73 protein-coding genes are annotated in these 52,114 nt (G+C 56.1%); 31 read left to right on the forward strand and 42 right to left on the reverse strand.

Translation table 11 applies throughout. The annotated features are described in order from the left end of the window. Window positions 1–176: 176 nt before the first annotated feature. A complete protein-coding gene (locus QT231_RS13565; protein ID WP_308337393.1) occupies window positions 177–527 on the forward strand; it encodes a hypothetical protein in 351 nt (116 codons plus the stop codon). Between the two features lie 164 nt (window positions 528–691). Here QT231_RS13565 and QT231_RS13570 read toward each other — a convergent pair whose 3' ends face one another. The 24 genes from QT231_RS13570 to QT231_RS13685 form a co-directional block, all read right to left on the reverse strand. Then, window positions 692–1,462, reverse strand: coding sequence for an HIRAN domain-containing protein (locus tag QT231_RS13570; protein ID WP_308337394.1), 771 nt, complete (start codon window positions 1,460–1,462; stop codon window positions 692–694). A 1-nt stretch (window position 1,463) separates the two neighbouring features. Further along, window positions 1,464–2,387 carry a HipA domain-containing protein gene (locus tag QT231_RS13575; protein ID WP_308337395.1) on the reverse strand — a complete coding sequence of 308 codons (924 nt, stop codon included), beginning with the start codon at window positions 2,385–2,387 and terminating at the stop codon, window positions 1,464–1,466. 330 nt (window positions 2,388–2,717) lie between these two features. Next, on the reverse strand, window positions 2,718–3,683 hold the full coding sequence (locus QT231_RS13580; protein ID WP_308337396.1) for a contractile injection system protein, VgrG/Pvc8 family: 966 nt from the start codon (window positions 3,681–3,683) through the stop codon (window positions 2,718–2,720). 2 nt (window positions 3,684–3,685) lie between these two features. Continuing rightward, on the reverse strand, window positions 3,686–4,135 hold the full coding sequence (locus QT231_RS13585; RefSeq protein WP_308337397.1) for a phage tail protein: 450 nt from the start codon (window positions 4,133–4,135) through the stop codon (window positions 3,686–3,688). A gap of 21 nt (window positions 4,136–4,156) precedes the next feature. Beyond that, entirely contained in the window at window positions 4,157–7,738 is a 3,582-nt protein-coding gene (locus tag QT231_RS13590; protein WP_308337398.1) for a phage tail tape measure protein, read from the reverse strand. 11 nt (window positions 7,739–7,749) lie between these two features. Next, a complete protein-coding gene (locus tag QT231_RS13595; RefSeq protein ID WP_308337399.1) occupies window positions 7,750–7,887 on the reverse strand; it encodes a GpE family phage tail protein in 138 nt (45 codons plus the stop codon). A 41-nt stretch (window positions 7,888–7,928) separates the two neighbouring features. Further along, complete coding sequence (locus tag QT231_RS13600) at window positions 7,929–8,285, reverse strand: phage tail assembly protein (protein WP_308337400.1); 357 nt, start codon at window positions 8,283–8,285, stop codon at window positions 7,929–7,931. Window positions 8,286–8,349: 64 nt separating this feature from the next. Continuing rightward, complete coding sequence (locus tag QT231_RS13605; RefSeq protein WP_308337401.1) at window positions 8,350–8,856, reverse strand: phage major tail tube protein; 507 nt, start codon at window positions 8,854–8,856, stop codon at window positions 8,350–8,352. Between the two features lie 15 nt (window positions 8,857–8,871). Next, on the reverse strand, window positions 8,872–10,044 hold the full coding sequence (locus QT231_RS13610; RefSeq protein WP_308337402.1) for a phage tail sheath protein: 1,173 nt from the start codon (window positions 10,042–10,044) through the stop codon (window positions 8,872–8,874). 187 nt (window positions 10,045–10,231) lie between these two features. Continuing rightward, the gene (locus QT231_RS13615; protein ID WP_308337403.1) at window positions 10,232–10,525 is read right to left on the reverse strand and encodes a hypothetical protein; all 294 of its coding nucleotides are present in this window, start codon (window positions 10,523–10,525) and stop codon (window positions 10,232–10,234) included. After that, on the reverse strand, window positions 10,522–11,010 hold the full coding sequence (locus QT231_RS13620) for a hypothetical protein (RefSeq protein ID WP_308337404.1): 489 nt from the start codon (window positions 11,008–11,010) through the stop codon (window positions 10,522–10,524). Before QT231_RS13620 ends, QT231_RS13615 begins: the two co-directional genes overlap by 4 nt. Window positions 11,011–11,022: 12 nt before the next feature. After that, window positions 11,023–11,871, reverse strand: coding sequence for a hypothetical protein (locus QT231_RS13625; RefSeq protein ID WP_308337405.1), 849 nt, complete (start codon window positions 11,869–11,871; stop codon window positions 11,023–11,025). Further along, complete coding sequence (locus QT231_RS13630) at window positions 11,868–12,242, reverse strand: hypothetical protein (RefSeq protein ID WP_308337406.1); 375 nt, start codon at window positions 12,240–12,242, stop codon at window positions 11,868–11,870. Before QT231_RS13630 ends, QT231_RS13625 begins: the two co-directional genes overlap by 4 nt. Then, window positions 12,239–12,493: a hypothetical protein gene (locus tag QT231_RS13635; RefSeq protein WP_308337408.1), complete on the reverse strand. Its 255-nt coding sequence runs from the start codon at window positions 12,491–12,493 to the stop codon at window positions 12,239–12,241. The genes QT231_RS13630 and QT231_RS13635 overlap by 4 nt, the downstream gene beginning before the upstream one ends. Then, entirely contained in the window at window positions 12,486–12,845 is a 360-nt protein-coding gene (locus QT231_RS13640) for a hypothetical protein (protein ID WP_308337409.1), read from the reverse strand. Before QT231_RS13640 ends, QT231_RS13635 begins: the two co-directional genes overlap by 8 nt. Next, window positions 12,842–13,369 carry a phage tail protein gene (locus QT231_RS13645; protein ID WP_308337410.1) on the reverse strand — a complete coding sequence of 176 codons (528 nt, stop codon included), beginning with the start codon at window positions 13,367–13,369 and terminating at the stop codon, window positions 12,842–12,844. The genes QT231_RS13640 and QT231_RS13645 overlap by 4 nt, the downstream gene beginning before the upstream one ends. Next, complete coding sequence (locus QT231_RS13650; RefSeq protein WP_308337411.1) at window positions 13,366–14,289, reverse strand: phage tail protein I; 924 nt, start codon at window positions 14,287–14,289, stop codon at window positions 13,366–13,368. Before QT231_RS13650 ends, QT231_RS13645 begins: the two co-directional genes overlap by 4 nt. Then, window positions 14,286–15,185, reverse strand: coding sequence for a baseplate J/gp47 family protein (locus tag QT231_RS13655; RefSeq protein ID WP_308337412.1), 900 nt, complete (start codon window positions 15,183–15,185; stop codon window positions 14,286–14,288). Before QT231_RS13655 ends, QT231_RS13650 begins: the two co-directional genes overlap by 4 nt. Then, on the reverse strand, window positions 15,182–15,520 hold the full coding sequence (locus QT231_RS13660) for a GPW/gp25 family protein (RefSeq protein WP_064234072.1): 339 nt from the start codon (window positions 15,518–15,520) through the stop codon (window positions 15,182–15,184). The genes QT231_RS13655 and QT231_RS13660 overlap by 4 nt, the downstream gene beginning before the upstream one ends. 2 nt (window positions 15,521–15,522) lie before the next feature. Next, on the reverse strand, window positions 15,523–15,798 hold the full coding sequence (locus tag QT231_RS13665) for a PAAR domain-containing protein (RefSeq protein ID WP_089691024.1): 276 nt from the start codon (window positions 15,796–15,798) through the stop codon (window positions 15,523–15,525). Window positions 15,799–15,807: 9 nt separating this feature from the next. Continuing rightward, a complete protein-coding gene (locus tag QT231_RS13670; RefSeq protein WP_308337413.1) occupies window positions 15,808–16,152 on the reverse strand; it encodes a hypothetical protein in 345 nt (114 codons plus the stop codon). A 26-nt stretch (window positions 16,153–16,178) separates the two neighbouring features. Beyond that, the gene (locus tag QT231_RS13675; protein ID WP_308337414.1) at window positions 16,179–16,655 is read right to left on the reverse strand and encodes a phage baseplate assembly protein V; all 477 of its coding nucleotides are present in this window, start codon (window positions 16,653–16,655) and stop codon (window positions 16,179–16,181) included. Window positions 16,656–16,757: 102 nt separating this feature from the next. Next, window positions 16,758–17,612 (reverse strand): BRO family protein, encoded by an 855-nt coding sequence (locus QT231_RS13680; RefSeq protein WP_308337415.1) that lies wholly within the window; start codon window positions 17,610–17,612, stop codon window positions 16,758–16,760. Window positions 17,613–17,682: 70 nt separating this feature from the next. After that, complete coding sequence (locus QT231_RS13685; protein ID WP_308337416.1) at window positions 17,683–17,895, reverse strand: Arc family DNA-binding protein; 213 nt, start codon at window positions 17,893–17,895, stop codon at window positions 17,683–17,685. 92 nt (window positions 17,896–17,987) lie between these two features. Here QT231_RS13685 and QT231_RS13690 point away from each other — a divergent pair, with 92 nt between their 5' ends. Then, window positions 17,988–18,287, forward strand: coding sequence for an Arc family DNA-binding protein (locus QT231_RS13690; RefSeq protein WP_308337417.1), 300 nt, complete (start codon window positions 17,988–17,990; stop codon window positions 18,285–18,287). Window positions 18,288–18,329: 42 nt separating this feature from the next. On the opposite strand, the gene QT231_RS13695 is transcribed toward QT231_RS13690, so the two are convergent. The 11 genes from QT231_RS13695 to QT231_RS13740 all read right to left on the reverse strand — a co-directional run bounded on the left by QT231_RS13695 (window position 18,330) and on the right by QT231_RS13740 (window position 23,845). Next, window positions 18,330–18,782: a phage virion morphogenesis protein gene (locus tag QT231_RS13695; RefSeq protein ID WP_308337418.1), complete on the reverse strand. Its 453-nt coding sequence runs from the start codon at window positions 18,780–18,782 to the stop codon at window positions 18,330–18,332. Continuing rightward, a complete protein-coding gene (locus QT231_RS13700; RefSeq protein ID WP_308337419.1) occupies window positions 18,779–19,273 on the reverse strand; it encodes a phage tail protein in 495 nt (164 codons plus the stop codon). Before QT231_RS13700 ends, QT231_RS13695 begins: the two co-directional genes overlap by 4 nt. Continuing rightward, entirely contained in the window at window positions 19,270–19,482 is a 213-nt protein-coding gene (gene lysC / locus QT231_RS24315) for an Rz1-like lysis system protein LysC (RefSeq protein WP_374694395.1), read from the reverse strand. Before lysC ends, QT231_RS13700 begins: the two co-directional genes overlap by 4 nt. Continuing rightward, window positions 19,385–19,807 carry an Rz-like lysis system protein LysB gene (gene lysB / locus QT231_RS13705; protein ID WP_308337420.1) on the reverse strand — a complete coding sequence of 141 codons (423 nt, stop codon included), beginning with the start codon at window positions 19,805–19,807 and terminating at the stop codon, window positions 19,385–19,387. Before lysB ends, lysC begins: the two co-directional genes overlap by 98 nt. Continuing rightward, the gene (locus tag QT231_RS13710; RefSeq protein WP_308337421.1) at window positions 19,804–20,289 is read right to left on the reverse strand and encodes a lysozyme; all 486 of its coding nucleotides are present in this window, start codon (window positions 20,287–20,289) and stop codon (window positions 19,804–19,806) included. The genes lysB and QT231_RS13710 overlap by 4 nt, the downstream gene beginning before the upstream one ends. After that, window positions 20,279–20,482, reverse strand: coding sequence for a hypothetical protein (locus tag QT231_RS13715; RefSeq protein ID WP_064234080.1), 204 nt, complete (start codon window positions 20,480–20,482; stop codon window positions 20,279–20,281). Before QT231_RS13715 ends, QT231_RS13710 begins: the two co-directional genes overlap by 11 nt. A gap of 7 nt (window positions 20,483–20,489) precedes the next feature. Then, on the reverse strand, window positions 20,490–20,702 hold the full coding sequence (locus tag QT231_RS13720) for a tail protein X (protein WP_308337422.1): 213 nt from the start codon (window positions 20,700–20,702) through the stop codon (window positions 20,490–20,492). Then, window positions 20,699–21,160, reverse strand: a complete 462-nt coding sequence (locus QT231_RS13725) for a head completion/stabilization protein (protein ID WP_308337423.1) — start codon at window positions 21,158–21,160, stop codon at window positions 20,699–20,701. The genes QT231_RS13720 and QT231_RS13725 overlap by 4 nt, the downstream gene beginning before the upstream one ends. Window positions 21,161–21,262: 102 nt before the next feature. Further along, window positions 21,263–21,943 carry a phage terminase small subunit gene (gene gpM, locus QT231_RS13730; protein ID WP_308337424.1) on the reverse strand — a complete coding sequence of 227 codons (681 nt, stop codon included), beginning with the start codon at window positions 21,941–21,943 and terminating at the stop codon, window positions 21,263–21,265. 9 nt (window positions 21,944–21,952) lie between these two features. Beyond that, window positions 21,953–22,969 (reverse strand): phage major capsid protein, P2 family, encoded by a 1,017-nt coding sequence (locus tag QT231_RS13735; protein ID WP_308337425.1) that lies wholly within the window; start codon window positions 22,967–22,969, stop codon window positions 21,953–21,955. A 54-nt stretch (window positions 22,970–23,023) separates the two neighbouring features. Next, a complete protein-coding gene (locus tag QT231_RS13740) occupies window positions 23,024–23,845 on the reverse strand; it encodes a GPO family capsid scaffolding protein (RefSeq protein WP_308337426.1) in 822 nt (273 codons plus the stop codon). A 144-nt stretch (window positions 23,846–23,989) separates the two neighbouring features. Here QT231_RS13740 and QT231_RS13745 point away from each other — a divergent pair, with 144 nt between their 5' ends. The 3 genes from QT231_RS13745 (at window position 23,990) to QT231_RS13755 (ending at window position 27,717) form a co-directional block, all read left to right on the forward strand. Beyond that, a complete protein-coding gene (locus QT231_RS13745) occupies window positions 23,990–25,780 on the forward strand; it encodes a terminase large subunit domain-containing protein (protein ID WP_308337495.1) in 1,791 nt (596 codons plus the stop codon). Further along, on the forward strand, window positions 25,770–26,831 hold the full coding sequence (locus QT231_RS13750) for a phage portal protein (RefSeq protein WP_308337427.1): 1,062 nt from the start codon (window positions 25,770–25,772) through the stop codon (window positions 26,829–26,831). Before QT231_RS13745 ends, QT231_RS13750 begins: the two co-directional genes overlap by 11 nt. Window positions 26,832–26,955: 124 nt before the next feature. Further along, window positions 26,956–27,717: a DNA adenine methylase gene (locus tag QT231_RS13755; protein WP_308337428.1), complete on the forward strand. Its 762-nt coding sequence runs from the start codon at window positions 26,956–26,958 to the stop codon at window positions 27,715–27,717. 79 nt (window positions 27,718–27,796) lie between these two features. Here QT231_RS13755 and QT231_RS13760 read toward each other — a convergent pair whose 3' ends face one another. The 3 genes from QT231_RS13760 to QT231_RS13770 form a co-directional block, all read right to left on the reverse strand. Further along, window positions 27,797–28,099 carry a hypothetical protein gene (locus tag QT231_RS13760; RefSeq protein ID WP_308337429.1) on the reverse strand — a complete coding sequence of 101 codons (303 nt, stop codon included), beginning with the start codon at window positions 28,097–28,099 and terminating at the stop codon, window positions 27,797–27,799. Window positions 28,100–28,352: 253 nt separating this feature from the next. Then, the gene (locus QT231_RS13765) at window positions 28,353–28,619 is read right to left on the reverse strand and encodes a hypothetical protein (RefSeq protein ID WP_308337430.1); all 267 of its coding nucleotides are present in this window, start codon (window positions 28,617–28,619) and stop codon (window positions 28,353–28,355) included. A 277-nt stretch (window positions 28,620–28,896) separates the two neighbouring features. Further along, a complete protein-coding gene (locus QT231_RS13770) occupies window positions 28,897–29,337 on the reverse strand; it encodes a helix-turn-helix transcriptional regulator (protein ID WP_308337431.1) in 441 nt (146 codons plus the stop codon). Between the two features lie 106 nt (window positions 29,338–29,443). Between QT231_RS13770 and QT231_RS13775 the strand changes: the two genes are divergently transcribed. The 10 genes from QT231_RS13775 to QT231_RS13820 all read left to right on the forward strand — a co-directional run bounded on the left by QT231_RS13775 (window position 29,444) and on the right by QT231_RS13820 (window position 36,488). Then, on the forward strand, window positions 29,444–29,635 hold the full coding sequence (locus QT231_RS13775; protein ID WP_308337432.1) for a helix-turn-helix transcriptional regulator: 192 nt from the start codon (window positions 29,444–29,446) through the stop codon (window positions 29,633–29,635). Next, window positions 29,635–30,603: a helix-turn-helix domain-containing protein gene (locus tag QT231_RS13780; RefSeq protein ID WP_308337433.1), complete on the forward strand. Its 969-nt coding sequence runs from the start codon at window positions 29,635–29,637 to the stop codon at window positions 30,601–30,603. The genes QT231_RS13775 and QT231_RS13780 overlap by 1 nt, the downstream gene beginning before the upstream one ends. Beyond that, window positions 30,545–30,862 (forward strand): 3CxxC-type zinc finger protein, encoded by a 318-nt coding sequence (locus QT231_RS13785; protein WP_308337434.1) that lies wholly within the window; start codon window positions 30,545–30,547, stop codon window positions 30,860–30,862. Before QT231_RS13780 ends, QT231_RS13785 begins: the two co-directional genes overlap by 59 nt. Beyond that, window positions 30,859–31,359: a VRR-NUC domain-containing protein gene (locus tag QT231_RS13790; protein ID WP_308337435.1), complete on the forward strand. Its 501-nt coding sequence runs from the start codon at window positions 30,859–30,861 to the stop codon at window positions 31,357–31,359. The genes QT231_RS13785 and QT231_RS13790 overlap by 4 nt, the downstream gene beginning before the upstream one ends. Then, a complete protein-coding gene (locus QT231_RS13795; RefSeq protein ID WP_308337436.1) occupies window positions 31,356–31,634 on the forward strand; it encodes a hypothetical protein in 279 nt (92 codons plus the stop codon). Before QT231_RS13790 ends, QT231_RS13795 begins: the two co-directional genes overlap by 4 nt. Next, window positions 31,631–32,293 (forward strand): hypothetical protein, encoded by a 663-nt coding sequence (locus tag QT231_RS13800; RefSeq protein WP_308337437.1) that lies wholly within the window; start codon window positions 31,631–31,633, stop codon window positions 32,291–32,293. Before QT231_RS13795 ends, QT231_RS13800 begins: the two co-directional genes overlap by 4 nt. Then, window positions 32,209–33,150 carry an ATP-binding protein gene (locus QT231_RS13805; RefSeq protein ID WP_308337438.1) on the forward strand — a complete coding sequence of 314 codons (942 nt, stop codon included), beginning with the start codon at window positions 32,209–32,211 and terminating at the stop codon, window positions 33,148–33,150. Before QT231_RS13800 ends, QT231_RS13805 begins: the two co-directional genes overlap by 85 nt. Then, window positions 33,150–34,274 (forward strand): metal-dependent hydrolase, encoded by a 1,125-nt coding sequence (locus QT231_RS13810; RefSeq protein WP_308337439.1) that lies wholly within the window; start codon window positions 33,150–33,152, stop codon window positions 34,272–34,274. Before QT231_RS13805 ends, QT231_RS13810 begins: the two co-directional genes overlap by 1 nt. A gap of 215 nt (window positions 34,275–34,489) precedes the next feature. Next, on the forward strand, window positions 34,490–34,849 hold the full coding sequence (locus QT231_RS13815; protein WP_308337440.1) for a thermonuclease family protein: 360 nt from the start codon (window positions 34,490–34,492) through the stop codon (window positions 34,847–34,849). A gap of 577 nt (window positions 34,850–35,426) precedes the next feature. Beyond that, complete coding sequence (locus QT231_RS13820; protein WP_308337441.1) at window positions 35,427–36,488, forward strand: phospholipase D-like domain-containing protein; 1,062 nt, start codon at window positions 35,427–35,429, stop codon at window positions 36,486–36,488. Window positions 36,489–36,545: 57 nt separating this feature from the next. Here QT231_RS13820 and QT231_RS13825 read toward each other — a convergent pair whose 3' ends face one another. The 3 genes from QT231_RS13825 to QT231_RS13835 all read right to left on the reverse strand — a co-directional run bounded on the left by QT231_RS13825 (window position 36,546) and on the right by QT231_RS13835 (window position 40,203). Beyond that, window positions 36,546–38,030 (reverse strand): DNA methyltransferase, encoded by a 1,485-nt coding sequence (locus tag QT231_RS13825; protein ID WP_308337442.1) that lies wholly within the window; start codon window positions 38,028–38,030, stop codon window positions 36,546–36,548. Continuing rightward, entirely contained in the window at window positions 38,027–39,400 is a 1,374-nt protein-coding gene (locus QT231_RS13830; RefSeq protein ID WP_308337443.1) for a DNA methyltransferase, read from the reverse strand. The genes QT231_RS13825 and QT231_RS13830 overlap by 4 nt, the downstream gene beginning before the upstream one ends. Before the next feature lie 647 nt (window positions 39,401–40,047). Next, entirely contained in the window at window positions 40,048–40,203 is a 156-nt protein-coding gene (locus tag QT231_RS13835; RefSeq protein WP_308337444.1) for a hypothetical protein, read from the reverse strand. A 2-nt stretch (window positions 40,204–40,205) separates the two neighbouring features. On the opposite strand from QT231_RS13835, the gene QT231_RS13840 reads away from it, so the two are divergent. From QT231_RS13840 to QT231_RS13885, 10 genes are all read left to right on the forward strand, one after another. Continuing rightward, window positions 40,206–40,916 (forward strand): DUF4417 domain-containing protein, encoded by a 711-nt coding sequence (locus QT231_RS13840; RefSeq protein WP_308337445.1) that lies wholly within the window; start codon window positions 40,206–40,208, stop codon window positions 40,914–40,916. Between the two features lie 244 nt (window positions 40,917–41,160). After that, window positions 41,161–41,655 carry a hypothetical protein gene (locus QT231_RS13845; RefSeq protein WP_308337446.1) on the forward strand — a complete coding sequence of 165 codons (495 nt, stop codon included), beginning with the start codon at window positions 41,161–41,163 and terminating at the stop codon, window positions 41,653–41,655. Between the two features lie 544 nt (window positions 41,656–42,199). Continuing rightward, window positions 42,200–42,505 carry a hypothetical protein gene (locus tag QT231_RS13850; protein WP_308337447.1) on the forward strand — a complete coding sequence of 102 codons (306 nt, stop codon included), beginning with the start codon at window positions 42,200–42,202 and terminating at the stop codon, window positions 42,503–42,505. Continuing rightward, window positions 42,490–43,041, forward strand: coding sequence for a DNA-processing protein DprA (locus QT231_RS13855; protein ID WP_308337448.1), 552 nt, complete (start codon window positions 42,490–42,492; stop codon window positions 43,039–43,041). Before QT231_RS13850 ends, QT231_RS13855 begins: the two co-directional genes overlap by 16 nt. Before the next feature lie 564 nt (window positions 43,042–43,605). Continuing rightward, on the forward strand, window positions 43,606–43,758 hold the full coding sequence (locus tag QT231_RS13860) for a hypothetical protein (RefSeq protein ID WP_308337449.1): 153 nt from the start codon (window positions 43,606–43,608) through the stop codon (window positions 43,756–43,758). Between the two features lie 54 nt (window positions 43,759–43,812). Continuing rightward, window positions 43,813–44,016, forward strand: a complete 204-nt coding sequence (locus QT231_RS13865) for a hypothetical protein (protein WP_308337450.1) — start codon at window positions 43,813–43,815, stop codon at window positions 44,014–44,016. After that, window positions 44,013–44,297, forward strand: coding sequence for a hypothetical protein (locus tag QT231_RS13870; protein ID WP_308337451.1), 285 nt, complete (start codon window positions 44,013–44,015; stop codon window positions 44,295–44,297). Before QT231_RS13865 ends, QT231_RS13870 begins: the two co-directional genes overlap by 4 nt. Further along, window positions 44,294–44,584 (forward strand): hypothetical protein, encoded by a 291-nt coding sequence (locus QT231_RS13875; protein WP_308337452.1) that lies wholly within the window; start codon window positions 44,294–44,296, stop codon window positions 44,582–44,584. Before QT231_RS13870 ends, QT231_RS13875 begins: the two co-directional genes overlap by 4 nt. A gap of 75 nt (window positions 44,585–44,659) precedes the next feature. Continuing rightward, window positions 44,660–45,514 (forward strand): hypothetical protein, encoded by an 855-nt coding sequence (locus tag QT231_RS13880; RefSeq protein ID WP_308337453.1) that lies wholly within the window; start codon window positions 44,660–44,662, stop codon window positions 45,512–45,514. After that, the gene (locus QT231_RS13885; protein WP_308337454.1) at window positions 45,507–46,439 is read left to right on the forward strand and encodes a hypothetical protein; all 933 of its coding nucleotides are present in this window, start codon (window positions 45,507–45,509) and stop codon (window positions 46,437–46,439) included. Before QT231_RS13880 ends, QT231_RS13885 begins: the two co-directional genes overlap by 8 nt. A gap of 10 nt (window positions 46,440–46,449) precedes the next feature. Here the strand turns inward: QT231_RS13885 and QT231_RS13890 are convergent, their stop codons facing one another. Further along, window positions 46,450–46,632, reverse strand: a complete 183-nt coding sequence (locus QT231_RS13890) for a hypothetical protein (protein ID WP_308337455.1) — start codon at window positions 46,630–46,632, stop codon at window positions 46,450–46,452. Window positions 46,633–46,731: 99 nt separating this feature from the next. Here QT231_RS13890 and QT231_RS13895 point away from each other — a divergent pair, with 99 nt between their 5' ends. The 6 genes from QT231_RS13895 (at window position 46,732) to QT231_RS13920 (ending at window position 51,882) form a co-directional block, all read left to right on the forward strand. Continuing rightward, window positions 46,732–47,091 carry a hypothetical protein gene (locus tag QT231_RS13895; RefSeq protein ID WP_308337456.1) on the forward strand — a complete coding sequence of 120 codons (360 nt, stop codon included), beginning with the start codon at window positions 46,732–46,734 and terminating at the stop codon, window positions 47,089–47,091. Beyond that, window positions 47,091–47,891 carry a DUF2303 family protein gene (locus QT231_RS13900; protein WP_308337457.1) on the forward strand — a complete coding sequence of 267 codons (801 nt, stop codon included), beginning with the start codon at window positions 47,091–47,093 and terminating at the stop codon, window positions 47,889–47,891. Before QT231_RS13895 ends, QT231_RS13900 begins: the two co-directional genes overlap by 1 nt. A 377-nt stretch (window positions 47,892–48,268) precedes the next feature. Beyond that, on the forward strand, window positions 48,269–48,808 hold the full coding sequence (gene ssb, locus QT231_RS13905) for a single-stranded DNA-binding protein (RefSeq protein ID WP_308337458.1): 540 nt from the start codon (window positions 48,269–48,271) through the stop codon (window positions 48,806–48,808). A gap of 15 nt (window positions 48,809–48,823) precedes the next feature. Continuing rightward, complete coding sequence (locus tag QT231_RS13910; protein ID WP_308337459.1) at window positions 48,824–49,087, forward strand: hypothetical protein; 264 nt, start codon at window positions 48,824–48,826, stop codon at window positions 49,085–49,087. A gap of 648 nt (window positions 49,088–49,735) precedes the next feature. Then, complete coding sequence (locus QT231_RS13915; RefSeq protein WP_308337460.1) at window positions 49,736–51,421, forward strand: DNA cytosine methyltransferase; 1,686 nt, start codon at window positions 49,736–49,738, stop codon at window positions 51,419–51,421. 26 nt (window positions 51,422–51,447) lie between these two features. Then, window positions 51,448–51,882 (forward strand): hypothetical protein, encoded by a 435-nt coding sequence (locus tag QT231_RS13920; protein ID WP_308337461.1) that lies wholly within the window; start codon window positions 51,448–51,450, stop codon window positions 51,880–51,882. Window positions 51,883–52,114: the final 232 nt, after the last annotated feature.

Genomic DNA, 52,114 nt, shown 5'->3' on the forward strand with positions numbered 1-52,114 from the left:
AGGTGGCCTAACCAAAACGCTTGAGTGGGATTGAGTTCGCGGCTCATGATGATCTCCAAAATTAAAGAGACCATCAGTGTGATCAGCCAACGTTAAGGTGGGTAGATGGGTTTTATGGCGCGCTTACCAAACGCTAATATACGTCGCTTAATGTGGAGCAAGCACAGGGCAACAGCATGCGAGTGAATTACTTAGGGCCAGCAGTGGTGGGCGTGGAGCACCCAGCCGTGGCAGAAATGGACAGGCGAAAATTTCCGCCCAGTTGCTTTCTGGTAGAGATCAGCGAGGATGCACGCCCAGGTGGGCTTTGGATGGAAGGTGATGTGCTGGTAGTGGATGAGGCGCGCACGTTTGGCCATGCCGATCTGGTGGTGGCGGAGGTGGAAGGCGAGTACCGGTTATTCAAAGCCCACCGCGTGGGCAGCCGCTGCCGGTTGTTGCCCACCGCTGGTGGGCAGGGGTGTTTTATCACCGCTAAGCAGTATCGAGGGGTGGTGGTGAGGCAGGCTAGGTGTTGGGCGGTGTAGGTTATTTCTTACAAACAGATGGCAAAATGCTTACATGCATTGCTCAGTTAATTTGGCATAGTGGTGTGGTCGCCTAATAGCACGCGTGGCGGAAACGCTTCGCCAGAGGATTGCGGCAATAAAAACCCCCGGCCATGTGAGTGGCTGGGGGTAAACAGCTAAAATTAATGAATTAGCGCGGAAAACTCTTCTTGTGCTCTCATGCTGCTATTAGTTTTAGGAAGTTTTCCAGATAGGCTTACTAGCAACCTTTGGTTAGAAGGTGCTGGCTCAAGATTGACCTTGGCAATATGTGCTTTAACTTCATAGGGATTTTGTTCCATTTGCTTTAAGTCTTCTAGCAAATACCTTGGAGCATAACCAATCACAGCGAGATCATCTTTGGTTTGGATTTGAATTGCGCTACCTGTTGCTGGGTTATTCATTTCGATAGCAATTTTCAGCTCATCTCCAACTTGAAGTTCTTTTAATTTTGCATTGGAATAATCAGACATGAAGCGGCTTCCATGCACGAAAAACTTACATGTGAAGTAGCCGTCTTCACTAAGTTCTAGCTCAGGAAAAATTTCTAAGCAGTCAGTTTGTCGAGTGCCTCCTGAAATAGATAAAATTGAAACTGGATCTGCTGAGTTAGGTTCCAAGTCCATTCTCTCTACAATGCTAGAAAAATCTCTTCTTTTTCTATTTGGTACTCTATTTTTAAAAAATTCGAACAGCTCATCCGACTGATATTTTTTTTCAAAATCAGGGAAAGCGTCTAGCGCTGAAAAACCAGCAAGTTCTCTGGCTTTCTCTGCGCCTTTTAGATAAAAAAATCTATATAATGATTCGCTTTTATCATAATCTAGAGCTCCAATTGGAAACCATCGTGTTTCGTTTTGTGTGCAATTGTTAGTATTGTATTTTGAGCGCCATGCTAGATAGAGTGTGCTCATTTTAGATCTCCAATAACCTGACGTATGTTTTTCTAAGTAAAAGTTCTGCAAATTCCATAGCATAGCTATTAGTACATGCTATTGGTACTTCTTTTAATGTCCCACATATAATCTCAATGTCAGTCTCTGATAATTTTTTAAGCCATGGAGAAATTACGCTAGGCCATCTTTTGTTAGCGAGTGCAACTAATTCAATAGGGTTCATCCCTTTCCTAGCGTCGACTTTTTCAAAGACTCCTCCAGGGCCCTTGCGAATATACTTATCAATTTGGTTGCTGTAATTTTGGGGGCCTTGTTGCTTCCAAATCGAAATTTTTCGCGGCTCTAGTTCACGACCTAGTGAAGATGCATGATCGAATGAGGGTGCCATTTCATGGCTGATTTGCCCAGCTGTATATTTCCTGAACATTGACCAGTTTTCATGATGTCTATCACCGTTCATAATTAATGCATCTAAAAGTATATAACCACCAATTGCGTGATAAGCGTCTCTTCGGGCTTGCTCGCTATTAGTTACTGTTTTGATTGCTGTTAGTATGTTTTCAAGTGTATGTAAACTATGGCCATATTTCTTCTCTTGGTCGTAATTTTCAATTGCACCTGCTAGCAACTCATTTCCGTGGACTAATTCGCATGAGGAGTTTTGCAGATCTTCGAACTTTTGGCTGATTGCGCCATAAGAACCATCGAATTCCGCGATTTCGACTTTTGCGCAAGGTATACCTAATATTCCGCCAATCTCACTAGCTACCTTCTCAGACCAGTGCTCTCCAGCAATACTGACTGGCTGCATGGAAATCTTTCGGGAGAATTTAAAGAGCCATGGGGTGTCGTCATTGGGTAGCAGCACCCAGCATTTATCCTTCGTACCCATTGGCTCGTCTTCTAAGACCCAATCTGGTGCGATTGTTACAATTTGGTACATACTGTGTGCTTTTTTCGTAGGTGTGCCCTATTCCATAAAATAGCAATATTATATGTAAATAGATATTTTTTTGACCCTTTCTCCTCTAAGTTCAAATGACTTTTGGGATGGTTATATTCAATTCATTGTATTTAAAGATTTTTTTGTCTCGTGCAAGGCTAGCGCGGTAGCGTAGCTGCGATACTTCGGGTTGAGCGTTAACTAAGTAATCACTCCATCGCGTAGCGTCAGCCCTGGATTTTCAGCTAATACGCCAGCCGGGCGTTTTGGGAATATCTCTGGGTCGCTAATGGCCTGGTTGATTGAAAAGTAGACGGTGCCATTCGGCTTTCACCGCGTCTCCATCCTAATGCTGCAGGTATACCCCCGTTCCGTGAAATTGTGGGTGACTTCGTCAATGATCCAGGGGGTGGCGTCGATCTCTGGCTTGTAGCCTTCGGCAGTGACCGGGGTTTCGGGGTAGATGTCGGCGCGGCCTTCGGCTAGATCCAGCGTTAGTTCTGAATGCTTCCTTTGCAGGCGTTTGAGTTCAGCGCTTGCCTCTTCAATGGCGTGGGCCTCGGTAGCATAGGTGTGGCGTAGCCGCTTGGTGTTGTCGCTGCTGCCCACCAGTACCTCTTTGCGTTCCGCTTCGTCCAAGTCGCTCCAGTAGGCGAGTACGCCGGTGAACTCTTCACGGTCGGCAATGAGATAGCGGTGGGTGTCGCCTACGCCACGCTTGAGGGTGAGCATGGGGATGGGCGTGCCGCCTGCGGTCACGCCGCCGTTCATGGGCATAAACAGTAGGTTGCCGTTTTTGGCCATGCATAGGGCGTCATAGCGTTCAGCCAGGCGGTAGAGAAAATGTAAATCTGATTCGTCGGTTTGGTCGATGTGGTCGATAAAGATGCCTGCCAACGCTGGGGCGATGTTGGGCGCCAAGCCCAGGCGACCGGCGGCGGTGGCGACGATGTCTTGCAGGGTTTTCTCGTGGTAGCTTTCGCAGCGTTTGGCGGGGTTCTCTTTGCGTAAGTCGGCGCTGCGGGCGCGAATGGTGAGCACGTCCGGTGCGCCTGAGTGTTCAACTTCATCCACGGTAAAGCTGCCGCGATCCACCAGGGCTTCCCCTTCCCAGCCCAGGGCCACGGTCAGGATCTTGCCGCGCGGGGGAATAGCGAGGCGGCCGTCGTGATCTTCCAGGGTTAGGGTGAGTTCGTCGGTGGTGGTGCCGCGCCGGTCGGTGATGGTGAGGCTTTGCAGGCGGCCGGTGGCGGCCATGCCACCGATGGCGTAGGCGGGGCGTCGGGCGGGAATCATGCTTACACCAACCTTGGCACGGCGCGTAGGGCCATGCCTGCCAGCGGGCCGAGCATGGCCAGCAGGTTGCCGTTATCGTCTTCTACCCGATGCATCACCATATCAAAGTCAATCTGCTGGGCGGCGCCGTCGCGCATTAAGGCGACCTTGCGCTCCTTTAGGCTTTCCATGACAAAAAAGCCGTAGTTTTTGCCGGTGCCTTCGATCAATGGCCAAGCGTGGCCTTGGCTGGCCATGTCGCGCAATTGATCCAGGTGGGGCTGGCCACCGGTGAACTGGGGGTGAAGGGTGCCGGTGAGCGTGAAGGTGTCGTCCCCTGGGCCAAGAAACTGCCGGGCGGGCAGCAGGCCAACGCGGCCTTGGGCTTCCTGCCGCCAGTTGGTTTGGCGCTGTAGTTCTTGATAGGCGGCGGTGTCGAGTGAGAACACGAACATGCCGTAAATCATCATCATGGTGGTGCTCCTTACTGCTCTTTAATCAATGTCGTGGAAGGCGCTGCGATGGCGTGCCTGGGCGCGGCGTTCGGCATCGCGCAGGGCACGCTGCACTTCGGCGTTTACCAGCCGTGCCAGGGCTTGTTCATCCATACCCGGGGCGGCGTGAATCTCGATGTTGATGCCGCCGTGAATCACCAGCCCGCCTTCACTGGGTTGGCTGGCGTGGCTTTGCAGCGGTGGCCGGGCGTCAATCTGTACGCCGCTGGTATCGACCTGCAGGGGGTCGAATTGCGGTAGCTCTGGCCACTCGAACCCCAGCGCATCCAGTGTGGGCATTTCCGGCAACGTGGGGCGCTGGATCTCTAGCGCGCCTAGCTCGGGTAACGCGGGTAGCTCCGGCCGCTCGATGTGCAGCGCATCCAGCGTGGGTGTTTCGGGCTTGGGTACGTCGGGCGTGGCCACCTCGCTCACCAGCGTGGGTAGCGGCGGCAGGGTGGGCGTTTGAATATCTAACGCGAGCGCAGGCGAGGCGACCCCGGCGCCCAGCATTAGCCCGGCGGCGGCGCTTCGTAAGCGATCCGTCAGGCTGCGCACTTGCTTAACGGGGCCATCGGCGTCGGCTTCAATGCCGTTCGCCAGGCCTTGGGATACATAGCCACCAATGGTGGCAAATACGCGGCTGGGGGAGTGGATATCCAGCCAGCCACGCACGGTGCTGGTCACATCGTTGGCGAGGTTGGCGGCGCTTTCCGTTGCTCGGTTGGCGCCGTCACGAATGCCTTGGCCTAAACCCGCCGCGGTCTCTTTGCCCAGCTGAATAGCACGGTTGGCACCGTTGCTGAGTGAGTCCAGTGCGCTACCCATGGCGTCTTGCACCCAGCCTGCGATATTGCCCGCCATGCCCATTACCTGGTCACGAAGCGCGCCGATCATACTGCCGATGCCGTTGATCATGCCTTCAACGATATTGACGCCGAAGCCTTCAAACACACGGCTGGGGGAGTTGATACCCAGCACCCCTTTGAACCAATCGGCCACGCTGGTGGCGATGCTGGTAATGTGTTCGCGCAGGGCGGCGAGCTTTTCGGTTAGCCCGCCCAGCAGGCCGTCAATCACAAAGCCGCCCAGGCTGCGGAACCCTTCGGGCACTGAAATGCCCAGCAGATCCAGTGCGGATATAAACGCACTGTGCAGCAGCCCAAGCGGTGACCAATCAATCAGCAGCTTGTATACGCCACCGATGCCATCGCCAAAGGCGTCGTTGACCGTTGCCCACACGCTATTCGCTGATTGACGCACCCAGCCCATGGCGCTGCTCATGCCGCTGGATAAGCCGCCGATCATCTTGCTACCCAGCTCGCTAAGTGAGCCGGGCAGTTCAATGCCCAGCAGGCCTAACGCGGATGAGATGCCGCTATAGAGCAAGCCAAGCGGTGACCAGTTGACCAGCAGGCGGGTAACGCCACCGATGCCGTCGCCAAAGGCGTCTTTTACCTGCTGCCATAGGCCCAGGAAAAAACCTTTGATGGGTTCCCAGTATTTGTAAATCACCAGGGCGGTGGCGGCGATGGCCAGGATGGCCCAGCCGATGGGGTTGGTGGCCAGGAATACCGCCGTGGCTTTGAGTGCGCCCAACAGGCCCACCGTTAGCGCTTTGCCCACCGCGAACAGGGCGGCACTGGCGGTTTTTAATACCGGGCCGAGTACGCCCGCCTGAATGCCCAGGGTGGACATGGCGAAGCGGGCGAACAGCAGCGGGGAGAGGATGCTGGCAAAGGTCATGGTGACGGCACCGCCGATGGTGGCCAAGGCGATCATGGCCGCCGCCACCTTGGCGATGGTGCCTGCGAGTTCGGGGTTTTCTTTGATCCAGTCGCCGACCCCGCGGGTAATCTTGGTGATGGTTTGCACCAGGTCGCGCAGGGGGCCGTCGTTGGTGTCAGTGATACTGATGCCGACTTCTTCCCAGGCGCTGCGCAGGTTTTTTAAATCGCCGCCGATGTTGTCGGCCATCACTTCGGCCATACGGGCGTTTTCGCCCATGTTGTCGCCCAGGGCGTTGATGATCTCATCCAGCTGGCCACCGCCCATGGCGTCGACCAGCTCAGACATGCCGGAGCCCGCTTCCACGCCGAAGATATCCTGCATGATGGCTTTGCGTTCGACGTTGCCCAGGTCAGCCGTGGCTTGGCTGATATCGCGCAGGATATCGGGCATGGCGCGCATATTGCCGTTGGCGTCTGACACCTGCAGCCCGATGTTTTCAATGGCGGCCGCGCCCTTACCAACGGGGTTGGTGAGCCGGTTCATCATGGCGCGCATGGTGGTACCGGCCTGGCTGCCCTGAATACCGATGTTGCCGAGAATGCCCGACATCGCCGCGGCTTGTTCCATGGTCAGCTTGAGGTCTTCGGCGCCGCCCAGGTACTTCATGGTTTCGCCGAGCATTTCCAGGTTGACGTTGGCTCGGCTGGCGGTACCGGAGAGGATATCCCCGACCCGTGCCATGGCGCCCTCCGCCTCCATATCGACCTTGAATGCACCGGCAATGTTGGAGGCGATATCCGCCGCGCGGGCCAGCTCGGTATTGTTGGCCAGCGATAGCGCGAGCACGTCTTTCATTGAGGCTTGAATGGCCTCGCTGCTCATCCCGGCGCGCAATAGAAACTCTTGCCCCGCGCCGACTTCGGTAGCGCTGAAGGCGGTGGTTGACCCTAAGTCGCGGGATTGCTGGCGTAGCCCTTGGAAGCGTTCATCGTCTGCGTCGAAGCGGCCCACGGCCTGCAGAGTGCTCATCTGTTCCGCCCAGGCAACGCCAGGCGTTAACAGGCGGGCGGCGGCGTAACCTTGGGCCATGCCAGTGCCGAGCATACCCATACCCACGCCTTGGGCGCGGGCGACGTTGGCCATGCCATTTTGGTAACGGTCTCGGGCCTGGGTTAAGCGCCGCTGGCGTTCGGCAACTTCGGCAAGGTGGCGCTTTTGCTGCTGCAGGGTGGTGTTGAGCCGTTCCTCTTTGGAGCGCAGCTCCCTAGCACTGCGGCCCATGTTGTCGGTGCTAATGCCTGCTTCATCCAACCGCGTTTTTAAACCCCGGATACGCTCGGTTTGGGTGGCGTGGTTCTGGGTAAGCCGCTTTACTTCCTCACCTGCGTTGCGGGTTCGGTTGCGGTATTCCTTTAGCGCGCGGGCGGAGCGGTCGAACTCGGTTTGCTGGCCGTGGAGCCGCACGCGAGCGCGTTCCAGCGAGGCGGTAAGCTGGTCGCTGGGTTGCTTGGTGTTGAGTAGCTGGCGAGCTAAGCGGTCGTATTCCCGCCTTGCGACGGTAAGGCCGGATTTGATGCCGGTGTGCGCTTCGCGCTGGCGTTCCAGTGCCTGGGTGTATTCGCGGTTGCGCGTGCGGGCGTCGCGCATTGCGCGGGTATTGGTGCGAAGGGCAGCGTTGGCTTTGCGGTAGCTGGTGAGGTCGCTTTGCTGACGCTGCAGGTCTTTGAGCTGGTCGCGGGTTTCGCGCATGGCCTGGCCGGTTTGACCGGCACTTTGGCGCATCCGCTTTAGGGGGCCGGTGACGCGATCTACCGCGTTCAACATGACTTGTAGGCGTAGATTACGCGACATCGGCTGTTTTCCTATTTGGTGCGTTTACCGTTTGGCTTGCTGCCTTCGTGGCGTTTGCGGGCGCGTTCGCGCCATTGCATGAGTTCTTCCAGCTCCATGCCGTCCATCGCGCTGGGTTCCCAGTGGAACACCATGGCGAGATCCGCCATGGCGTCTTCAACGAACTCGGCTAGGGCTATTGGTTGAAGCCCTATGCCTCGATGTCCTTGAATTTCTTTGGGGTTAAAAAACCGTTCAGCGCCGTGCCGAGTTGCACCAGGTCAACGATGTCCATGGTTTTGAGTTCGGCTTCTGTCAGCGCGGGGGTGGTAATGCGGGGCATGACTTTGGTAAGGGCGGCTACATCGAGGTTCATGATGTCCACCAGAGAGACGCCGCGCATACCGCCGCTCATGGGCTTGCGGACGGTGATTTCTTTCACCAATGTTTTGCCACGCTGTAGCGGGGTTTCCAGCTCGACCACTTCGGTAGGTACGCCTGGGGCGGTGGCGGCTGGGGTTTCGATGGCTTGGGCTTCGGTACTTTGGTTTTCAGTCTTATCGGTCATGATGGGTTCCTAAGTGTTAGGTGTGGCCACCGGGGTGGCCGTGGGTGGGAAGTTGCCGGGCTGTTTACACCCCAAGGGCGGCGCGGCGCTCTGCCAAGCGATCCTTACCGCGTACCTTGAAGATGAAGCCGGGCACGTCGCGTTCGATGACCTCTTCGCCATCGACCATTAACTTGAAGTAGCTCAGGGTGGTGGTGACGCTGATTTGGTTGTTATCACCCTTCGATGCGTCACCCATGCTGATAGTCTTGTGACGGCCACGCATCACGATCTCGACGGGAATTACGCCGCCGTCTTCGTCGGATTCGTAAGAGCCGGTCATACGCAGCATGGCGGCGTCGTGGATGGGGCTGCCGTAGCTTTCGTAGATATCGACAATCATGCCGCCCGCGACCCATTCGAAGGTTTGCAGTTCGTTGCCTTGATCCACTTCAATCGGGCCTTCCATGCCGCCGCCTTCGTACTCGACCATGCGGCGGGCGAGTTCCGGCAGGGTGAGTTCGGGGATTTGGCCCTGCCAGTTGTTGCCGTCGCCGAACAAATTAAAGTCTTTGAGGATGTGGGGTAGCATTTTTGCTTGCTCCTGTTAGGCGTTGATGCGGTCGGCAAAATCGACAAGATATTGGTCGGTAATGCGCTGCTGCAGCATGAGGTTTTCCAGCGGCGGCACTGGGGTGTAGTTGTAGTCGATGTAGAGCTTGCCGCTTTTCAGGACTTCCTTGCTGTTTAGCTCGGGGTCGAACCAGGCCTCGCCGCCGAGCAGGTAGCCTTTGCGGGTGAGCTCGCGGAACTTGGCGTTGATGCCTTCGATAATGTCGCGAACCAAGCTGGGGTGCATCGGCTTATCCACTGCCCACAAATGCGCTTCCGCGATTGTGTCTGCCAGCACTTGGGCGGTGCGGGTGTAGGACTCAAACGCGAACAGCGGGTCGATGGTGCAGGTGCGCGAGCCCCAGAAGCGGAAGCCTGACTTGTTGATCAGCGTGGTGACTTCAGCGGCGTTGAGGTAACCGGCATCGGTGGCGGGATCTTGGAGATCCCAGAACACATCGTGGGTAATGCCGGTGACGCTGTTGACGGGCATATTCGAGATGGTTTTGTGCCAGCCGATGTCGTTATCCAGCCGTGCACGGTGGCCAAGGGCTTTGGCGACGGCGGAGAGCGGGCGGCTTTCCTGGGCGTTAACGTCGAAGTTTTGGAAGTTGGGCCAGATCACCATGGCTTCACGTTCGCCGAAGTTCTCCCGGTACATCACCGCTTCTTCTTTGGTTTCGCAGCCGTAAGCAGATACGTAGGCGAAGGCCCGCAGCTTTATGGCGATGCTGACCAGGGCACTGGCGACGTCTTCGTTATCCAGCTCCGGCACGCCGAGAATGCGCGGTTTCACGCCAAAGCGCTGTTCAGCGGCGAGCAGCGCCTGAATACCGGTTTTCTGGCCGGTGGCGGTCACGCTTCCGATGATGTTGGCAGTGGTTTCGGCTTCGTCCTCGCCTTCGGCCACGCGCACCACCACGCACAGGGCGCGGGTTTCTTCGACAATGGCGCGCAGCGAACGGGCCAGGGTGCCGGTGGTGCCCGCCGCGCCAATGGCGCTGTAAATGTCGGTGACCAATACCGGCGTATCGAGGGGGAAGCGTTCGGCATCCGCCTCCGGGCCAGTGGCCACCAAGCCGATAACGGCGGTGGCCACGGTGCGGATGGGGCGAGTGCCTTCGTTGATTTCGACGACGCGGACGCCGTGATGGTAATCCTGGGCCATGCTTGTCTCCTGCGCAGGTTCAAGCGGTATCAAATGTTTGAACGATAAGAGCTGCCATGGTGTGGCGACTTCGCGCGGGAGGGTAGCGGCGGGCGTTGTGCGGGGAGTGGGGGACAGAAAAGGGAGCGGGGAGGCAGTAAAAAGCCCGCCGGGTGGCGGGCTTGGGTGGCTATATCCAATGACAGACCTACAGCAGAGACAGTGCCAGGGCGGCCAGTACGCAGAGCGCTAGGGGCACAAGCACGTCGTACACTGAATCACTTGTCCAGGCTCGCCATACCCCTTCGTGCCATTTCACTGGCAGCGGCTCGCCCCACTTCCAGCCGCGCCGACTGGCCAGCCGGTATTCGTTCTGGGCAATCTCGCGACCTAGCAACAGTGTCACCGCGATGGCACCGGCGACCCACATACCCAGGTAAGGCCATAAGACCAACTGGATGAGCAGAGCGATTAGCGCATGCTCAAGCTGGGATTTGTTCATAGTGAGCTCTCTGGCGGACGAATGGCGTCGAGCGCTGCGACCGCTTCTTTGGCAGCCTGCTCAGCGGCTTCGATGGTTTCCGATCGACTAACCGCTGCCTTACCACCAAGACGAACGCTTCGAATAGCCCCGAGTGCCTGTTCCCATTGCTCGGCGGTGGCGACGATCTCCTGGGCGGCGGCTTCGGCGCTGACCCCAAACATCTCGATGTGATCCTGCACGCTGGATGGAATCGCCGTTTCATCTTTACCGCCTGCCAACCACTCGCTGGCTTCCTGCTTGGCCAGCAGGTACTCCTGGTCGATGTAGCTGCCGGGGCTGACGAAGGCGGCGCGAGCGTTGCCTGCGGCATTATCAATTTCGATACCAAGCTGGCCATGTGCGGCATTCATTACAACTTCTAACGGCACCCCCTTTTCCAAAAGATCGATAGATAGGAAGTCTGAATAAGTGACTTCGTTATGTTTGAGCTGCTTAATCTTCATGTTAGCGCCTTATTACAGTAGGTTAGAGGTGATATTGGCGTGATTGACGCGAACAGCATCCGCCCAAGACGAAAACCCGATAAGCTCGACGCTGGTGCCATATAACTCATAAGGCACCGCCTCTTCGCCGTTCTGATCAATAAGGTAACGTAGACCGGTATATGTGCTTCCTCCCACACTCCCTTTTTCGACGGTCACCGCGCGCATGCGTAGATCGCAGGTGCCAAAGGAGCCTCCATCGTGCTGATGCAGAAAGGGGCCGTGATTAACCTCAATAATCGAGTGCTGCAGCAAAACCATCCCGTGCGCGCTTTGACTTGAAACAAGGCTGCCCGAGTAAGCGCGCATGGCTGGTGAGGAGCTATCTTCAACGAAGAGCGTCTTGAACGTAACTCCCGCAGCAACCAAATATCCCCTTAACCCCATCAAAAACGATGTTGAAAAAGTGAAGGTCACGCCAGCGCTACTTTCTCCAAGATACGGCATGCCTCGGATAACGTAGCCCTCCTTGTCCGATGAACTGCCAATCAGGGTTATTACCTTGCCCGCGACACTGACATTCCGATCTAGGATGTGCTCACCTTTCGCAAGCCGAATCACACCTAAAAAAGAGTCAGGAACTTCAGTACACGCACCGCTGATCGTTCGCTTGGCTTTAGCCCAAGATGTACCGTCATTGCCATCATCACCATTGATTGGATCAACATAGAGTTGGCGAGACGTTGACGATTTAAGAAACTCATCAACGGCTGTCGTCGCTTTATCAACCTTGTTGTCAATCCCCTTCATCTTATTCGCGACTTCGCTGGTCAGCTTATTGGCGGCGCTCACCAGCGCGGTGATTTGGCTTTCTAGGCTCATGTGGCCTCCTGGTCTGTGGTGGTGCTGTTTTGGATGGTGGCGGCGCCTTGGGTGAAGGCGTCGGTTAGGGCGGTGAGGGCTTCGCCGAACTGGGTTTCGATGTCGCCCACCTGGGCCTTGGTGGCTTTCTTGGCCAGCTCTTCGGTAATGGTGGTGGCGAAGTTGGGGTTGTTGCCCAGCGCTTCGGCCAGCTCGGCGAGGGTGTCCAGGGTTTCCGGGGCGCTACCGGCCAGCGCACTGAAACGCTGGTCGATCTGCTCGATGGTGGGCACGTCTGCTTTGTTGGCCTTGTTGCGCAGCTTGCCGTCGATCACCCCCAGGGTGTGGGTGACGGCTTGGCGTAGCGCGATCAGGTTTTCATCAAAGCTCATGGGGTGGCGTCCTCTTGGGCGGCGATCATGCCGCCGTGGTGGCTAATGGCATCGGTAAGGGCATTCATCACATCGCCCAGCTGCTGGGTGGCGTGGCGGGCTTCCTCCACTTGGGCGAGGATCTCCGGCGAGAGTGTGCCGGGCGGGCCTTGGGTGCCGTGGCTGATGACCTGAAAACGCGGCGGCGCGGGCAGGTGAACCGTGACCGAGCGCGCGGGCATTTGGATGGTTAAGCGAGTGGCATTACTCATGAAGTACCCCCGGCGTTAGCTGGAAGTGGCCGCGCAGCAGGCTGAATACGTCGCCGTTTGGGAAGGTAACGCGCAGCTCGTAACGGGCACCTGACCACTCGAGTGAGACGGCACCCGCCGTTTGCGCGGGGCGGATATGCACGCTGATGCCGCCTTGCTCGGGGGCCAGCTCGATACCGTTGCCGGTTTCGCAGCTGAGCAGCGGCGCGCCCTGGGTGGTGGCCACCACGAAACTTGCCTCGCAACCGGTGAGATCCACCGGCGCGGCGTTGGGGGCGTCGCTTGCCCAGGTTGCGCTAAAGCGGTAGGTGGTACCGGCGACCAGGGAGAGCGTGGGGGCCTGGGTGCTCATGGGCGTTTCTCTAACTCATTAACGCGGAACAGCAGATCCACTTGGCGGGCCATGTTGTCGACGATGGCCGCCGCGTTGGCGGTGTACTGTTCGCCCCAGGCGGCCAGCGACAGGTTCGCGCCGGTGCCTTCCACGGTGACGGATTCAGCGGGCAGGGCGTCCAGGCGTAAATCGAATGCCAGCAGCAGCGGTACCGTGTTGGAGATGTAGGCCAGCGGCTGGGAATCAGACCAGACGGCGAGCAGGGTGCCGTCTTCCAGAAAGAACCCCACTTCATGCACCCAGAACTCGGGGCCATCGCCATCGACCACGCCGGTGAGGTGGATTTGGTGGGCGCTGACGCGTTGGCCATCGGCGATGCTGACGCGCCTGCGTTCGTTGACCAGCTTGAATTCGTTCTTGCTGGGGTTGCGGGCGTTGTCACCGATGGCGATATGGGTAATACGTGCGGCCAGGCCATCGCTCTCGGCATTGAATACGGCGGCGAGGCCCGCCGTGGTAATCACGGGTACCAGCGCTGTCATGTGGTGCTCTCCATGGTGTGATGAGTAACGGCAAATCCGCGACAGGCACCGGCGACGAGCAACGATGCTGCCGGGAGGTTGGCCTGGGCCACAGAATCTGGCAGGTCGGTGTCAGGGGCGTTGGCCATAAGTCGACGAGTAACGGCCAGCCCGCGATAGGCGCTGATAATGGCGAGCCATGCCGGTGAAAGCGTGGCGTCAGCTGTGACCTGTGCCGCGCGGCGTGTGTGTGCCCTGGCCTCATGCGTTGCCGTAACGGCCACTTCAGCGCCGATCTCGACCGGTGGTTGAACCGGATGCGTCGCCGCGCGCGAAAAGGACGCGGGCTGCAGGGTGCTTGCCATCCCCCAATCCGTCGCCATTTCGAGTGGCGGCTGGGCTGGGCGGGCATCGTTGCGGGCTAGGGCGGCGGCACTCTGTGCGCTGGCCACGCCAATCCGGTTGGGGCCGAACTGGGCGGACAGCGAAAAATCATAGTGGCTGCGCAGGTTCTTGGCGCTTTGAATGGCGTGGTGAATCTGCTGGTAAAAGCTGCCGCTGAGCTGGTCGGCAACCTCGCGGTTATCGTTCAGGTGCAGCCGGGCGCGGAAGGTGCCGGGCCGGGTGGTGGGCTGTTGCTCAAACCACTCGGTCAGCGTGACCTTGATGCCCATGGCGGCCAGGGCTTTTTCCACCGCTAAGCGGGTGCCTTTGATGCGGTGAACGGCAAAGCTTTCAGCGATCACGGCGCGCTTGGTGGCCTCGGGCCAATCGGCTTCCCAGACATCCACCGAAAACGCCCAGGCCAGAAACGGCAGCAGCTCCGCCGGGCAGGTGGCCGGGTTCCACAGCGTGCGCAGCGGTACCGGCAGGGCCAGCGGGTGCGAGGCGGCAACGCGGGCTTCCAGTGGGCTGCGGTTGGGCGGTAACAGGTGGATCATGGCAGCCGCTCCGTGGTGATGTGAATCCCGGTGCAGCGGGGTGCCTGGTGCGGTTGGCTGCGTAGATCCTGCCAGTTGCGCAAGGTGACGTTTTCCACCCCCTGCACGGTAAGCGCGGCGCTAATGCCGGAACGGGTCACCCAGGTGCCCAGCTTGTAGCGGGCATCGGTGTAGGTGTTTAGCTCGCGCCGGGCTTCTTCAATCACCAGCTCTGCATCGGGGCCGGGGCGCAGGGTTAGCGTGGCGTTGATGGTGTAGTCGACCCGGTCGGCGGGCTGCAGGGTGAGCCGGTCGGTGAGCGGCCGAAAAGGTTCCAGGTAGTCGCGCACGGTGGCGAGCAGTTCCGGCGTGGCGATGCCGTCGTTTTTGCGCGATAGCACGGTGAGCACCACATCCACTGGCTCGGGGCTTTCTACTGCGACATCGCGCACGTCGGGGTGGGCAGCCGCGGCGTGGAACTGGTAGGCGCCTACCGGCCCGGCAACGGATAGCCCTTCGAAGGCGAGCTGGATACGGGCGCGAAAGTCGCGGTCGTGCTCAAACGTGGGCGGTACCGGCGGCACGGCGTTGGGGTCGCCGGGGGCGAGCATTAGACGCGTGACCTGAAAATTAGCACCTAGCTGATCGAGGTCGCCACCGGCGGCGTAGGCGAGCATGACGGCGCGGGCGGCGTCGTTGATGCGTTCGCGCAACAGCAGTTCACGGTAGGCGTTTTCCTGCAGCAGCTTGGTGAGCGGTTCGCTTTCAAGGGCGAGGGTGTTGGCCAGTTCTTCCCGTTCGTCGCTGGGGGTGAGTTCAAGCAGGCGCGCTTTGCGCTCGCTCAGCAGCGCTTCAAAATCCAGTGGCTCGATCACATCCGGCGGGGTGATCTGGGAGAGGTCGATGGGCGTGCTCATGTAAACGGTACCTCGACATGGAAGCGCTGGCCATCGTGGGTTTGGGCGTCGATCTCCAGCCAGGCGCGGCCGTGCTGGCTGGCATCTAACTGGCGGTTAACGCGTAGCACGCGCACCCTTGGCTCCCAGCGGGTAATGGCCATCACGCTGGCGGCGTAGGCTTGCAGCAAGGTGGTGTCGTTAAGCGGCTGGTCGATCAGTTCCGGCAGTAGCGAGCCGTACTCACGGCGCATCACGCGGGTGCCGATGGGGGTGGTGAGAATGTCGCGGATGCTTTGCTGGATATGGGCCAGCCCGCTGACCAAGTGGCCGTTTGATGTGCGCATGCCTGCCATGGTTAGCCCCCTACAAACACATTGGGCGAGCCGGTGGCCACCAGCGAACCGCAAGCGACCGGGTCGCCGACGCGGCCCTTGGGGCGGCCGTTGACGAATACCGTTTTGGAGCCCGCTGCTAGTACGGATTCATGGGAGCAGTGACGCGCCCAGGCATCGGCCACGCGGTGGCTGGGGATGCGGTTCACAAACACATTGGGCGAGCCTGATACCGACGGCCGTGGTGAGCACGAGCCGTGGCCGGTACATATATCGCCTAAACGGGTAGCAGCGGGCATGGGGTTCTCCTATAGCGGCGTGGGGGCCGCCATTTCCTGGCGCACGTTATCGAGTTGGTCTGACTGTTTGAGCGCGTTAATCATGGCGGCGCGGCTGAGGCCGCCGTCGCCTTTCGTGATGGGGCGCGTGAAAATGCCCAGCTGCTCTTGGCTGGCCCGTTGGCGGATCTGCTCAAGAGCCAGGGCAATGGCGTTTTGGCTGGTGGCCAGTGAATTGCCGTCGGCCTGCTTACCGGCATAGAGCGCCTCACGAATCAGCGTTAGTTCGTCGCGGATCTGCTCGCCGACGGCGATCATTTGCGCAAAGTCGTCGGTGTAGTCGATAGCGTTTTCATCGCTGGTTTTAACGCCCATAGCGCGGCCCCCTCGTTTTTATCGGCTCAGTTTTCATAAATGTTGCGGCCTTTAAGGTGCATATCGCCGCTGGCGGTAATGCGGATCTCGCCGGTGGCGTTGATGGTGATATCGCCAGGAATGTCGACCTTCAAATGATGCTCAACGTGGTGGTAGTCGATCACCGCGCCGTCGGGCATCACCGCGTGGAAGTGGTCGCCGTTGTCGCTGGGGGCGGGGTGTAGGCCACGAAACAGGCCGGTAAGTACCACGCCTGCATTGAGATCCCCACCGGGTGAAATAACGATGGCCTGCTCATCGACCGTAGGCGGGCACCAGGTGCGTGTGGTACCCGCGCGGCTTTCGATCCAGTGCAGCCAGCCGGTGGTGATCTCGCCAATATCGACCCGCACGCGGGGCGGTATCGGCGGCACGGCATCGGGATTGCCATAATCCACCTCGGCGATGGTGCCGATGCGAATCAGGTTGGCGATAAGGCGTTTAAGTTCGGCGACGTTGTTCATGCCGCCAATGGTGGAAGCGTTACGCGCGGATGGGTAGCGGCGGGCGTTGTGCGGGATGGTTAGGACAAGTGATGCCCCCAGGCTTGGCTGGGGGCGGTGGGGTCAAGGTACTAGAGGTTGCAAGGTGGGCTGGTAGCGGCGGGCGATAGCAGCGCTATCCACTATGTGTCCGTGGAGTTGCTTGCCTGCCGGAGAACCTAGTTGTGTGAGTGCTTCATAAAGGTGGTAGTGCCGGTAGAGTTCACGGATTTGAATCACATGCTTGCATAGTGAGTGCAAGTTGAGTTGGTCGGCTTTGCCTAGCTTATCGGGAAGGGGGAGGTTAGCGTCTACTGAGGTGCACTGTGGGGTAGCCGGTAGCCACTCGCCTTCCAGCGCATAAGCGGCGATAAAGTTGCGGGCGGCATCCAACTGGTCGGCGGGAATGTCGGCACCGGAACGCACGCCAAAGGCGGCATGGGTTTGTGACCATATCTTGGAAGTAGCACAGCGCTGGGCACGGGGTGATAAGTGCGTGACCTTGCCCTTGATGAGTGCGCCCAACATATGAAACCCATCGGTACCGATGGTCTGGCCGATCAGGGTGTTCATTTTGCCTTCGACATCGTGATAGTGGCCGTGCTTTCTAATGGCGGGCAGGACTTCCGCAGTCACCCACTTACGAAAACGGTGCTGCGGAGTGCCGAGCTTTGTGGCATCCCGGCTACGTAGAATTAAGATGAACAATCCAGACTCATTGATGATATTGGCCTCACCCTGACGCCCTAACTTGAAGTTAGACCGTTCGTCATCATCTAACGCTTTCAGGGCTTTTGACGTATTGGTAAGGCTCAGCGCTCTACAGACATCGCTGGCAACAAACCAGGGATCGCCATCTATGACGGTAACCCGGATCGGCTGGGACTCGAAACGGAAAGGGATCACCTGACCTCTACCGGTTGAAGTGCTATTATTCATGGGCAGTTCCTTTTTTGAGATATGGATACTGTGTTTTCAAGCCCTTGGCGTTGCAGCGCCAAGGGCTCATTTATTTTACCTTTTCAGCTACCCCCATTTGTGACCGCTCAGGCAACAAATCTGAACTTTTTTGACTGTTCCTCCCCGATTGCTGGATTTCTCTTAGCGTCTTAATAAAGTGGACTAACTGAGCGTTCATGGAACGATCATTTTCAATGGCTACTCCTCTCAGCCAATTTGCTAGTTCAATAGGCATGCGTATCTGTGTTTTGTATTGGTTCATAAATCCTCTTTTATGGATCACCGTGGTTTCAACTGAAATGTAACCACGGTGGTTCTATTGTGTCAACACCACGGTGGTGCAAAAATAGCGTTATGAGTAGAACAGATCCGCAATTGAAAGTACGGCTGTCAGAAGAGCTGAAGGCGGCAGTGACTGAAGCAGCCAAAAGTAACCATCGATCCGTTAATGCGGAGATCGTTGCGCGTCTTGAGGAAAGCTTTGACGATTATCTAGTGGCGGGTCATCGACTAAGTGCCGAAATTTCCCCAGAAGAGGCTGCCGATTGGAAAGAGCGTGTACTGGCTGTTGAGGAGGCGATGAGAGCATTTATCGGTAGCCGTTCGCTCCCATCAGAGATTTCAGACTCGGATTCAGAGTCCAAGCCTGAATAGCAAAACGTGATGCCCCAAGCCCTGCCAATCGGCGGGGCTTTTTCATTTCTGCGTTAAGTGATCAATCAGGCTATCGCGAATGCGTTCGCTATCGGCCGGGGTAATGCCCACCAGCTCCCGGCGGGCGTATTGGTGTTGTGGGCCGCCTTTCTCGACGCGATCGCGCAGGCCGTAGTGGTGTACGCGGGCGATGCGGTTGATGCGGCCCATAAACCCCACGGCGGCTTCGTCGGCGTTGGTTTTGATCTTGAGGTATTTAGCGGTGCGCAGCTTGGTGAACATCGCTTTGCGGCGGATGGCTCCGCTGCGGCCGCGTAGTTGGGTGCGGGGTTCATAGGGCGTACCGTCGGGGTTGGTTTGGGCCTTGATGCGGTTGCGGTTGGCGATGCGTAGATCCCGCGCGACTTCCCTTGCCAGTACGCGGCGCTCTTTGGGGCTGAGCTTATTGATGAGCGGCGTTAGCCAGCTTTCCAGCTGTTGGAGGTCGTCGCTCATTCGCCGCCGCCTGGGCTTTGCCATTCGCTTTTGAGTACGTGTTCGGCATCGCTTGGGCCTTTGACGTACAACTGCCAGCTTTTCGCCGGGCAGGCGTCCACCGGGTATTCGGGCATGCGGTGTTCGGCGTTGATGCTGCCGGTTTGGCAATCCACCTTGGCGACGACGCGCTCGGTAAGTCGCACGGTCAAAGCGAGATCCCAGTGGGTGTTGTTGAGGATCTCGGCCTCAATCTGGACGGCTTCATCTTCGACTAAATCGGGCTGGTAGCTGTTAAGCCACTGCAGTAGGGGAATCATCACCGTGTCTAGGCTGCCGCTGTAGTCGGTGATGATGATTTGGGCGTCGACCGTATACTGGTGGCTAAGGTTGGTACCGCGCGCGAATTTGATCTTGCCGTCATTAACGAAGGTGTGAAGCTGTTCGGGGTTACGTGCTAATTCAGGGACACTAGCGATTAAATGCGCCCTTAGGTGCTGTAATTTGATCATTGTGCGCCTTCTTGGTGGCAAATAATGATGGCATCGACCTCCGCGGCGCACTGTGCCCAGGCGGCTTCGGTGCGTTCCAGCTGCAGGTGCAGTTCGCCGTTAGTGAGCGGGTTACTCGCGGGCAGGCTGCAGGGGCTGGGCGTCGCGCACTGATTGATCGTAATCACGGGCACCGGTGACGGCGGGGCGCTTGCGCAGCCGGATAACAGCGCTAGGCAGGCGAGTGTTGGCCCAATTGCGTAGCGTGGCGTTTTCACGGTGGAGTTCCTCAATGGTGGCCAGGCGGTTGGCGGCGGTATGGCTAAGCGCGGCCTGCTGTTCTGCCAGGGCGCGGCGTTGTGCTTCCAGGCGGCGGGCGTTCTCCCAAAGTGCGTCGATAATCACCAGGTTTTTCTGTTCCCGGTAGTGAGATTCTGCCAGCTGCTGTTCGGCCAATTCGGCGCGCGCCTCGGCGGCGTTTGAGTGCTGCCAAAGCGCCCAGGTGACCAGCACCACCAGTAGCAAAATGGCCAGGGCGGCGAGCAGGCGGTTCATGGGGTGGGCTCCTCTTTGATGCCTTCCAGGCACAGTTCACGTTCCGTGGCGCGGCGTTTGACCAGGCCGTTGAGCTGCCTGCCCCCGGCGTATACCCAGCGGCTTAGCTCGTGGCAGGCGCCGCGTAGGTCGCCAGCGTTGAGTTTGCGCAGCAGGGTGGAGCGGGCGAAGGCGCCTTCCCCCACGTTGTAAACAAACGAGGCCAGCGCGGCGCGGGTGGGTGGTGGCAATTCGACCTGGGCGCGGCGATCCACGGCGGCAAAGGCAGTGCCTAGATCCGCCTGTAGCAGTTGGGTGCATTGCGCCTGACTAAGCGTTTGCCCCATGCGCGCGGTGGCGGTGTGGCCATAGCAGATGGTGGCGATGCCGACCGGGTCGCGGTAGGCGTTGGGCTGGTAGCCTTCGTAATAGGAGACCACGGCGGTGGCGATGCTGAGCGCCCCGGCGGTGGCCCCAATGGCCATTCGGCGTTTAAGACTCACGGCGGCGCCTCCAGTAGGCCCGTAGGCGGGTTAGGTAGCGCGGCAGCAGCAGGCCGATTTGCAGCGCCAGGTAGAGCAGCGTTAACACCGTGACCCAGTCGGCGGGTGTCATGCCGCCCATGTGCAGCAGCGAGACGACCGCCGGCGGGGCGACTTTGACGCCCTCGGTGGTGATTTCATACGGGTGGCTCATGAGCTCCTCAGTTCCAAAGTTGGAGTGGCGGTTTGGTTGCGCGGGCGTCGGGCGGCGGTGGTAACGTGACCGGGGTGCCTTCGCGCAGGATTGGCCCCTGATTCACCAGGTGTGGGTTGAGCTGCAGCGCCTGCTCGGTGATATCGGCGGTTTTGCCGTACACGCGGTAGAGCAGGGCGTCGAGGGTTTCGCCCTGGTGGGCATGGGTCACGCGCTTCATATCAGCTCGACCGTGGTGTGTTGGCGGCCGACTAATTCAGCGATGGCCCAGCGGGCATCGGCGCGGTAGTCGTCGGCGGCTAAATCTTTTGCCTCGCCGCGTTCGTCGCCTTTGCCGGTGGCGGAGGCGTCGCGATAGCGCTCCAAAAGATCCGCCTGGGCTTGGGCATACACGGCGCGTGTGTAAAGCAACTGAATATCGCCGGGCGATTGCCAGGGTTCCGGCGGAATGGCATCGCAGGCCATGCGGCCCGCCTGTTGGTGGGCGTGCTGGTAGTTGGCCAACTGGCGATTAACATCGGCCACGGCGGCGCGCAGGGATTGGCGGATGCGCGGGGGCGTGACGTTATGCACGCGCTCCTCTTCGCGGAAGTCGTTGGGGTCAATATCCGGCCAGAAGCCGTTGTTGATGATGGTTTCCAGCATGGGGCTGGGGGAATTGGTGCCGTATCCGATCATGGTGGCTGCCGTATTTAAGAAGGGGGTGGACTGCTTTGCGCGAGGCTAAAATCCCTTGCTCAGCAGTGCCCCCTTGCCGTCGGGGTGCGACTCGGTTGGCGGTCAGGCGGTGGCCTGGTCGCCCTGTTTTTTGATCAAACGTTCCAACTGCTGGATGTCTTGCTTCACGCCAATGCGTTCATCCAGCGCTAACGCTTCTTTAAGCTGGGCCAGCGCGCTTTGAGGATCTTCGGCGGCGCGCAGGGCGTAGCCGTAGGCCTTGTGTAGCTTGGCTTTGATCTCATCGTGCATATCGTGGCCATCGACAATGGCGGCGGCGCGGGCCATGACGTTGGCCAGGGCGTCGGCATCGGCATCTTCCTTGGCCAGGGCGCTTTTGACGCCTTCGGCGATCTCTTCAGCGAGGATGCTGACGGTGTCCCGGGCGTAGCGGTCGGGGGTGTCGATGTTGTGTTTCACGGCATAGGCGCCAATCGCTAGGGCTTTTTCAAAATCCCCCACGTCGATGCACCACACCATCATGGTCATGAGCACATCGTCTTTGGCGCCGTTGCCTTCGCTTAATACGCCGTCGATGTAGGGCAGAAATTCCGGCAGCAGCTCGCGCTTTTTCTCGATTTTGGCCTGAATCGATTTGATGCTTTTTAGCGTGCGGGTGGCTTCATAGAGCGCGCGGGCGTGGAGCTCAAACTGCTCGCCTTGCTGCTGTTGGCCGGGGGTGGCAGCGCCCGCCGCTTTCGCGGCGGACACTTGCTCAAAATGCTTACGGGCTGGGCTTTTCATCGGTTCCCCTTATTCGGCTTCTGTCAGTTCGATGTTTTCAACCAGGCAGCCGAAGCCGTAATCCTCGACCACGTAGGCGTCGTTGCTGGATTCGTAGTTTTCAACTCGTTTACGCTCGGGCTTATCTTTGACGTAGCGACGGCGGCTGCCGAGCTGCCAGTAAAGCGATAGGTTGGCCAGTGAGGTAATCATCAGTGAGCCATCTGGCACGAAGGGGGCGCGCACCGCTTGCAGGCCGCCGACGCGCTTTTGGCTAACGATCATGTCGAGGGCGCGGGCTTCGCTGGGCGTTTCAGCGTGCTGCTGAATCATGGGAAAGTATTTATCGGCTAGCATCTTGCGGCCCATGATGGCCACCAGGGCGGTATCTTCCCGGTGCCAGGGGTCGATCATTTCGTTCACCGCATCAAATACCAGAGCATCAAGGTTTTTGTAGTCGCCAGTAGGGCCAACGGTGATTTTTCCTGCCGCAGCACCATCGGTGAGAACGCGGGCGGGGGCATCATCGCGGTAGTGTTGCAGCCAGCCTTTGTTGACATCCTCAAGCATAGGGTTGGCGTTGCGGTCGGTTTCCACTGCCACACTGGTACCGTTGAAGCCGATCATGATGCGATCAAGGGCTTGGCGCTGGATGATCAGGTTTCGAATACGAGCCTGAAAGTCGGGAAAGCGTGACCATGCGTCCAGTTTCGCCCAGGGAATATGGGTATCAAATTCGGTGCTGAAGCATTCGTAGTTATTGCTATCCAGCCCGGTCATGCTGCGGGTTTGGCGTTCTTTTACTTCTACGTTGGTGCGTCCTGCAATGGGGCCGGTGACGCCCAGGCCGATTTTCTGGCCTTTGATCTCATCCACGCCGATGACGTTGATTTGGCCCAGGAAGGCGCTGGATTCCTGCATCTTGCTTTCCAGCGTTTGCTGGACGCTGGGCTCGACGTTGAACTGCTCGCCGGTGTTGTCGACGCCGTTTAGCTGGGCTAAGCGGGTTTTGAAGGCATTAAAGGCTTTACGGGTATCGTTGCGCATTGGGGTTCCTTGAAGTGGTGGCGATGGCCCTGGTTTCTACTGGCTGGCCCGCGCTTAGCAGTCGGTTAGCTGGGCATCGCCGCCGGTGGCGGGGGCTCGGCGTGAGGTGTCCGGCGTGTTGTCGAGCTGGTTGTATAGCTCTTCAAAACGTTTTTTCAGATCGTCGTGGGCGGTTTGCAGCTGGCTGAATTGGTCGGCGGTGGGGCGGGCTTCCAGCTCATCGGCCAGGGCGTTGTAGTGTTCGGCGACTACTTCCAGCGTGCCTTCCAGTTCGGTGCGGAAGGTTTCAAACCCTTTGGTGGTTTTGGTGTCCTGGCGGCTGAACAGGGCGGCGATCTTGGCTTTTAATCCTTCGGCGGCGGGTGGCTTCTCTTCGTTGAAGTCGAGGTCAATCTCTACCGCTTCGCTGAACACGTTCTCGGCGTGTTGCTTGCGGCTGGCGAGCGGGGAGGCGCTGCCCGCTTCGCGGCTGAACTTGATCATCTCGGTACCCAGCGAGGCGGGAGAGTCGGTGACCGCCAGGCCTTCCAGGTAGGCTTGGCCGGTATCGCCGAACTTGGGGTTGACCTCAATGGAGCTGTAAACCTTTTGGCGCTTTTTGTTGATGGCTTTGAGTTCATCGGTGGGGTCGATTTCGGCGAACAGGGCCAGCTTGCCGTCTTCGACTTCGCGGGCTTCCACTGACAGCACATCGCCCAGGGCGTTAAACACGCTGTCGGCCGTCATGCCGCGAATGTGTTCCATCCAGACGCGGGCGCCGTATTTTTTGGGGTCGTAGTTGGCGGCCATCTGTTCGATCCATTCGCGTTGGATCTCGCGGCCGTCGGTGGTTGCGCCTTCAGTGGCGACGCGGAAACTTTTCGTTTTTCCAGACATATTGAGCTTCCTGAGCAGGGTGGCGGTTGATGTGGCTCAGGTTCCGCGTGTATGCGTTTTGGCTCAACGGTTGCGCGTTGTGCGGGCGGGCTAGCACAAGGCGTGGCAGGCGTGGGCATCGCGCGCGGCGGGTACGCTGGCGACATGACGACGACAGCCCCCATCGAACTGAAAGAATCGCCCCGTATGGCCGCCCGCCACCTGTATTGGCAGGGGTGGCGGGTTTCGCATATTTCCAAGCTGATTGGCGAGAAGCCCGCCACCATTCACAGCTGGAAAGCGCGCGACCGTTGGGATGACCTAACGCCCACCGAGCGGGTAGAGCACTCGCTGGAAGCGCGCATGGTGCAGCTCATCACCAAGCCGAAAAAGGAGCCGGTCGATTACAAGGAAATTGACTTACTGGGTAGGCAGATCGAGCGGCTGGCCAGGATTCGTCAGTACCAGGAAACCGGCCGCGAAGCGGATCTAAATCCCAACATTGAGCGGCGCAACGCGGGGCCGAAAAAGAAGCCCAGGCGTAACGCGCTGGAAGAAGAGCAGATCGAGGCGCTGGACGCGGCGTTTCTGGAATCGCTGTTTGAATACCAGGCGGTGTGGCTGGAAGCGGGCCAGAAGCACCGCATTCGCAATATTCTCAAAAGCCGCCAGATTGGGGCCACCTGGTACTTTGCCCGGGAGGCGATCGTCGATGCGTTCAAAACCGGGCGCAATAAGATCTTTCTTTCCGCCAGCCGCGCCCAGGCGCATATCTTCCGCAACTACATCGTGCAGTTCGTTAAAGAGGTGTGCGATGTGGAGCTTAAAGGCGATCCGATTGTTCTGGATAACGGCGCCGAACTGCACTTCCTAGGCACCAACTCCAAAACCGCCCAGGGCTATCACGGCGATGTGTATTTGGATGAGTATTTCTGGATTCATCGCTTTGCCGAGTTTCGCAAGGTCACCAGCGGCATGGCCATGCACAAGAAGTGGCGGCAGACGTATTTCTCAACGCCTTCCAGCGTTGGCCATGAGGGGTATCCGTTCTGGAACGGTGAGCTGTTTAACAAGCGGCGTAAAAAATCAGAGCGGGCTGAGTTTGATGTTTCTCACGAGGCGCTGAAGAACGGCAAGCTGTGCCCAGACGGCCATTGGCGGCAGATCGTGACGGTGCTGGATGCCATGGAGGGCGGCTGTGATCTGTTCGATCTTGATCAGCTGCGCATGGAGTACTCGCCGGAAGAGTTCGACAACCTGTTGATGTGTGGCTTTGTCGATGACAGCCAAAGCGCCTTCCCGCTGGCGGTGATGAAAGCCTGCATGGTCGATAGCTGGGAAGTGTGGGACGACTACCGGCCGTTTGCCCCGCGACCGGTGGGCGACCGGGATGTGTGGATCGGCTACGACCCCACCGGTACCGGCGAAGATGGCGATGGGGCGGGGCTGGTGGTGGTGCTGCCCGCGCGCTCCAGCGACGAAAAGCACCGCGTGCTGGAACGCCACCGCTTGAAGGGCCAGGACTACGAAGACCAGGCCGCCTTTATCGAATCCTTCCGCGAGAAGTACACCATCGGCCACATTGGCATCGATACCACCGGCATTGGCGGCGCGGTGGCCGAATACGTCGAGAAGTGGTTCCCCACGGTGGTGCGCTACCGCTACGACGTTTCGCTGAAAACAAGCATGGTGCTGCAGGCTCAGCAGATTATGCGCAAAGACCGGCTGGAGTTTGATGCGGGCTGGTCGGATCTCGCTGCCTCCTTCATGGCAATCAAAAAAGAGCTGACCGGCAGCGGCCGCCAGTTCACCTATGTTTCCGGCCGCAGTAAAGCGACCGGCCACGCTGACTTGGCTTGGGCCACCATGCACGCCCTACATTTTGAGCCTCTCGACGGCCCCGCCAGTGAAGGCGCTGGCCGTTCTATCATGGAGTTTTCTGACGATGACGATTAACACCGCAGCGGCCAAGCCGCGCATTCGCGTGCCTGCGTATCAGGTTCAACACGATACCGCCCCGGCGGTGGCCACCGGCAGCGGCCGCATGGAGGCGTTTACTTTTGGCGATCCGGAGCCGGTCACCAGCATGCGCGATGTTTGGTATGAAGGCGTTTGGCTAACGCCGGATGAGTGGTATGAGCCGCCGATCCCGCTAAGCGTGTTGGCCAAGAGCTACCGGGCCACCGCCCACCACGGCAGCGCCTTGCAGGTGAAGCGCAATATCCTGCTGAAAACCTTTATTCCCCACCCGTTGCTGAACCGTCGCACATTTAGCTCGCTGGCCCTCGACTACCTGGTGTTTGGCAATGGCTACCTGGAGGACGTGCGCGGGCGGCTAGGGCGGCGGCTGGGTCTACAGCATCGCGGCGCCAAATATATGCGCCGGGGCGAGGATGACCGCTATTGGTGGGTACCCAACTACATGGAACGGGTAGAGCTGCCCGCCGGGCGTACCGTTCATCTGCTTGAGCCGGATATCGATCAGACCATCTATGGGGTGCCGGACTATATCGGCAGCCTGCAAAGCGCCTGGCTCAACGAATCTGCCACCCTGTTCCGCCGCCGCTACTATCTCAACGGCAGCCACGCGGGCTTCATCATGTACGTCAACGACCCGGCCCACGATCAAAAAGACATCGACGATATGCGTAAGGCGCTGAAAAACAGCAAAGGGCCGGGCAACTTCCGCAACCTGTTCCTTTACTCACCCAGGGGCAAAAAGGACGGCGTGCAGATCATCCCGGTGTCTGAGGTCGCGGCCAAAGACGAGTTCTACAACATCAAAAACATCACCCGGGACGACCAACTGGCCGGGCACCGTATCCCACCGCAGCTAATGGGCGTGGTGCCCCAAAACGCCGCCGGATTTGGCGATGCGGAAAAAGCCGCCAAGGTTTACGTTGCCAACGAGCTAGAGCCGTTGCAGGCCACCTTTAAAGAGATTAACGAGCACGTGGGGGAAGAGGTGGTGAGGTTTGATCCGTATTTGTTGGATCTTGAGGCATAAAAAAAGCGCCTGGCATGCCAGGCGCTAATCGCTCTTTCATCCTTGAAAACAAAGGGAGCATCCGGCCCCGCAAGCGATAAAAAGACTATACCCTAAAACTGTATATATGAACAGGTAATCAAGGATGATGAATAAACCGATTTTGCCCTGGATGGGCGGCAAACGACGCTTGGCCAAACAGATATTACCGCTGTTTAAACCGCACACTGCCTACGTGGAACCCTTCTGCGGTGGGGCGGCGATCTTCTTTATGAAAGCTCCCAGTAAAGTGGAAGTGATCAACGACGCGCATGGGGAGTTGGTGAACCTCTACCGCATCGTGAAGCACCACCCTGATGAGTTGGTGAAGCAGTTCCGCTGGGGGCTAATTAGCCGCGAAGAGTACCTGACTCAAAGAGAGATCGCCCCCCGCCACCTAACCGATATCCAACGGGCGGCGCGTTTCTTCTACCTGCAAAAGCTCGCGTTTGGCGGCAAGGTCAGCGGCCAGACATTTGGCACCTCGGCGGTATCACCGCCCCGCATGAACCTGCTGCGTATCGAGGAAGATCTCAGCGATGCCCACCTACGCTTATCCAGGGCGGTGGTTGAGCACTTAGATTGGGCGGAGTGCATCAAACGCTATGACCGGGAAGGCACGCTGTTCTATCTCGACCCACCCTACTGGGGCACCGCCGGGTACGGCTGCGACTTCCCCCTGGAAGAGTACTACCGGATGGGCGAGCTGGCCCGAACAGGGCAGGGGCAATTCGTGATCAGTGTCAACGACACGCCGGAGATGCGCGATGCATTCAAAGGCCTAACGATCCGCACCACCCAAATTCGCTACACGGTTGGCCAGCAGGCAACCGAACCTCGTGGCGAGCTAATCATCTCTAACCGCTAAACCAGCTACCAACCATAAAGCCGCTCCGAAAGGGGCGGTTTGTTTGTACATGAAGCACACGATCTTTCTTCTAGGAATGTTATGCCAACCGGAGTTCAAAACGATTGCCACTGATATGGCTAAGAATAAATTTTGGTGGCTTCCCAGGTGGCCATTTCAATAGATCTTGGCTAGCGAGCCACTCTCTTACGATCGGCTCGCCTTTATCCCTAAACTCAGGGCAATCTTTCCAAAAGCCTTTGGTCAGCGAGAAAGCATGCTGCGAACCATCGATAGTGACAATAGCTTCCTTCCATTGAGGGTCGAAGTACTGCCTGCGATTAGGCTTGCCAACCCTTATACCGTAATGATCTTTTCCGTTTGACCAAGCACTTACTTTCATTCAATTGGCCTCAATGGTGAGTATTTTTATTGACCTGTCCAAATTTAAGCATAACTGATTCATGCCACCCATGGGGCCAGCGGAACCCCACGCCGCGCCATCGTCACCCCGCCCCGCCCGCGCGCTAAATCTAGTGGTTTTTATGCACCATTGCGGTAGTGCATCAAGCCGCGCCAGTGCTGGGCGGGAGGACGGTTCTAAGGGCAGTGTTTTTTATGCGTTTTCATGCAGATATTTGCAGTTTTTGCGGCGGTCAGTGAAAAGGCGTGAGGTAGTGAGCTGCAAGCATTTCTAAGATGGATTTTCGGTGGGCATCCCAGGTTCGATCATCGACCAGATGCGCCAGGGAATAAGGCATTTCAGCGTAGGTAATCCATAGCTCATCGGTTTCTGAAGGTAGTAAGCCTATCTTGGCGCGCCGGTTCTGTGAGCGGATTTCAAACCAGGCGTAATGGTCGCCGTTCTTATCCTGGCGTAGGCGGTAGGTGAAGCGGGTCAGCTTTTGTGATGACGTTGTCATTTATTGCTAGCCCTTTTGTGTTTCCGCTTGGAACCTATATGGAACCTAGAACCGCTACCAACAAAAAACGGCCACCTGCTATATTAGCTAAGTGGCCGTTTTTCATAGAATTTTTGGTCGGAATAGCAGGATTCGAACCTACGACCTCTGCCTCCCGAATCCACTTCTTTCTTTCCTGACCCTGAAAAATCAATATGTTAACGCACTCCGCCCCGCGTTTACGTGACCCCTCGTGACATGAACGGCCATGACGTGACCGACGTGCGTCACGTTTTGGTCACGTGTAACAGATTGCCCGAATCGTGAACAGAAGTTGAACGTAGCCGTCACGGCTAGCTTCACCGGGCAACACAATGGAGGAGAGCGCATGCCATTCTTCTGTGGTGATCTGGAGGGTTCGAGTAAGTTGCTGATCAATGGCAAGCTCGCGCAGTCCTGTGGGCGCCATATGATCGGCGACCAGTTGAGCCTGTTTGCTATTGGTTTCCTGGATATTGTACTCAGCGACATTATCGCCAAGGTCAATGCCCAGCAAATACTCGACCGTTACATCCAGCACCTTGGATGCCTGCAGCAGCTGATCACGCGTCAACCCACGATCTCCGCGTTCCACGCGAGAGACTCGGGCTTGATCGACGCCAATTTTTTCAGCCAATTCCATTTGATTCAGGCGCTTGGCTTTTCGTGCAGCACGTAGGCGAGAAGAAACGATTTCCATAGGTATCTACTGCAATAATGAGATCTACAAATTATGCCTGTTTAGCATTCTTATGTCTTTTTATATGTACTAACGACATTAGGCATGTAGCCATGAGGTGGTTTTTATGCAACTTCGACAAGCAAGAATCAAGGCCGGGTTAACCCAAAGCGCGCTGGCTGAAGCCATTGGCTGCAGTCAGAGCGATATCAGCCGCATTGAGAGTGGGCAGCGCGACATCACGCTAGAAAGACTCAAGGCTATCGCAGCTGTGCTGGGCGTACCAGTAGCTCACCTGCTCGCTGATGAGGTGGCTTGATGGCTGTCCCGGCTCATGCCTGGATGCCGCTATCCGCCTTCACCGATCGGCGTCTAGGCGCACGTGATATACGCGTTCTTGGAGCGTTATATGCACACGCTGACAACGAACGGACGTGCTGGCCTTCCGTGTTAACGCTGGCCGAACTGACCGGCATCGACCGTCGCGACGTCCAGCGCACCATCCGTCGCCTGGAGAGCTTCGGATGGCTGACGGTCGAGGCGGGAGGCGGGCGCGCTGCAACCTCTCGCTACCGGCTATGGCAAGCATCGCAAACAGCGGGTAATACGCCCGCCGAAACCGAGAGAAGGGCGGTTAAAACACCCGCTGTTGACGATGAAAAGGCGGGTATTTCCACCGCGGTTGATTCGCCACAAAGGGCGGGTGAAACGACCGCCTTACCGCTAGAAAGGGCGGGTGAATCGCCACAAAAGGGCGGGTGCTTTACCCCTGAAACAGCGGGTGATTTACCCGCCCGAACATACCAGGAACAAACCAAGAACATTAACTCCTCTTCTTGCGCAACGGACATGAGCGCAAGCGAGCCAAAGGCGAAATGCGGGAAAGCTGCTCAGGAGGCGTTCTTTGTGGACTTCTGGCGCGCTTACCCGAAACGCCGAGGCAAGGCGGACGCCCGCAAGGCGTGGATGAAGCTCGCTCCTGACGAGGCGTTGACCGAACGGATCCTGCAGGCAGTGGCACAAGCTCGCGCCTCGCCAGACTGGCGAAAGGAGGGTGGGCAGTTCATCCCGTACCCGGCGACCTGGTTGCGCAGGCGTGGCTGGGAGGACGAACTGGAACCCGACATCGAGCCGCTGGTGGGGGCTCGGGGGCCGCACCACAGCGAGACACAGCGCATTGGCGGCACCCTGGCCGCGCTGAATTCCCTGTTCAGAGGAGAGCAAGAACATGCACAACACGACGTTTCAGAAGGGCATGGCCTACCTGTCGGCCGCGTATGGCACTGAGCTGAGTCGGGAGCGGTTGGCCGTTTACTGGGATCAACTGGCCCACATGGACGACGACGCCTTCCTGGCAACCGTGAAGGCCCATGTCGCCGCCCGTACTCGCTTCCCCGTGGTCGCCGAGCTGCGAGAAGCCTACCGTCAGCGCTGCCAGCCGCAAGCCTGTGTGCATCGTTTGCCGCGTCCTAGATGTGTCGATGAAGACAATGCGCGGCGCGTACTGCAAAACCTGAAGACCCAAGTAAGGAGACCCTGCCCATGAGCGCGAGCGAACACCAAGAGCAGGTAGCCCTGTTTAAGTGGGCCGAGTATGGCGTAGGGCGCTGGCCAGCACTTGAGCTGCTCTACGCCATCCCAAACGGCGGCATGCGGCCATCAAAGGAGCGTACCAACAAGCGTGGCCGCACGGTGCGCTACTCGGTTGAGGCACAGAAGCTGCGCGCAGAGGGCGTGAAATCCGGCGTGCCGGATATCTGCCTGCCGGTACCGCGTGGCCCGTATCACGGCCTGTACATCGAACTGAAGACGCGCCGCGGGCGGCCCAGTGAGGCGCAGCGACAGTGGATCGCCGCGTTACGCCGCCATGGCTACCGTGCCGAGGTGTGCCGTGGCTGGGAGGCTGCCCGCGCCGTCATCGAAGACTATCTAGGTACGGAGGGTGGGGCCGTTCCGCTCGCCGCCCCCGACCGACCCATCACTTACCCCGCTCCGCGCCCCGAGCGCCTGGGTGAACGCCAAGCCAAGAGGATGCCGCTATGACCGCTACCGCACAGACTGAAACCCGCCGTCCCGATCCTGCGATGATCCACATTAGCCCGGATGGCCAGACGCTACCTGTCGAAGCTCGCGTTGACGAACTGACCACCAAGGTCAAGAAAATCACCACCACTGACGAAGGCAAACTGCAGATCGTCCTAGAGTCGGAGGGTATGGATCAGGAGGCTCTCGACCAGGTCAAGGAGCTGCTCACGCTTCAGCAGCAATCCTTAGTGCTGGTCAGCATGACGCCGGTACAGCGGGAGTTGTTCTCATGATCCGCAAAGCGGCATTGGCCGCCATTGTGACGTTTGCCGCCCCAACGTGGGTGGTAGCCGCACCGCTGGACGATGCCATCGCTCTGGTGCAGCGCGCCCATCCAGTGCTGGCGGCTGAGTACGCCGAGTACCGTGAGACGACGCGCCAGCGCGATTGGTCAAGCGACATCACTTTGGGCTGGACGCAGCGGGGCACCGTCGAGGGCGGTGCCGCTGGCGCCAACGCGGGTATAAGCGTCTCGATTCCGTTGTTCGACCGTAGCCATGAACTCCGCACCGCCGAGGCCCGTAGCGCCTGGACAGCTAGCCGTGACGGTGTGCTGACGGGCTTCTTAGCCAGCGTTTCGGAGCTTGAGGCGCTGGCGCTGGAACTGGCCGAAGCCGAGAGAATGCGGGATTTTCGCCGTGACCGGCTCGAATATCAGCGGCGTCAGGTGGAAGAAGGCATTGCCGAGCCGGATACCCTATGGCCGGTCGCCGAAGCAATGGAGAAGGCAGACCTGGCCTATGCCGAGCGGCAGGCCAAACAGCTGGCGCTGGGCGAACGCATCGCCCGCGAGTTTGGAGGTGAGCAGTGGACAACATTACAGGATTTGTTGGTCGAGCACGCGAAGCGGATGACGCCCTGTGCGCCATTCGGCGCGGCGCCAATGTGCTGATCAATGGACGTGCCGGTATCGGCAAGTCGGCCTTCCTACGCCATCTAAACGACCAGCTAAAGGGCGGCGAGCTTCCGGTCGTGTTCGTTCCCGCCGGTACCACTAAGTCGAGCCTGCTTGAACTGGCCCGCCAGATTCATGAGCGCTGCGGCCTCGCCGTGCCCGAGGCGATGCTGCCGCCGCGCACATTGGCGCGCGTCCGGCGAGAGGGGAGCCTGCCCTGGTCGGATCTTGTGCGACCACTGCGCCGCCTGCCGGTGGCCGATACCGTGGAGCTGTTGGAAGGGAGCCTACGCCGACAGCGCTTCCTAGTGCTTCTTGAGACGCTGGAGGTGCCGCCGAGCCAGGCCGAGCTATTCGCCGTCATCCTCGACTGCGCCCAGGTAGTGGCGTGCATGGATGACGCCAACCGCCGTACGCGTATCGAGCGGCTGCTGTGGCGCTTTCAGGCCACGGTAGAGCTCAAGCCTTTGCCGCTCGACGACAGCCGTGAACTGGCCGAGCGGTGGCTGAACGTGCGCCCCCTGCGTTTCTCCGACGAGCGCACCCGCGACCGATTTCTGCGTCATGTCGCCCAGGCCGGAGGCGGTATACCAGCAGCGATTCGCGGCATGCTTGAGGAGGCCGACAAAGAGGGCGAGATAACACCGGCAAAGGCGCGCTCACTCTATCACCAGGCCGGTATTCGCTATGTCGATATGACCCCGCTACTGGTGGTACTGCTGGTGATTGGCATGGCCAGCCGCTATATCAGTCGTGGCCTCGGCGACACCCAGATGCTGGTGCTCTCCGGCGTGGCCACGGCGATCTTTATGGGGCTGCGGTTTTTCTTCTTTCAGATGCGGAGTCGTCGCTGATGCTTGCCCCGACCCACATGGTGGCCGGGCAGGCAGCGTTTGTCGCTGCGAGCCTGGCAGTAGGCCACGCGCCAAGCTGGCCGGAGGCGTGTCTGGCCGCTGTATCCGGACTGCTGCCGGATCTCGACAAGCGTCATGGCGTCGTCGGAAGGCTGTTTCCATGGCTTTCGGAGCCGCTGGAGTACCGATTCGGCCATCGCACCCTGACCCACTCACTTCTTACCTGCGTAGTCCTCGCGTTGCTCCTGTGGCCATTGCTGCCGCGCGGAGTTTGGCTGGCCGTTATAGCTGGATACGCCTCGCATCCTGTGGCGGACATGATGACCCCGGCAGGGGTTGGCTGGTTTTGGCCCGCGAGGTGGCGATGTGTGCTGCCAGGCAACGAACGTTATCGCATGCAGGCTATGGGCTGGGGCGAGCTGACCTTCGCCGCGATACTTGCTGTGACCACGGTGCCGCTACTTGGTATGGCCCAGGCCAAGCCGGGTACCGGTAGCGTGATCGCCGCCGCCATCGGCGACATTGCCACCGCCCGCGCCCGTTACGATGCCGAGAAAGGCGAACACCGTTGGATGCTGCGCTTAGAAGGGCGCGACAACCTGACAATGGCCGACGTGGGTGGCGACTACCCGATCATTGGCTCCTGGAAAGCAGCTGGCTTTCTCATCTCAACCACGGACGGTCGGCAGACCGTGTGTCGCAGCGGCGAATGCGACTGGTATGCCGACAGCGCCGTAGCAGTGAAGGGAGAGGCTCAGACCACCACGGCACGGCAGCTAAGCGCCGAGCACACCTCTCCCGCCGCGTTAGCCGCCGCTCTGGAGCCGCTGGAAGCGGCAGGCGAGGTCTACCTGATCGGCAGCCTTACTGCGCGCGGAATCGCCGCTCACGCGCCCACTGTGGCGGTCAGCGGTGGAGAGGTAAGCCTCAACTATGCGGAACCAGGCGTAATCGACCGCTGGGGCGCACGTCCCCTGCGAGACCTGCTGCTGACCGTGCAGGTGCGTCATGCACTGGATATCACTGTCCCCAACGTGGAGCTTGGTGAAGAAAAAGCGGGTGTTATACCCGCCGAATTACGCCCTTGGCTGCATGAAAATGACAAAATTTCTCGTGACAGGTAGGTAACATGAATAAAATACATAATATGATCCGGCTCATTACACGGATGCTAATAAGAATTCGACACAATCGGATCTCACTGTTTTGGATAGTTACCGTCGTAGCCCTGTCCTTGCCATGGCTCATGGACGACATAAGCGGCCCGATATTGACGATTTCCGACACGCCTGGTGCTCTAGATAGCTGCAGCGTGGTGCGTGTCTATGACGGTGATACCATGACGGTAAACTGCGCGGGACAAGAAGAGAGAGTGCGTCTCTACTGCATCGACACCCCAGAGATGGGGCAGCAACCCTGGGGGCGCCAGAGCCGAGACTATCTGCGCAGAATCACGCCCAGCCAGGTGGAAATCGTCACCCACGACCGCGACCGCTATGGGCGGCTCGTCGGTGAAGTGTTGTCAGGAAACCGCAGCCTGAATCTGGCGATGGTCGAAGCCGGACAAGCTGCAGTCTACAATCGGTACTGCAGTGATGATCGCTATGCACCTGCTGAGCGCCAAGCAAAAGCGGCGCGGTTGGGTGTTTGGGCTGAGCCTGGATTGCACCAGCAGCCTTGGGAGTGGCGTAGCCTATAGATTTGACAAACTTTTGACTGATCTTGCCCGCTTAATAGTGAACACCCAGCTAATCGTGCATATTTCCTTAGACAAACCCTTGTTCGAGTCCAGAGCACTCGGCTAAATGCGATGAGCATTAGAAGAACATGGGCTGGGAGGCGAGACTCATTAGGTTCTTTCTATAGTCTGCCCCTCTGCCCCCCTCTGCCCCTCTGCCCCTCTGCCCCTCTGCCCCTCTGCCCCTCTGCCCCTTTGCCCCTTTGCCTCTGGTTGCCTGTGTTAGGCTCGGTTACAGTGTTAGTAAGGGGGACTCGGTGTGTCCCGCACTGATGGTGGGCGAGTGGATGGTTAGATAAGTCCTGAGTTCGAGAAGTTGCTGAAGTCAATTAAGAAGAAAGGAGTGAATACTGGCTAGCTAGGGAGGCCCCGGTAAGGTGGCACTAGCGAGGAAAAATCCAGAAAATAGTAGTTCGGCTTCGAGCATCGCAGGATAAATAAAGAGGCGGAATACAACCATATAGATCGAAAACTAAAATGCAGTTGAGTTGCGAATAAAATATCTATAATAGATAAAACGGATTTTAAGGAGTCAGTTTTGATTAGTTTTTCTGTGCATCCTGGAGTTTATCAGACAAGTGTAGAAACGGGGCTTAGGAATATTCTGGAAGATATGTGGATTCGCTCATTAAGACGAGGGGATGGCACTATATTCATTATCTCTGGCTTCGCAAATTATAATGGTGGAGCTAGGTTTTATAAAATATTAAAAGAGCATACTGAGAATGGAGGTAGGGTAGTTGCTATTCTCGGTGGGAGTGCTAGCCAGAGGCTGTCCAGTAAGCAAGTTGTTCATGCTTTGCTAGAGTGTGGGGCGGAGGTGTTTTTAATAAACAGGAAAAGGATTTTACATGCAAAATGCTATGGTTTTTTAACAGAAAATGGAGAGCAGTCAGCAGTAATTACCTCTGGTAATTTCACTGCTCCTGGCTTATCTCAAAATATTGAAGCATCTGTGTATTTAAAGAATCAAGCATTGTCTGACTCCAGCTTTAGCTGGTGTGATCTAGTTAATAAAATGTTCGACCAGAACTGGCAATATTATCAATGCTTAATAGATCCATTATCACCACACTGGAATCTATTGTATGACGAGACTCCTCAGAGCTATGCCTTAGATGAAGTTGATCAAGAAACCTTAATAGTTAAACTAGTGCCAACAGATACTAACAGGATCTTGGCGAATCCTGGAGATATAAGTGGTCGAGGTAGCCAGTACTTTTGGTTAAGCAAAGATTGCTTTGACTTTTTTCCACCTCTCACCATCCGTAATCAAAGAGGGTGGAAAGGAACTCTATCGGCCTTTATAAATCTTAATTATGTTGATTTAGGAATTTCTGACCAAGTGAGAATTACATTTGAAGCGGAAAATAATTTAGACTTCAGGCTGGGAACGGGGAGGTTACGCTATACAAAAATGGCCGAGCCAGGGGATTTGGCATGTATAACTAGGATTTCTGAGGACTCTTATGAGTTAAGAATAATTCGGCAAAACAATCCGGCATATCAAAGGCTAGATTTATTTGCGCCTAACTTTATCGGAAGTCGTGGTAAGCGGTATGGATATATAGATAGCCAACAATTTTTTAGCATTCTGTGAGTGATTTAATCACAAGATTCACTGAAAAAAGGCCAGGCAATAGCCTGGCCTAATTGCTCATATTGCTTTAAGTATGACTAATGTTTCAACTTTAGTTGAGTTGTTTTGGTGAAGCCCATACCTTTTATAGGTCTGAAGGGGTATGCTTTCCATATGCTTCCAGCCTCTCTCTGTAGCAATGTTGGCAAGATGCTGTGGAGTATTTATGTCAAATCGAATCCCACTTAGTACCGTATGGTTACCACCAACAACTAATCCAAAAGGGGCGCCAGGCTTAACGAGCTCACGTATTGAGCTGAATGCGTCTGACATGCCTGAAAAATATCTATAAAGTAATGTTGGTACAACTTGTCTTCTAAAGCCGTCATCTTCAGTTAGTGCACTTTGAAGCTTTGTGCAAAGATCTGCCTCATGTTCAGGGATGTTCGAAGCGTTTTTTTCCAGCTTTAATAACAAGTCTTTCTTGCTAGCCCCACGAATCTCTCGGCTACCAATCAGCCTTGCCTCTAGCTCTTTAACTTCTGACGGAGAAAGTAAATCTAGCCATATTAGACTTAAGCGCTGAGTGTCTATGTAGGGTAAAGCTGTAGCATATGGTGGACTTGTAATAGCCATGTCAAAGCTTTCTGGTCTCAATTCGCCACTAGGATCAATTCCAGTGCAGTCCTGATTAAGTGCAACCCCGCTCTTTGAAAGGATTCCATGTACTTTTTGTGATTGTTTGAGTTTGTCTGTAAAAGATTGAGCTGCCGTTAGAAATGTTTGAAAGAACGAGACCTCAGGTAAAGGAGTTTTCCTTCGTCTAATTCTTAGGTCATTGGGATCCTGATATGAATAGTCACGTAGAAGGTTGGAGGCGATAGAAAGCAATATGATTGACACATCGTCGTCAATCTCTTTTAAAGCTAATTTCAGGCTTTCTATTTTTATGAAATTATCCCTTGGAAACCAAGATAATAGGTAATTAGATCGTTCATTGTTTTCATTGATGGAGTGAATATTATTAATGGCTATTTCAGCTGCTGTTTTTGCACCATCGATTATTTTCTGCGCTGGTGTGCAGAGGGATAAGACTTTTGCATTAGCAATGTACGCAGCTAATGGGTTGATATCTGTTCCTACAGAACTCAGCCCAAGATGCATACATTCAATAAGTGATGTCCCGCTCCCGCAAAAAGGATCTAGTACTCTATCACTTTCTTTAGCTCCAAAAATATTCAACATTGCTTTCGCAATTTGAGGATTGAATTTCCCTTTGTATTCATGCAGTCCATGCGCAGAGTAACGAGTCGATTGACGTTTTGTACCATTAACTGTGCCTGATTCTAATAAAAATTGCTGCGTCTTATTTTTGCTGGTGTTGCTCTCGAATTCTTTAAAATAGACCAGCCTATTGGCAAGTGTAGTGTTTTGCGGGGCTGAAATCTCTATAGAGCCATCTACCTCATGAATTTCCTCAGGAGAAAGTAAACTACAAACTTCCCGGCGAGCAAGTTCTTTTTCGTATGGGAAATACTTGTACTGATGCCAGAAAAGTTTCATTTGGCCACCTTTTTAAAAACTAAAATAGATTCAGTCTTGATGTTGGCATGGGAGAGGTTGAATGACTTTCGTTGAGAGTAAATATCCCTTTCTATACGTGTAACAAAAGACAGCCCATGATTCTTTGCTGCTTGTTGAATAATATTACCATTGTCTATCACTTGGCCATGGATTTTTGATCTGCCTACAACAAAGCAGGCATAACCATCTTGGACTAAAACTTTATCCAACAATGAAAAAGTAGAAGACATTTGATCTAAGAAGAGCTCAGGGGTATGTCCGTTTTTCTTGAAAAAATGAGCGCGAGCCCCAATTTCTTTTTCCTTAACTGAAATTGGGTTGTGCCCGAGCCACCACATTCTATACTTGTGATAAAGCCAGTACTCGTATGCGTTAGGGTAGGGAGGCGACGTAACAACTAAACCTATAGGTTGCTTTATTTGCTCTGGAGAAACCTCTAGTGTATTGGCCTCTAAGACCTCGGATTCTGTAAGGTTCCAGCTCCTTTTTCCAAGGGAGCTTATAAGCTTATCAGATGAGTTTTCAAAGAGCCTGAATACATCATCATATTTGATGTTTTTCTCTACAGCGGCATATCTTGTATCACTATCTTGATTCGATACACGCACCAAGATGCTAGAGAGGATAAGTTTTAAATGATCTCTCCAAGGGGTGTATTCCTTTTGTGAAATAGTGCTGCTTATTGCATCCACAGCAATTTGAATCTCTGGCTTGAACCAATGATTTATGTTGGGAATTTCACTTTTTCTATGTGTTTTTTTCGTTTTTGATATATCTAATACGCTTTTAATGGCGTCCTGTAAACCTTCAGGATATTGTGATGTTTTAACACGAGAAATTAAACAGGCAATCGGGTTCAAATCTATCCCGATAGAAGGTAGTCCGGCGCGCTGCGCTTCTACTAAGCTGGTGCCAGACCCCACAAATGGATCTAGAACAGCAGTACCCTCGGGGATAGGGATATTCGCGATCAACTCCCGCGGTATATCCCCAATAAACTTTGCAGGATAGGGGTGGATCTTTTCAAGAGGGGTTTGGATCTTCCTTTTGATAAAGCTCCAATCGATTTCGTTTAGTTTTTCGCCTACTTTTATTGCAGAGGCGTCTCTATCGAGATGTTCTTTGGTAGGGGCTGTTGCTGTTTCCAAAGAAGCATCATTAATAATTATGCTTTCTTCTATTTTAGAGAAATCTAATGATATTTGGTTTTTATTATCTAAAAAGGTGTTCATGTTTTTAATAAACCACTCTTTCAAAGATAACCCTTCGTGAGCAAGGGCTGAATAAAGCTCTTTTTTTTGATCGGGGTCAATCTCAACGACTATGCGTCCACTGCTTCCTATACTCATGTGGCTACCTTGGGTCAATGTGCTATATGTAACATAACATAAACTGGGATTTATATCTATTCGAAAAAAGAGAAAAGCGGCATCGTTTTTAACTTAATTATCTAAATATAAAGGATTTTTTCTTTGCGTAATGTTCCAGATCTCTGCGTCCCCCAAGCTGCTAAAAAGGTTGTGCGTGGGTGCCGCATAGCTCAGGGACAGATGCGATCGTTCTTCGTTGTAGTGCCGGATCCAAAGGCCAATGACCGCTCTGGCTGGGCCCATGTTAGATTCACTCAAACTGCAATCATCGGAAGAAGCGCTCGACGAGCCCACTCTGCTCCAGTGTGTACGAGGTCGTGAGTGGCGACTACTAGGGAGGAGGCTATGCTCAAGCAGTCAACGGCAAGCTGTCGCGACTGACGGACTGGCACCAATCACTGGATTGAATTACAGTAAAAGACGCAAGGTTACCCCATCCACTCGCTGAGAAGCGACAGGAGATACATTATGACCAGCAGTTACACAACCTTCGAACATGCACAGCCACCAGTCGGCATTCCGATCATCTGTCTTTTCCGATCCACTGGCATGCCAGAATCACGCCTTAATCATCGAGCCAACGCCATGAGCAAGGCGATCCGTCGCTCTGACGGAGAGATTTACTATCATGCCGACACCAACCCCGGGATGGGCAGAATCCGAGGTCGGTTGATGGCCTGGAAACGCTGCTGGTGGTGATCCAGCACGCAGGAGGATTCCCCATGACTCATCTTGACGGCGGACGCGGCAACGACGCTAAGCCCAAGCAGTAAGGCGGACACAGATGCCGCAATCCTTCAGCCAGCCGCCAGACTGGAGCTGCAAGCCTGGTGGCTGGGACACCACCGGCACCCGCGAGGTGTTCCCCAGCACCTCGCCGCTCGGCATTCCTGATCTGATGCCGCAAACCTTCACTGACCTGCCCCTAGAATTCCGTCTATTACCCTACCGCAGCAAGCGCAGTCGCGACGTACGCGACTTGTGTCACTTCTACCTCGACGACTACCGCTTCGAGACGACATGGAATCGCCCCAACGCTGCCGTGAATCACCTACGCCGGTACTGGGCCGCGCTAACGCCGGACTTCAGTCTCTACCCACAGTGGCCTGCGGTGGTGAACCAATGGAACATTTACCGTAGCCGATGGCTGGGCCGCTGGTGGCAGAGTCAGGGACTACGTGTGATACCTACCGTGAACTGGAGCGATAAGGCGAGCTTTGCCTACTGTTTCGATGGCATCCCGCGTGACCAGATCGTCAGCATCGGCGTTCCGGACACCCGTAGGACGCATGTGGTGGAGCGCTACCGTGCTGGTGTCGAGACTATGTGTGAGCGCCTTCAGCCGAGTCTGGTGATCGTCTATGGCCGCTCGCCGGTTGAGATTGGGGCACCGGCGCTGGAGATCGAGCCTGATTGGCACCGTCTGCGCGGCGTGAGCCGCAGGCCACAGGCGGGTAGGAAGCAAAGCTGCTCAGGAAGAGTTCGAATAAACTAGGCGCTGCACTATCGGCGGTTACATGCGATAGCCACCTTGGACATATATAAATTAACCGCCGCTCATTGACATAATGCCCGCCAATAGCGAGTATCTGCGTCAAGGGATCAGGCAATCCCATCAGACCCGCCGTCGGTAAAGCATTCGCATGCCATTCTTTAAAGTTTCGTCATCACTCCTAAGGCACTCTTGGGGCTTCGCGGGTCGGCTACATATTTAGTGCCGCAAAAGGAACTGACGAAAAATGTACCACTCTCTCCCGATCAACACCTACATCTCCATTCTCAAGCGCATTGCCAGAAAGCAGCAGCAGCTTTCTTCGGCTGATAAGCAAACAGCCTGTCTCGCGCGTATCGCTAAATTCTCCGGTTTTCAAAGCTGGCCATCGCTAATAGAAAAGCTACACCACCCCTATCCAGGGCAACTGGTTTGGGCCGATGACTTGGATAACTTATCCCGCGGCCTGAAACAGGCGGCTCCTCAAGCATTCGAGCATTATATTCGGCTGGTCGCTTGGGAAATACTTCGACACCGCTTCATCCAGAAAACCTCAATCGAAGACCTTGCTGCCGCTGACCTCGAGCCAGTTGATGTCTATGTTGAGGTGCTTAGCGACTTCGAGGGCATGTTGTCTAAAGAGCTGCTCACCAGACTGATTCCAGACCTTGAGCGGGATGGCGTCTGGGGCATGGAGCGTGGAGATATCATGATTGACGAGTTCTCCATGTCCGACTGGTAGCACGGGAGGTCGTGGCCTTGGGCACCCCCGCCAGCTCGTCCCTCGCTAGCGGTCGGGCTGCTACGGGCTTCGGCCCTTCGGGCTGGCTGGCGCCACCCTGCGCATCCCTCGTGCTCTTGCGCTCCGCGCGCTGACGGCTCCGCCTGTTCGTTCCTCACACGCTCCACCTCAACCCCACTACGGCGCAAGCTCGTACCTCGCACGCGCCTTCGTCGAACCCCAACCCCATAACAGTGGGCGCAAGCGCCCGCTTTTTCTTCCCAGTCTGCCCCGGCGAACCCCAAAACCCGCTTCGCCAGCGAGGCATCCGGGGGCGGTTCGCATACCCCCGCTCCCCGCCCCCGGTGGGGGCAGCGTGGGCGCTTCACTCCGGCAAGCACAACATCGGAACCCCACGCCAACCCCCGCGCGGGGCCCCCGCGATGTTGAGCTTGCCTACGTTCTCGCGCGGTGTATTTTCCATGTAAAGTGCTGTTTTTATTGGAAAAAATGGCTATTTTATGCTATATTTATATACAGTACATAGGCATATGTGAGGTGAATCATGGCGTTCGCTAGCGGGGGTATCAATTACGGGGCCGGGGTCGTTCAGCAGCATTGTCATGGCGGCTGGGTATGGGCACAGCGTATGGCGCGCAAGGGCAGCAATCCGGCACCCGCCTGCGTGTGTATTCCAGTCGGCTCACGGGCCCAGGCAGTCGCTGCCTGGTGGGTGTTGCATCGTCAGGGCTGGCAATGTTGGCCAAGGCCCGGTAAGCGCACTCAAGCACCGGCTGAAATCAAACTTGTGGTACCTGCAGGCTGGTCGCTCGCACAAGTTCGCGGGGCATTGGCATGGCTGGCCGGGTAGCCATCGTCGGCGGGCGCTCTGTGTCGCCCGCTGGCGCTGATCAGGTTGCTCAGGTCGCCATTTCATTGGTGAAGCACGGCCATTTCTTGGTTACCGGCTGCGCCGCTGGCGCAGATTGCGCCGCCGTTGCCGCGGCGCTAACTGGTCGTGTGCCGGTGTCATCTCTCCAAGTGCTTGCAGCATTCGGCCCAGATGGGCAGGGCGCATGTGGTGTGTCTGCGGTTTCTGAAGTGCAGGCGTTTGCAGCGCATGGCGGCGCCGTGTCCTGGTGGTCGGGCGGAGGCTCTCATATGCCACTGCGTGCGCGGCTAGCGGAACGTGCTGTCCAGGTCGTTGGCCAAGCGTCAAGCGGGCTGGTCGCCGTACAGCCGGGGCGTGGCAGTTGGCGGGCATGTCGGTTGGCGGTGGCTCGTGGGCTCCCGGTTGTGGCGTTCTCTACGGCGTTGGAAACGCTAGGGGCGGGCGAATGGGAGCTTTGCCAAGGCAATGGCATCTGGGCTAATGCCTGGCGTTGGGTGCCCGCCTCACTGTTCTAGCTAAGTAACCCATATCAACTTTTTGTAAGTTATTCTTACAAAAAAATATGTCTTTTGGACATTTTTAGGCTTGAAATATGCCATAGGTTGGCTAATATGTTTATATGACATTATATATGTCATCGCGTTTTTTGCCGGCAGGTTCGGTCGCGTTAAAGGGAAAAGCCGGGTGTTAGCCACAAGAGTAAAACTGCCATTCAGGCCCTCACAGGCCACGCTCTTTAAGAACACGATGAGCCTAGCCAGCCGTAGCGGGTAACGCCGCGAGAGTTCGCTAGGAGTACGCCATCCAGGGCTGTCGAAGTACTGGGAAACGTTGGCCCTTGGCATGCGCAGGGGTCATCGGGAAATGTCTTTTCCGTTAAAAGCGGTATGCCTCAGAGAGGGCATACCACCGATGTAGCACCCGCACAGGGAAGTGTACCCATTCGCCCACCGCCCGGTGGGCTTCTTTTTGGCATGGCCTCTCACAGAGTCGCCATGCCCGTGCCGCTTCACCCCTTTTTTCATAAACCGCATTGGCACTGCGCTTGGAGGCGGCACGCCGTAACCATGGAGGTCATCATGCAAGAACAGCCCCTATTACCCATTACCAAGCAACAGAGCCGCGTTATTAACGATGAGCGAGGCTCATCACGTTATAAGCGGCGCCGTGATATCGACCAATGGCTAACCGAACGAAAGCTAAAGCGTGAGCTGCGGGAAGTTTGGGAATAACAGCACACCTCCTCACCCTTCACCAGCAACACCTCTTAACCACGGTAACCCGCCATGAACGCAATAAACATTGAGCAGCGCGCTCAGCGACGCGCCAAGGGCTTTGCTGTGGGTCAATACCCCACACTGGCAAGCCGCCCTTTCCAGCCTGACTTAAACGACCCCATCGACCGAGCCAACGCAATGCGCATGGAAGCCTATGCAAGCCGCCGTGCAGGCACTGCTAAGCCGTTGTTGCAGATTTGGAGGGCGCCATGAAACGCGAAATTCAAATTCAGCTCCGCGCCGAGTCGATCACCGAAGCCATTCACGACGGCGATCCTGAAGGCGTAGCCAAGTTTGCCACTTATCTGGATGAAGTCGGCGACCTCACCAGCGCAGTAGATGAACTCACGGCTCAAACCGCCGTCGCGGATATGGTCGAGGCCTATATCCAGCCGCTATCAGGCCAGCGGGTGCTGTACGCCTGGGCCAAAGACGTTGCCGAAGATGAGCAACGGGAACTGGAAGAAAACGAAGCCGAAAGGAGAGCCGCATGAGCGACTGGCGAACAACAGGCAAAGCTGGCTGGGACGAAAATACAGGCAACGCGGTTTATCACGTCACGAAGGGCGGCAAGCGACTGAACTGGCGCGATCACATTGAGCTTGAGCGAATGCTAGTTGCCGCCCAGGAGCATCACGAAAGCGCCGAGCGTATGGCGAAAGCCCTTTCAGAGTTAACCGTTCAGTTGGTCGCCAGCTGCCAAGACGGCATGACAGAGCTTTCAGAGCCCTTTTGCGAGGCTCGCGAAGCGCTAGACGAATGGCGAGCGCTCAATCAATAAAAAGGCCCGCTTCCTGCGGACACAGGGAGCGAGCCATTGATCAACGTCGAGATAGATCGTTAAGGAGTATAAACCATGACACCCACCAGCGAGAAGCCGCGCATCCGCGTGCCTTCCGGGCGCTATCGCGTGGTCGATAGCGCCGACCACTTAGCGCTGTGGCGTGAAGTCGAAAAGACGCCGACCACGGCCGTTAAAGAAGCCAACGTGGATGGCCAGCAAATCACCACGCTGGATGCCATGTACGTCATCGAGCAAGCCACCAAGCTATTCGGCCCCATGGGCATCGGTTGGGGCTACCGCATCGAAGATGAGCGCTACGACATCGGCGCTCCCGTTTTAGGCACTAAAGGCGAGCTAATCGCCCACGAGCAAACCCACACTATTCGCCTGGCACTCTGGTACCGCTGGCACGGCGAGCATGGCGAAGTTACTCAGTTTGGCCATACCCGCGCTGTTTATCGCACCGGTACCGGCAAATGGAAAACCGATGGCGAAGCACCTAAAAAGTCGGTGACCGACGCCATCAAGAAATGCCTATCGCTCCTAGGCTTCGCCGCTGACGTTTATTACGGCCGCTTCGATAATCAGGATTACATCCAGGCCCAACAGGCCGCGACACGTATCGCAGTGGCAGAAGATAAAGACGCCGAAATTGAGAGGTACCGCCAGGAGTATGCGGACTGGCTCAAGCGAGAGTGCGGCACCCTACGTGACAAGATCCCCCACCCCAAAAGCATTGAGCTAGCCGCTGACGGCATTCTCAGCCGCTTACCGGACAAAGCCAGCATGGCCCGTGTTGAGCCTGACAAAGGCCAACAAATGATCATCAAGGCCAGGGACGAAGGCATTGCCCGCGTATATGCCGCGCAGGAAAAAGCCAAACAGGAAAAAGCTCAGCAACTCCAAGAGGAAACGACCCATGACTAACGCAGCCCCCAACACCGACTACAAAGGCGAACTGGTAAAACTGGATGCCGTTGAACAGGCCCTGGTAGGGCTGCGAGAGCAATACGGCACCGTGCCCAATGTGCAGACTAAAGAAGGTTACGCCCTCTGCAAGAAAGGCATCAAAGAGCTAACCACCTACCGAACCAGCACTGAAAAGTTGCGCAAGGAAATCACAAAGCCCCACCGCGACTTTATCGACCGTGTAAACGGCTACGGCAAAGACCTGGTGGAGAAGCTGCAGGCGATTGAACAGCCACTGAAAGATGCCAAACAGCACGAAGACGAGCGCGCCGAACGTGAGAAGCAACAGCGCATCGCCAAGCTACGCGAGCGTATCAACGTCGAAATCTGGAGTTTCTTGGATACCGCTGAGGGGCTGGATTCCACTGGCCTCGCCGAGCTACACGATGCAGCCGTAGCGATTGATACCGATGGCTACTTTGATTTGACCAATGAGGCCGAGGACGCCAAAGCTGAAGTATTGAAGCGGATCAGTGAGCAGCACTGCCAAATCCTGGAGAAAGAACGCCTAGCCGCCGAGCAGGCCGAGGTAGAAGCCGAACGCCGCCGCCTTCGGGAAGAGGACGAACGTCGCGAAGCCGAGCGCAAAGAGCTGGAAGAGCTACGCCGCTTCAAAGCGGAACAGGAAAACAAGCGCAATCCTCCGCCAGCCCCGGCGCCCCAACCAACGCCGGAACCAGAACCACTACCCGCCGCTGCCGAGCGAATAGAGCCCGAGTGGATAGGCACGGATCTAGCTCAAGAGCCGGAAACGGTCACCATAAGCCGCGCTGAATACGACCAGCTGCTGGCCGATCAAGCCAAGCTGCGTGCTCTGGAACTTGAGGGTGTGAAAAAATGGAATGGATATCAAAAAGCTATTAGGCAGCTTATGGCTGCCTAATAGGGTTAACTCAACCTTCGTCTTTCTTTAAGGGCTGGTCAGTGGTGAATTCTACAATAGTGTTCACTGGATGTGCGCCCAAAACATTCCCAGGCCCATCATATACGACGTACTTAGAACCCTCTTTTGCCACTTTTTCAGCTTTTGGATAGCTGAAGTACTCATCTTCGTTGTTTCTAAATGTAGCACCCATATTAACGCCCCATCACCAGTTATTAGTAGAAAGCCCGTTCCATAAATTAAATGGGCAGCGCAATTTAGACAAGCTCAATTCTTAATGAGGTATCTCACAATGTCACATCCTACCGATGTGACCAAGTTCATCGAGGACTTGGACGGCGGCGTATTGGCTGAACGCCTGGGTAAAGTCCTTAGCCACGCAGCAGCATCGGCGACGGACAACCCGAAAAATAAAGCCAAAGTATCAATTGACCTGACAGTCGAGAACGTTGACTCCGTCAGCCGGGTCGGCATCACCCACAAGCTGGCCTTCAAGATTCCGACCGAACACGGCACACAGTCGGAAGAACACACCACCGAAACGGTCATGTGCGTGAACACCGGCGGCGAAATGACGCTGGAACCCAAGAACCAGTTCGACATGATCGGCCACCCCTACCGTGATAAAAATCCGTACCAGGAGAAGCACTAATGTCTTTGACCAAAGAAGCCCTGCAGCATATTGAAGCCAGTCACAATACCGGCACCGAAGCCGCCGAAGGTCACGCGCTGATCGTCGGCGACAACTTCAAGCTGGTGGATATGGAGAAGTACCAAGACCAGCGCCGCCGCTTTCGTGGGCAATTCAAAACCAAGGGGCTGAAAGATGTTATTGCCTACGTAGCAGGTCGCCATAGTGAAGCGCCGGTATTTATCGACCGCGACGCCATGGCGTCATGCTCTTATCTGGATATCGGCATTACTGAGCACCCTGGCCACTGCGATCATTCTGCAACATTGAATCTGCCTAAAACGCCAGAATTCACCGCTTACCTACACGCCGACGGCTGCACCTTCGACAAGGAGGAAATGGTCGAGCTGATAGAAGATTGGGGCCATCTGATTGCGTTTGAAAACAGCAAAGGAGAAGCACTGGAGCGTAGCAAGGTAATTCACGCCTTCCGGAAAGTCAGCCTAGAAGATCTCACCAACATTGAGAGCGAAAAGCAGGAGCATTCCAGTCGAGTTGGCGTCATGAACAGCGTCACCGTAAAGAACGCCGAACGCTTGCCTGCCGTTATCTACTGGAAGCTAACACCCTACGAGGGCTTAACAGAGCGCACGCTGGCAATGCGCGTATCCAGCAAGACCAAAGGCGGGCCATCGTTTGGCTTACGCGCTATCGCACTGGATGCAGCCAAAGAAGAGATCGCCGCCGAGTTCGCCAAGCTGGTGACGGACGGCTTGCCAGAGAGCGAGTGCTTGTTAGGTACTTTTACCCCATGGAAATAAGGGGCTATTTAATAGCCCCGGTCTGCATGAAATACGAATTTTATTTGGTTAGCGCTCGTGACGAACGCCTCCAGTGTGCTCATGTACGAACTTGTAGGAACCATATTAATCAAGACTGCAGTAACGACAGTGGATATACCTTTGACTAAATTAACAGTCCAACGTTTTGCTTCAAACATGATGTTACCCTCCTTGCCGTGGCTAATACTCAGCTTTTTCGACTCTATAACAATTTGAAAAACTACTAAGAAAAACGCTACGAGCAGAATGATAGGTACCAACAAGTTCGCAATTGGAAGAGCAGCAACCGCCAAATAAAACTCTTACCTTTATATGTGGGGACACCTCCAGCTTTTTCAATACCGCGGAGAAATAAAATGTCGAGAGGCGTCAATAAAGTAATCTTGATTGGCAACCTGGGCCAAGACCCAGAAGTACGCTTTACTCAAGGCGGTACCACTGTCGCCAATCTCAACATTGCCACCAGTGACAGCTGGCTAGACCGCAATAGTGGCCAGCGACAAGAACGAACCGAGTGGCATCGAGTCATCTTATTCAAGAAAACGGCAGAGATTGCCCAGCAGTACCTGCGCAAAGGCTCAAAGGTCTACATCGAAGGGCGCCTGCAAACACGTAAATGGCAAGACCAGAGCGGGCAAGATCGTTACACCACTGAAATCGTCGCTAACGATATGCAAATGCTGGATAGCGGTGGTCAGCAGCAGGCTCCACAGCACGGCGGGTACCAGCAACCGCCTCATAATCAGCAGCGCGGTGCCTACCAACAGACGCCGCCGAATAATTTGAGATACGGTGCCCAGCAGCACCAGGGCCAGCGGCCTCCACAAAGGCAACAGCCGTATGAAGCTCCCGATCCCGCTCAATACGATGACTTCAACGACGAAATCCCGTTCTAGCGTATGGAAATAAACATGGCATACGAGAAAATTTTTAACGGCAATGGCGACACTTTTTCAGCAAAACATGAAGCCGAGAAATGGCTGCGCGATAACGGCTACAGCGTCGGCTCATCGTGTGTCGGTCACCCGCAAGGCGTGCTGCAAGGTGAGGACATTTGCATCGCCAAGATGAAGAACCTTACCAAAAGCGAGATCAAACAGCTTGACGGCCTTCTCTATGCAGGCAGTGATGGTGATGGCCGGCTAGTGCTGAAAGAAGCGCCAAGCGAAGCCTGACGCCCAGCTTGGAGCTTTTATCTGGGAGTTGGCCTACTCTAAGCAAGCTAAGATAGTCTTGCCTGACACAGATTCAGCTGCAAAGAGGTGTGATGATGACAATAATCGCGTGGTGGGGCGCGGTACTATCTACAATTCTGGCTCTCATTAAGTTTTACGAAATGTGGATAGCCCGGTTTAGAGTCGATATCGGGTGTAACTTTACTAGCCTTTCCGACTTGGGTAATAAAGTTATAATAAGGAACCTTACAAACAAGCCGTTCATCTTAACCTACTGGAAACTTGTTTGGCGAAAGGGAGCTTGGCCTTTCCATAAGGATACGTATATCAGCGCGCCGGATGAGTTCTTTTCCGATATTCGAATCAACCCCTGCTCAAGTCATGAACTCTCTTTCACTGAAATCGAGCATTTCGACACTAGTTATAAAGAAGGTCGAGGAAGAAGAATTCTAATAGAGCTGCATATAGCGGGCAGGTTGAGATTTATGAAGAAAGTTTATGATGCCAAAAAATTAGCTTAGCCTCTTAGAATTTATGAAATTTGTGCCACCCGCGCGGTGGCTTTTTAGCCTTGGCACCAACATCAAGCCAAGCGACTGCAATATTACTAGCCCCGCCAATGTGTGGGGCTTCTTTTTGGGAAAAACGATGATATCGCACCAGTCAATTTGCCACTTCCACCTGTTCTGCGGCCTTGGCGGCGGCGCACTCGGTTTCAACCGAGGTCATGCCCGCGTAGGAAATACAGAAGCGAAGTTCCAATGCTTAGGCGGCATCGATGTGGATCCAGCCGCTATCGCTGACTTTCAGCGGCTCACCGGCACCCCTGGCACAGTGCTGGATATGTTCAGCCGCGACCAATACAGCGCCTTTCATGGGCGCGAGCCGCCCAGCGACTGGAAGGAAGCCACCCCGGCCGATATCCAAGCCGCGGCAGGCAACCAGCGTCCTAACATCATCTTTCTTAGTGCTCCATGCAAAGGGTTTAGTGGCCTGCTCTCGCAAACACGCAGCACCACACCGAAATATCAGGCGCTGAACCAGCTCACGGTTCGTGGCATGTGGCTAGCACTGGAAGCCTGGGCTGATGATCCGCCAGAGCTGATCATTTTCGAGAATGTGCCACGTATCGCCAGCCGTGGCCGCGAGCTGCTGAATAAAGTCACCAGCATGCTCCAGTGCTATGGGTATCACGTTGCCGAAACCACCCACGATTGCGGCGAGATCGGCCATTTAGCGCAGTCACGCAAGCGCTTTCTGTTAGTGGCACGCCATGCAGAGAAGGTACCGCCCTTTCTTTATGAGACCATTAAGCGACCACTACGCGCCGTGGGAGATGTGCTTGGTCAAATGCCGTTGCCTGGTGATGAGTTGGCCGGGCCAATGCACCGTGTGCCCCGCTTGCAGTGGAAAACGTGGGTACGGCTGGCGTTTGTTGAGGCCGGTAGCGATTGGCGATCACTTAATAAGCTAGCGGTCGAGGATGGCTACCTCAGTGACTACCTCATCGTGCCGGAATACCGGTCTGGCTACATGGGCGTAAATCAGTGGCACCAACCCATGGGCACCGTAGCCGGACGCAGCACACCAACAAACGGCGCGTTCAGCATCGCAGATCCCCGCTTCAATCAATCCGCCAAGTGGAAGGATGGGCAGGCCTACGGCATTCGGCGGTGGGATGGCCCTACCGGGGCTATTACGGGCCAGCAGTCGCCCGGGCAAGTCGCTTTTGCTGTCGCTGATCCACGTCGCAAAGGGCCCACCTACGGCAAGTACGCTATCACGCCGTGGGATAAATCCACCGGCACCGTCATTTCAGTTAGCACGACTGGCCAAGGAGCATTTGGTGTCGCTGATCCGCGACCAGGCTTGAGCCGTTCAAAAGGCGACCATTATCTAACCGCAGGACACTATGGCGTAGTGCCTTGGAATTCATCATGCGGCGCTGTCTCCGCATCCGCTGGCCACGACAACGGCAGCTGGTCGGTGGCCGACCCACGACTACCTGAGCCCAACGAGAAGCTGGTGGCGGTTATCCGCTCACTGGATGGCACTTGGCACCGTCCTTTCACCACGTTCGAGCTTGCCGCGCTACAAGGCTTAGTCGATCCCGGCGAACACTTAGAACTTGAAGGGTTAAGCGACAGCGCTTGGCGTGAGCGCATTGGTAATGCCGTGCCAGGCCCTGCTGCTGAGGCAATGGCAAACGTGATCGGTACCACATTGCTGTTGGCATGGTCTGGCGAAACCTTCGCCTTGGGCAACACGCCTATTTGGGTGCGCAAAGTCGCAGCCAGTTTATCGATTCATCAGCCGAGCCCTACCATCAACTAAAAAGTGAGAACTTTGCGAGGTGAAATATGAAGCTCAACATCACAACTCACATCATTGGCGATGACGAAAACGATCAGCGTCCACTCATGGCAGGCGGAAAGATAGAAACCGCTAGCGCCTTGGGTGATTTAAAAGCCGAAGTGATGGAAGGAGCGCATAAAGGTCGCGTGATTGAGGCTTTTGCTTGGTTCGCTTGCGATGATGAGAGCGCGCGCATCCATATTACTGAGGTATCCACCGGCCACCGCCTAGAAGTAATTGAAGCTATCGCATTAATCAACGGCAAACCTTGCAGCGCTGCCAATCTTCCCAATGGGGCCTTACGGGATTTGGTACCCAACTTTATGGAAGTCGCCAAAAAAGCAGGCTTCTATCGATTCGCTCAAGCTGACGATGAAAAGGCAGTGGCACTGTTTGAGTGCCTAGATAACCTGCCAAAGATTAAACAGCTGGTTCACTAATGGCATAGATTCGACCGGCACCTAGAGCCTGGGCAACGCTCACTAATCGGCCCAAGAAAAGGCCATTACATCATTAAAAGAGAGTCTCATGGCAAGAAGCATTGAAAGCCGAAACTGATAAGTTATGAGGATAGCGGTATGTTCACTTTTGAATTTGAACGTTATAGAAACGGCGTAAAAATGGCGCAAGGGGTTCAGGTTGCAAGAGCCAGTAGCTTTCAAGCGGGAGCAC

The sequence above is a fragment of the Halomonas sp. SpR1 genome (assembly GCF_031010175.1).
GTDB lineage: Bacteria > Pseudomonadota > Gammaproteobacteria > Pseudomonadales > Halomonadaceae > Vreelandella.

Bases quoted from the DNA above. Each gene is read 5' to 3' on its own strand.
- QT231_RS13825 (WP_308337442.1), bottom strand. From the start codon at position 38,030: ATGAAACTTTTCTGGCATCAGTACAAGTATTTCCCATACGAAAAAGAA.
- QT231_RS13620 (WP_308337404.1), bottom strand. From the start codon at position 11,010: ATGAAGATTAAGCAGCTCAAACATAACGAAGTCACTTATTCAGACTTC.
- QT231_RS13785 (WP_308337434.1), top strand. From the start codon at position 30,545: ATGCACAACACGACGTTTCAGAAGGGCATGGCCTACCTGTCGGCCGCG.
- QT231_RS13700 (WP_308337419.1), bottom strand. From the start codon at position 19,273: ATGATCAAATTACAGCACCTAAGGGCGCATTTAATCGCTAGTGTCCCT.
- QT231_RS13915 (WP_308337460.1), top strand. From the start codon at position 49,736: ATGATATCGCACCAGTCAATTTGCCACTTCCACCTGTTCTGCGGCCTT.
- QT231_RS13885 (WP_308337454.1), top strand. From the start codon at position 45,507: ATGACTAACGCAGCCCCCAACACCGACTACAAAGGCGAACTGGTAAAA.
- QT231_RS13670 (WP_308337413.1), bottom strand. From the start codon at position 16,152: ATGGGCGTTAAAACCAGCGATGAAAACGCTATCGACTACACCGACGAC.
- QT231_RS13585 (WP_308337397.1), bottom strand. From the start codon at position 4,135: ATGATGATGATTTACGGCATGTTCGTGTTCTCACTCGACACCGCCGCC.
- QT231_RS13575 (WP_308337395.1), bottom strand. From the start codon at position 2,387: ATGTACCAAATTGTAACAATCGCACCAGATTGGGTCTTAGAAGACGAG.
- QT231_RS13610 (WP_308337402.1), bottom strand. From the start codon at position 10,044: ATGGCCCAGGATTACCATCACGGCGTCCGCGTCGTCGAAATCAACGAA.
- QT231_RS13845 (WP_308337446.1), top strand. From the start codon at position 41,161: ATGTACCACTCTCTCCCGATCAACACCTACATCTCCATTCTCAAGCGC.
- QT231_RS13680 (WP_308337415.1), bottom strand. From the start codon at position 17,612: ATGAATAATAGCACTTCAACCGGTAGAGGTCAGGTGATCCCTTTCCGT.
- QT231_RS13780 (WP_308337433.1), top strand. From the start codon at position 29,635: ATGGCTGTCCCGGCTCATGCCTGGATGCCGCTATCCGCCTTCACCGAT.
- QT231_RS13625 (WP_308337405.1), bottom strand. From the start codon at position 11,871: ATGAGCCTAGAAAGCCAAATCACCGCGCTGGTGAGCGCCGCCAATAAG.
- QT231_RS13865 (WP_308337450.1), top strand. From the start codon at position 43,813: ATGAACGCAATAAACATTGAGCAGCGCGCTCAGCGACGCGCCAAGGGC.
- QT231_RS13660 (WP_064234072.1), bottom strand. From the start codon at position 15,520: ATGGCAGGCATGCGCACATCAAACGGCCACTTGGTCAGCGGGCTGGCC.
- QT231_RS13640 (WP_308337409.1), bottom strand. From the start codon at position 12,845: ATGAGCACCCAGGCCCCCACGCTCTCCCTGGTCGCCGGTACCACCTAC.
- QT231_RS13570 (WP_308337394.1), bottom strand. From the start codon at position 1,462: ATGAGCACACTCTATCTAGCATGGCGCTCAAAATACAATACTAACAAT.
- QT231_RS13695 (WP_308337418.1), bottom strand. From the start codon at position 18,782: ATGAGCGACGACCTCCAACAGCTGGAAAGCTGGCTAACGCCGCTCATC.
- QT231_RS13605 (WP_308337401.1), bottom strand. From the start codon at position 8,856: ATGCTACCCCACATCCTCAAAGACTTTAATTTGTTCGGCGACGGCAAC.
- QT231_RS13755 (WP_308337428.1), top strand. From the start codon at position 26,956: ATGATGAATAAACCGATTTTGCCCTGGATGGGCGGCAAACGACGCTTG.
- QT231_RS13855 (WP_308337448.1), top strand. From the start codon at position 42,490: ATGGCTGGCCGGGTAGCCATCGTCGGCGGGCGCTCTGTGTCGCCCGCT.
- QT231_RS13715 (WP_064234080.1), bottom strand. From the start codon at position 20,482: ATGAGCCACCCGTATGAAATCACCACCGAGGGCGTCAAAGTCGCCCCG.
- QT231_RS13860 (WP_308337449.1), top strand. From the start codon at position 43,606: ATGCAAGAACAGCCCCTATTACCCATTACCAAGCAACAGAGCCGCGTT.
- gpM (WP_308337424.1), bottom strand. From the start codon at position 21,943: ATGAAAAGCCCAGCCCGTAAGCATTTTGAGCAAGTGTCCGCCGCGAAA.
- QT231_RS13655 (WP_308337412.1), bottom strand. From the start codon at position 15,185: ATGAGCACGCCCATCGACCTCTCCCAGATCACCCCGCCGGATGTGATC.
- QT231_RS13750 (WP_308337427.1), top strand. From the start codon at position 25,770: ATGACGATTAACACCGCAGCGGCCAAGCCGCGCATTCGCGTGCCTGCG.
- QT231_RS13760 (WP_308337429.1), bottom strand. From the start codon at position 28,099: ATGAAAGTAAGTGCTTGGTCAAACGGAAAAGATCATTACGGTATAAGG.
- QT231_RS13685 (WP_308337416.1), bottom strand. From the start codon at position 17,895: ATGAACCAATACAAAACACAGATACGCATGCCTATTGAACTAGCAAAT.
- QT231_RS13725 (WP_308337423.1), bottom strand. From the start codon at position 21,160: ATGATCGGATACGGCACCAATTCCCCCAGCCCCATGCTGGAAACCATC.
- QT231_RS13815 (WP_308337440.1), top strand. From the start codon at position 34,490: ATGACGGTAAACTGCGCGGGACAAGAAGAGAGAGTGCGTCTCTACTGC.
- QT231_RS13615 (WP_308337403.1), bottom strand. From the start codon at position 10,525: ATGAACAAATCCCAGCTTGAGCATGCGCTAATCGCTCTGCTCATCCAG.
- QT231_RS13875 (WP_308337452.1), top strand. From the start codon at position 44,294: ATGAGCGACTGGCGAACAACAGGCAAAGCTGGCTGGGACGAAAATACA.
- QT231_RS13745 (WP_308337495.1), top strand. From the start codon at position 23,990: ATGACGACGACAGCCCCCATCGAACTGAAAGAATCGCCCCGTATGGCC.
- QT231_RS13735 (WP_308337425.1), bottom strand. From the start codon at position 22,969: ATGCGCAACGATACCCGTAAAGCCTTTAATGCCTTCAAAACCCGCTTA.
- QT231_RS13790 (WP_308337435.1), top strand. From the start codon at position 30,859: ATGAGCGCGAGCGAACACCAAGAGCAGGTAGCCCTGTTTAAGTGGGCC.
- QT231_RS13600 (WP_308337400.1), bottom strand. From the start codon at position 8,285: ATGACCGATAAGACTGAAAACCAAAGTACCGAAGCCCAAGCCATCGAA.
- ssb (WP_308337458.1), top strand. From the start codon at position 48,269: ATGTCGAGAGGCGTCAATAAAGTAATCTTGATTGGCAACCTGGGCCAA.
- QT231_RS13850 (WP_308337447.1), top strand. From the start codon at position 42,200: ATGGCGTTCGCTAGCGGGGGTATCAATTACGGGGCCGGGGTCGTTCAG.
- lysB (WP_308337420.1), bottom strand. From the start codon at position 19,807: ATGAACCGCCTGCTCGCCGCCCTGGCCATTTTGCTACTGGTGGTGCTG.
- QT231_RS13565 (WP_308337393.1), top strand. From the start codon at position 177: ATGCGAGTGAATTACTTAGGGCCAGCAGTGGTGGGCGTGGAGCACCCA.
- QT231_RS13830 (WP_308337443.1), bottom strand. From the start codon at position 39,400: ATGAGTATAGGAAGCAGTGGACGCATAGTCGTTGAGATTGACCCCGAT.
- QT231_RS13775 (WP_308337432.1), top strand. From the start codon at position 29,444: ATGCAACTTCGACAAGCAAGAATCAAGGCCGGGTTAACCCAAAGCGCG.
- QT231_RS13720 (WP_308337422.1), bottom strand. From the start codon at position 20,702: ATGAAGCGCGTGACCCATGCCCACCAGGGCGAAACCCTCGACGCCCTG.
- QT231_RS13895 (WP_308337456.1), top strand. From the start codon at position 46,732: ATGTCACATCCTACCGATGTGACCAAGTTCATCGAGGACTTGGACGGC.
- QT231_RS13665 (WP_089691024.1), bottom strand. From the start codon at position 15,798: ATGCCCGCTGCTACCCGTTTAGGCGATATATGTACCGGCCACGGCTCG.
- QT231_RS13840 (WP_308337445.1), top strand. From the start codon at position 40,206: ATGCCGCAATCCTTCAGCCAGCCGCCAGACTGGAGCTGCAAGCCTGGT.
- QT231_RS13920 (WP_308337461.1), top strand. From the start codon at position 51,448: ATGAAGCTCAACATCACAACTCACATCATTGGCGATGACGAAAACGAT.
- QT231_RS13590 (WP_308337398.1), bottom strand. From the start codon at position 7,738: ATGTCGCGTAATCTACGCCTACAAGTCATGTTGAACGCGGTAGATCGC.
- QT231_RS13635 (WP_308337408.1), bottom strand. From the start codon at position 12,493: ATGAGTAATGCCACTCGCTTAACCATCCAAATGCCCGCGCGCTCGGTC.
- QT231_RS13770 (WP_308337431.1), bottom strand. From the start codon at position 29,337: ATGGAAATCGTTTCTTCTCGCCTACGTGCTGCACGAAAAGCCAAGCGC.
- QT231_RS13675 (WP_308337414.1), bottom strand. From the start codon at position 16,655: ATGAACAACGTCGCCGAACTTAAACGCCTTATCGCCAACCTGATTCGC.
- QT231_RS13595 (WP_308337399.1), bottom strand. From the start codon at position 7,887: ATGGCGGATCTCGCCATGGTGTTCCACTGGGAACCCAGCGCGATGGAC.
- QT231_RS13740 (WP_308337426.1), bottom strand. From the start codon at position 23,845: ATGTCTGGAAAAACGAAAAGTTTCCGCGTCGCCACTGAAGGCGCAACC.
- QT231_RS13880 (WP_308337453.1), top strand. From the start codon at position 44,660: ATGACACCCACCAGCGAGAAGCCGCGCATCCGCGTGCCTTCCGGGCGC.
- QT231_RS13795 (WP_308337436.1), top strand. From the start codon at position 31,356: ATGACCGCTACCGCACAGACTGAAACCCGCCGTCCCGATCCTGCGATG.
- QT231_RS13810 (WP_308337439.1), top strand. From the start codon at position 33,150: ATGCTTGCCCCGACCCACATGGTGGCCGGGCAGGCAGCGTTTGTCGCT.
- QT231_RS13630 (WP_308337406.1), bottom strand. From the start codon at position 12,242: ATGAGCTTTGATGAAAACCTGATCGCGCTACGCCAAGCCGTCACCCAC.
- QT231_RS13765 (WP_308337430.1), bottom strand. From the start codon at position 28,619: ATGACAACGTCATCACAAAAGCTGACCCGCTTCACCTACCGCCTACGC.
- QT231_RS13645 (WP_308337410.1), bottom strand. From the start codon at position 13,369: ATGACAGCGCTGGTACCCGTGATTACCACGGCGGGCCTCGCCGCCGTA.
- QT231_RS13580 (WP_308337396.1), bottom strand. From the start codon at position 3,683: ATGATTCCCGCCCGACGCCCCGCCTACGCCATCGGTGGCATGGCCGCC.
- QT231_RS13800 (WP_308337437.1), top strand. From the start codon at position 31,631: ATGATCCGCAAAGCGGCATTGGCCGCCATTGTGACGTTTGCCGCCCCA.
- QT231_RS13650 (WP_308337411.1), bottom strand. From the start codon at position 14,289: ATGATCCACCTGTTACCGCCCAACCGCAGCCCACTGGAAGCCCGCGTT.
- QT231_RS13890 (WP_308337455.1), bottom strand. From the start codon at position 46,632: ATGGGTGCTACATTTAGAAACAACGAAGATGAGTACTTCAGCTATCCA.
- QT231_RS13910 (WP_308337459.1), top strand. From the start codon at position 48,824: ATGGCATACGAGAAAATTTTTAACGGCAATGGCGACACTTTTTCAGCA.
- QT231_RS13900 (WP_308337457.1), top strand. From the start codon at position 47,091: ATGTCTTTGACCAAAGAAGCCCTGCAGCATATTGAAGCCAGTCACAAT.
- QT231_RS13690 (WP_308337417.1), top strand. From the start codon at position 17,988: ATGAGTAGAACAGATCCGCAATTGAAAGTACGGCTGTCAGAAGAGCTG.
- QT231_RS13870 (WP_308337451.1), top strand. From the start codon at position 44,013: ATGAAACGCGAAATTCAAATTCAGCTCCGCGCCGAGTCGATCACCGAA.